General features: G+C 23.8%; 62 protein-coding genes, 1 tRNA gene and 7 pseudogenes (2 of these 70 cut by a window edge). 26 read left to right on the forward strand and 44 right to left on the reverse strand.

What is annotated here, in order from left to right; genetic code table 4:
- From AAHM96_RS06395 to AAHM96_RS06415, 5 genes are all read left to right on the forward strand, one after another.
- Positions 1 to 1,128, forward strand: partial view of a thymidine phosphorylase gene (locus tag AAHM96_RS06395; RefSeq protein ID WP_342272995.1) — the 3' portion only. 174 nt of this gene lie to the left of the window's left edge; 1,128 of the gene's 1,302 nt are visible here — the last part of the coding sequence; the start codon falls outside the window, past its left edge; the stop codon is at positions 1,126 to 1,128.
- Between the two features lie 74 nt (positions 1,129 to 1,202).
- Positions 1,203 to 2,519 carry a hypothetical protein gene (locus AAHM96_RS06400; protein WP_342272996.1) on the forward strand — a complete coding sequence of 439 codons (1,317 nt, stop codon included), beginning with the start codon at positions 1,203 to 1,205 and terminating at the stop codon, positions 2,517 to 2,519.
- A 154-nt stretch (positions 2,520 to 2,673) separates the two neighbouring features.
- A complete protein-coding gene (locus tag AAHM96_RS06405) occupies positions 2,674 to 3,426 on the forward strand; it encodes a segregation/condensation protein A (RefSeq protein ID WP_342272997.1) in 753 nt (250 codons plus the stop codon).
- Positions 3,419 to 4,000: an SMC-Scp complex subunit ScpB gene (scpB, locus tag AAHM96_RS06410; RefSeq protein ID WP_286641535.1), complete on the forward strand. Its 582-nt coding sequence runs from the start codon at positions 3,419 to 3,421 to the stop codon at positions 3,998 to 4,000. The genes AAHM96_RS06405 and scpB overlap by 8 nt, the downstream gene beginning before the upstream one ends.
- On the forward strand, positions 3,993 to 4,730 hold the full coding sequence (locus tag AAHM96_RS06415; RefSeq protein ID WP_342272998.1) for a pseudouridine synthase: 738 nt from the start codon (positions 3,993 to 3,995) through the stop codon (positions 4,728 to 4,730). Before scpB ends, AAHM96_RS06415 begins: the two co-directional genes overlap by 8 nt.
- Before the next feature lie 369 nt (positions 4,731 to 5,099).
- On the opposite strand, the gene AAHM96_RS06420 is transcribed toward AAHM96_RS06415, so the two are convergent.
- A complete protein-coding gene (locus AAHM96_RS06420) occupies positions 5,100 to 6,077 on the reverse strand; it encodes an IS3 family transposase (RefSeq protein WP_342272762.1) in 978 nt (325 codons plus the stop codon).
- Between the two features lie 484 nt (positions 6,078 to 6,561).
- Here AAHM96_RS06420 and AAHM96_RS06425 point away from each other — a divergent pair, with 484 nt between their 5' ends.
- Positions 6,562 to 7,539: an IS3 family transposase gene (locus AAHM96_RS06425; protein ID WP_342272762.1), complete on the forward strand. Its 978-nt coding sequence runs from the start codon at positions 6,562 to 6,564 to the stop codon at positions 7,537 to 7,539.
- 182 nt (positions 7,540 to 7,721) lie between these two features.
- Entirely contained in the window at positions 7,722 to 7,877 is a 156-nt protein-coding gene (locus tag AAHM96_RS06430) for a hypothetical protein (RefSeq protein WP_174479916.1), read from the forward strand.
- Between the two features lie 12 nt (positions 7,878 to 7,889).
- Here the strand turns inward: AAHM96_RS06430 and AAHM96_RS06435 are convergent, their stop codons facing one another.
- Both AAHM96_RS06435 and AAHM96_RS06440 read right to left on the reverse strand, forming a co-directional pair.
- A complete protein-coding gene (locus AAHM96_RS06435; RefSeq protein WP_342272999.1) occupies positions 7,890 to 9,131 on the reverse strand; it encodes a DEAD/DEAH box helicase in 1,242 nt (413 codons plus the stop codon).
- Positions 9,132 to 9,589: 458 nt separating this feature from the next.
- A complete protein-coding gene (locus AAHM96_RS06440; protein WP_342273000.1) occupies positions 9,590 to 11,197 on the reverse strand; it encodes a hypothetical protein in 1,608 nt (535 codons plus the stop codon).
- A gap of 489 nt (positions 11,198 to 11,686) precedes the next feature.
- Here AAHM96_RS06440 and AAHM96_RS06445 point away from each other — a divergent pair, with 489 nt between their 5' ends.
- From AAHM96_RS06445 to AAHM96_RS06465, 5 genes are all read left to right on the forward strand, one after another.
- Positions 11,687 to 13,240 carry a hypothetical protein gene (locus tag AAHM96_RS06445; protein WP_342273001.1) on the forward strand — a complete coding sequence of 518 codons (1,554 nt, stop codon included), beginning with the start codon at positions 11,687 to 11,689 and terminating at the stop codon, positions 13,238 to 13,240.
- 13 nt (positions 13,241 to 13,253) lie between these two features.
- A complete protein-coding gene (locus tag AAHM96_RS06450) occupies positions 13,254 to 14,162 on the forward strand; it encodes an ATP-binding cassette domain-containing protein (RefSeq protein WP_281748461.1) in 909 nt (302 codons plus the stop codon).
- A 128-nt stretch (positions 14,163 to 14,290) separates the two neighbouring features.
- A complete protein-coding gene (locus tag AAHM96_RS06455) occupies positions 14,291 to 14,506 on the forward strand; it encodes a hypothetical protein (RefSeq protein ID WP_342273002.1) in 216 nt (71 codons plus the stop codon).
- A 256-nt stretch (positions 14,507 to 14,762) separates the two neighbouring features.
- Positions 14,763 to 16,001, forward strand: a complete 1,239-nt coding sequence (locus AAHM96_RS06460; RefSeq protein ID WP_342273738.1) for an IS256 family transposase — start codon at positions 14,763 to 14,765, stop codon at positions 15,999 to 16,001.
- 164 nt (positions 16,002 to 16,165) lie between these two features.
- Positions 16,166 to 16,558 (forward strand): transposase family protein, encoded by a 393-nt coding sequence (locus AAHM96_RS06465; RefSeq protein WP_342272745.1) that lies wholly within the window; start codon positions 16,166 to 16,168, stop codon positions 16,556 to 16,558.
- Between the two features lie 144 nt (positions 16,559 to 16,702).
- On the opposite strand, the gene AAHM96_RS06470 is transcribed toward AAHM96_RS06465, so the two are convergent.
- The 3 genes from AAHM96_RS06470 to AAHM96_RS06480 all read right to left on the reverse strand — a co-directional run bounded on the left by AAHM96_RS06470 (position 16,703) and on the right by AAHM96_RS06480 (position 18,276).
- Positions 16,703 to 17,492, reverse strand: a protein-coding gene (locus AAHM96_RS06470) for an IS5 family transposase (RefSeq protein ID WP_342273003.1) whose coding sequence is annotated in 2 segments (ribosomal slippage) — positions 16,703 to 17,230 and positions 17,232 to 17,492 — 789 coding nt in all. Because the reading frame shifts where the segments join, the coding sequence is not laid out codon by codon here.
- Positions 17,493 to 17,718: 226 nt separating this feature from the next.
- A complete protein-coding gene (locus AAHM96_RS06475) occupies positions 17,719 to 17,940 on the reverse strand; it encodes an HMG-box domain-containing protein (RefSeq protein ID WP_342273004.1) in 222 nt (73 codons plus the stop codon).
- 84 nt (positions 17,941 to 18,024) lie between these two features.
- On the reverse strand, positions 18,025 to 18,276 hold the full coding sequence (locus tag AAHM96_RS06480) for a hypothetical protein (RefSeq protein ID WP_342273005.1): 252 nt from the start codon (positions 18,274 to 18,276) through the stop codon (positions 18,025 to 18,027).
- A 231-nt stretch (positions 18,277 to 18,507) separates the two neighbouring features.
- On the opposite strand from AAHM96_RS06480, the gene AAHM96_RS06485 reads away from it, so the two are divergent.
- Positions 18,508 to 19,485, forward strand: a complete 978-nt coding sequence (locus AAHM96_RS06485; RefSeq protein ID WP_342272797.1) for an IS3 family transposase — start codon at positions 18,508 to 18,510, stop codon at positions 19,483 to 19,485.
- Positions 19,486 to 19,592: 107 nt separating this feature from the next.
- On the opposite strand, the gene AAHM96_RS06490 is transcribed toward AAHM96_RS06485, so the two are convergent.
- From AAHM96_RS06490 to AAHM96_RS06500, 3 genes are all read right to left on the reverse strand, one after another.
- Complete coding sequence (locus AAHM96_RS06490) at positions 19,593 to 19,817, reverse strand: hypothetical protein (protein ID WP_342273006.1); 225 nt, start codon at positions 19,815 to 19,817, stop codon at positions 19,593 to 19,595.
- A gap of 276 nt (positions 19,818 to 20,093) precedes the next feature.
- Positions 20,094 to 20,426 (reverse strand): hypothetical protein, encoded by a 333-nt coding sequence (locus AAHM96_RS06495; protein ID WP_342273007.1) that lies wholly within the window; start codon positions 20,424 to 20,426, stop codon positions 20,094 to 20,096.
- Positions 20,427 to 20,681: 255 nt separating this feature from the next.
- On the reverse strand, positions 20,682 to 20,807 hold the full coding sequence (locus AAHM96_RS06500; RefSeq protein WP_342273008.1) for a transposase: 126 nt from the start codon (positions 20,805 to 20,807) through the stop codon (positions 20,682 to 20,684).
- Positions 20,808 to 20,969: 162 nt separating this feature from the next.
- On the opposite strand from AAHM96_RS06500, the gene AAHM96_RS06505 reads away from it, so the two are divergent.
- A complete protein-coding gene (locus AAHM96_RS06505; protein ID WP_342273009.1) occupies positions 20,970 to 21,164 on the forward strand; it encodes a hypothetical protein in 195 nt (64 codons plus the stop codon).
- An 80-nt stretch (positions 21,165 to 21,244) separates the two neighbouring features.
- Here AAHM96_RS06505 and AAHM96_RS06510 read toward each other — a convergent pair whose 3' ends face one another.
- A complete protein-coding gene (locus tag AAHM96_RS06510; protein WP_342273010.1) occupies positions 21,245 to 22,396 on the reverse strand; it encodes a hypothetical protein in 1,152 nt (383 codons plus the stop codon).
- A gap of 278 nt (positions 22,397 to 22,674) precedes the next feature.
- Here AAHM96_RS06510 and AAHM96_RS06515 point away from each other — a divergent pair.
- Positions 22,675 to 23,830 (forward strand): annotated as a pseudogene (locus AAHM96_RS06515) (IS3 family transposase).
- A gap of 306 nt (positions 23,831 to 24,136) precedes the next feature.
- On the opposite strand, the gene AAHM96_RS08585 reads toward AAHM96_RS06515, so the two are convergent.
- Both AAHM96_RS08585 and AAHM96_RS08590 read right to left on the reverse strand, forming a co-directional pair.
- Positions 24,137 to 24,559 (reverse strand): transposase family protein, encoded by a 423-nt coding sequence (locus AAHM96_RS08585; protein ID WP_342273670.1) that lies wholly within the window; start codon positions 24,557 to 24,559, stop codon positions 24,137 to 24,139.
- A gap of 2 nt (positions 24,560 to 24,561) precedes the next feature.
- Positions 24,562 to 24,954 (reverse strand): transposase family protein, encoded by a 393-nt coding sequence (locus AAHM96_RS08590; RefSeq protein ID WP_342272766.1) that lies wholly within the window; start codon positions 24,952 to 24,954, stop codon positions 24,562 to 24,564.
- Between the two features lie 135 nt (positions 24,955 to 25,089).
- Between AAHM96_RS08590 and AAHM96_RS06525 the strand changes: the two genes are divergently transcribed.
- The 4 genes from AAHM96_RS06525 (at position 25,090) to AAHM96_RS06540 (ending at position 28,791) form a co-directional block, all read left to right on the forward strand.
- The gene (locus AAHM96_RS06525; RefSeq protein WP_342273011.1) at positions 25,090 to 25,680 is read left to right on the forward strand and encodes a ParA family protein; all 591 of its coding nucleotides are present in this window, start codon (positions 25,090 to 25,092) and stop codon (positions 25,678 to 25,680) included.
- 560 nt (positions 25,681 to 26,240) lie between these two features.
- Positions 26,241 to 27,030 (forward strand): IS5 family transposase gene (locus AAHM96_RS06530; protein WP_342273012.1). Its coding sequence is split into 2 segments (ribosomal slippage): positions 26,241 to 26,501 and positions 26,503 to 27,030, totalling 789 coding nucleotides; the frame shifts between segments, so codons are not numbered across the junction.
- Positions 26,990 to 27,454, forward strand: coding sequence for a hypothetical protein (locus tag AAHM96_RS06535; protein WP_342273013.1), 465 nt, complete (start codon positions 26,990 to 26,992; stop codon positions 27,452 to 27,454). Before AAHM96_RS06530 ends, AAHM96_RS06535 begins: the two co-directional genes overlap by 41 nt.
- A 98-nt stretch (positions 27,455 to 27,552) precedes the next feature.
- A complete protein-coding gene (locus tag AAHM96_RS06540; protein ID WP_342273710.1) occupies positions 27,553 to 28,791 on the forward strand; it encodes an IS256 family transposase in 1,239 nt (412 codons plus the stop codon).
- A 192-nt stretch (positions 28,792 to 28,983) separates the two neighbouring features.
- Here the strand turns inward: AAHM96_RS06540 and AAHM96_RS06545 are convergent, their stop codons facing one another.
- The 5 genes and pseudogenes from AAHM96_RS06545 to AAHM96_RS06565 form a co-directional block, all read right to left on the reverse strand.
- Positions 28,984 to 29,511: an IS1595 family transposase gene (locus AAHM96_RS06545; protein WP_342273014.1), complete on the reverse strand. Its 528-nt coding sequence runs from the start codon at positions 29,509 to 29,511 to the stop codon at positions 28,984 to 28,986.
- Between the two features lie 305 nt (positions 29,512 to 29,816).
- On the reverse strand, positions 29,817 to 30,341 hold the full coding sequence (locus AAHM96_RS06550; protein ID WP_342266766.1) for a DDE-type integrase/transposase/recombinase: 525 nt from the start codon (positions 30,339 to 30,341) through the stop codon (positions 29,817 to 29,819).
- A gap of 115 nt (positions 30,342 to 30,456) precedes the next feature.
- Positions 30,457 to 30,663: a hypothetical protein gene (locus AAHM96_RS06555; protein ID WP_342273015.1), complete on the reverse strand. Its 207-nt coding sequence runs from the start codon at positions 30,661 to 30,663 to the stop codon at positions 30,457 to 30,459.
- Between the two features lie 128 nt (positions 30,664 to 30,791).
- Complete coding sequence (locus AAHM96_RS06560; protein ID WP_342273016.1) at positions 30,792 to 31,058, reverse strand: hypothetical protein; 267 nt, start codon at positions 31,056 to 31,058, stop codon at positions 30,792 to 30,794.
- Positions 31,059 to 31,095: 37 nt separating this feature from the next.
- Positions 31,096 to 31,913: pseudogene (locus tag AAHM96_RS06565) on the reverse strand (IS5 family transposase).
- Between the two features lie 125 nt (positions 31,914 to 32,038).
- Between AAHM96_RS06565 and AAHM96_RS06570 the strand changes: the two are divergent.
- Positions 32,039 to 32,548: pseudogene (locus AAHM96_RS06570) on the forward strand (transposase); the annotation flags it as partial.
- Here AAHM96_RS06570 and AAHM96_RS06575 read toward each other — a convergent pair.
- Positions 32,548 to 33,337 (reverse strand): IS5 family transposase gene (locus AAHM96_RS06575; protein ID WP_342272742.1). Its coding sequence is split into 2 segments (ribosomal slippage): positions 32,548 to 33,075 and positions 33,077 to 33,337, totalling 789 coding nucleotides; the frame shifts between segments, so codons are not numbered across the junction. The pseudogene AAHM96_RS06570 and the gene AAHM96_RS06575 sit on opposite strands and share 1 nt — an antisense overlap.
- A 57-nt stretch (positions 33,338 to 33,394) precedes the next feature.
- Here AAHM96_RS06575 and AAHM96_RS06580 point away from each other — a divergent pair.
- Positions 33,395 to 34,048: pseudogene (locus AAHM96_RS06580) on the forward strand (IS256 family transposase); the annotation flags it as partial.
- Positions 34,049 to 34,189: 141 nt separating this feature from the next.
- The gene (locus AAHM96_RS06585) at positions 34,190 to 35,167 is read left to right on the forward strand and encodes an IS3 family transposase (RefSeq protein WP_342272824.1); all 978 of its coding nucleotides are present in this window, start codon (positions 34,190 to 34,192) and stop codon (positions 35,165 to 35,167) included.
- Positions 35,168 to 35,211: 44 nt separating this feature from the next.
- Here AAHM96_RS06585 and AAHM96_RS06590 read toward each other — a convergent pair.
- Positions 35,212 to 36,093: pseudogene (locus AAHM96_RS06590) on the reverse strand (IS256 family transposase); the annotation flags it as partial.
- Between the two features lie 75 nt (positions 36,094 to 36,168).
- Between AAHM96_RS06590 and AAHM96_RS06595 the strand changes: the two are divergent.
- Positions 36,169 to 36,462 (forward strand): annotated as a pseudogene (locus AAHM96_RS06595) (transposase); the annotation flags it as partial.
- A 183-nt stretch (positions 36,463 to 36,645) separates the two neighbouring features.
- Here AAHM96_RS06595 and smpB read toward each other — a convergent pair.
- Positions 36,646 to 37,077, reverse strand: a complete 432-nt coding sequence (smpB, locus tag AAHM96_RS06600; protein WP_342273020.1) for an SsrA-binding protein — start codon at positions 37,075 to 37,077, stop codon at positions 36,646 to 36,648.
- A 276-nt stretch (positions 37,078 to 37,353) separates the two neighbouring features.
- Here smpB and AAHM96_RS06605 point away from each other — a divergent pair, with 276 nt between their 5' ends.
- Positions 37,354 to 37,746, forward strand: a complete 393-nt coding sequence (locus AAHM96_RS06605; protein WP_339040785.1) for a hypothetical protein — start codon at positions 37,354 to 37,356, stop codon at positions 37,744 to 37,746.
- Here AAHM96_RS06605 and AAHM96_RS06610 read toward each other — a convergent pair whose 3' ends face one another.
- From AAHM96_RS06610 to AAHM96_RS06680, 15 genes are all read right to left on the reverse strand, one after another.
- Entirely contained in the window at positions 37,747 to 38,361 is a 615-nt protein-coding gene (locus AAHM96_RS06610) for a hypothetical protein (protein ID WP_281748619.1), read from the reverse strand.
- Entirely contained in the window at positions 38,334 to 40,610 is a 2,277-nt protein-coding gene (rnr, locus tag AAHM96_RS06615; protein WP_342273739.1) for a ribonuclease R, read from the reverse strand. Before rnr ends, AAHM96_RS06610 begins: the two co-directional genes overlap by 28 nt.
- Positions 40,611 to 40,716: 106 nt before the next feature.
- Positions 40,717 to 40,980, reverse strand: coding sequence for a preprotein translocase subunit SecG (gene secG, locus AAHM96_RS06620; RefSeq protein ID WP_174480339.1), 264 nt, complete (start codon positions 40,978 to 40,980; stop codon positions 40,717 to 40,719).
- A gap of 151 nt (positions 40,981 to 41,131) precedes the next feature.
- Positions 41,132 to 41,755: a DDE-type integrase/transposase/recombinase gene (locus AAHM96_RS06625; RefSeq protein WP_342273021.1), complete on the reverse strand. Its 624-nt coding sequence runs from the start codon at positions 41,753 to 41,755 to the stop codon at positions 41,132 to 41,134.
- A 667-nt stretch (positions 41,756 to 42,422) separates the two neighbouring features.
- Positions 42,423 to 43,661, reverse strand: a complete 1,239-nt coding sequence (locus tag AAHM96_RS06630; RefSeq protein ID WP_342273740.1) for an IS256 family transposase — start codon at positions 43,659 to 43,661, stop codon at positions 42,423 to 42,425.
- A 57-nt stretch (positions 43,662 to 43,718) separates the two neighbouring features.
- Complete coding sequence (locus AAHM96_RS06635) at positions 43,719 to 43,862, reverse strand: hypothetical protein (RefSeq protein ID WP_342273022.1); 144 nt, start codon at positions 43,860 to 43,862, stop codon at positions 43,719 to 43,721.
- Between the two features lie 385 nt (positions 43,863 to 44,247).
- On the reverse strand, positions 44,248 to 45,225 hold the full coding sequence (locus tag AAHM96_RS06640; protein WP_342272762.1) for an IS3 family transposase: 978 nt from the start codon (positions 45,223 to 45,225) through the stop codon (positions 44,248 to 44,250).
- A gap of 100 nt (positions 45,226 to 45,325) precedes the next feature.
- Positions 45,326 to 45,943, reverse strand: coding sequence for a hypothetical protein (locus tag AAHM96_RS06645; RefSeq protein ID WP_342273023.1), 618 nt, complete (start codon positions 45,941 to 45,943; stop codon positions 45,326 to 45,328).
- A 206-nt stretch (positions 45,944 to 46,149) separates the two neighbouring features.
- The gene (locus tag AAHM96_RS06650) at positions 46,150 to 47,388 is read right to left on the reverse strand and encodes an IS256 family transposase (RefSeq protein WP_342273672.1); all 1,239 of its coding nucleotides are present in this window, start codon (positions 47,386 to 47,388) and stop codon (positions 46,150 to 46,152) included.
- Positions 47,389 to 47,536: 148 nt separating this feature from the next.
- Positions 47,537 to 48,326, reverse strand: a protein-coding gene (locus AAHM96_RS06655) for an IS5 family transposase (RefSeq protein ID WP_425288787.1) whose coding sequence is annotated in 2 segments (ribosomal slippage) — positions 47,537 to 48,055 and positions 48,057 to 48,326 — 789 coding nt in all. Because the reading frame shifts where the segments join, the coding sequence is not laid out codon by codon here.
- A gap of 37 nt (positions 48,327 to 48,363) precedes the next feature.
- Positions 48,364 to 48,912, reverse strand: coding sequence for a hypothetical protein (locus tag AAHM96_RS06660; RefSeq protein WP_342273024.1), 549 nt, complete (start codon positions 48,910 to 48,912; stop codon positions 48,364 to 48,366).
- A 45-nt stretch (positions 48,913 to 48,957) separates the two neighbouring features.
- A protein-coding gene (locus AAHM96_RS06665) for an IS5 family transposase (protein WP_342273025.1) occupies positions 48,958 to 49,747 on the reverse strand; the annotation gives its coding sequence in 2 pieces (ribosomal slippage) (positions 48,958 to 49,476 and positions 49,478 to 49,747; 789 coding nt in all).
- A 153-nt stretch (positions 49,748 to 49,900) separates the two neighbouring features.
- Positions 49,901 to 50,083, reverse strand: a complete 183-nt coding sequence (locus AAHM96_RS06670) for a hypothetical protein (protein ID WP_342273026.1) — start codon at positions 50,081 to 50,083, stop codon at positions 49,901 to 49,903.
- A 44-nt stretch (positions 50,084 to 50,127) separates the two neighbouring features.
- Positions 50,128 to 50,331, reverse strand: a complete 204-nt coding sequence (locus tag AAHM96_RS06675; RefSeq protein WP_342272844.1) for a hypothetical protein — start codon at positions 50,329 to 50,331, stop codon at positions 50,128 to 50,130.
- Positions 50,332 to 50,495: 164 nt separating this feature from the next.
- The gene (locus AAHM96_RS06680; RefSeq protein WP_342273027.1) at positions 50,496 to 50,789 is read right to left on the reverse strand and encodes a hypothetical protein; all 294 of its coding nucleotides are present in this window, start codon (positions 50,787 to 50,789) and stop codon (positions 50,496 to 50,498) included.
- 258 nt (positions 50,790 to 51,047) lie between these two features.
- Here AAHM96_RS06680 and AAHM96_RS06685 point away from each other — a divergent pair.
- Positions 51,048 to 51,404, forward strand: a pseudogene (locus tag AAHM96_RS06685) (transposase); the annotation flags it as partial.
- Positions 51,405 to 51,554: 150 nt separating this feature from the next.
- On the forward strand, positions 51,555 to 52,436 hold the full coding sequence (locus AAHM96_RS06690) for a DegV family protein (RefSeq protein ID WP_342273028.1): 882 nt from the start codon (positions 51,555 to 51,557) through the stop codon (positions 52,434 to 52,436).
- A 50-nt stretch (positions 52,437 to 52,486) separates the two neighbouring features.
- Here AAHM96_RS06690 and AAHM96_RS06695 read toward each other — a convergent pair.
- From AAHM96_RS06695 to AAHM96_RS06735, 9 genes are all read right to left on the reverse strand, one after another.
- Positions 52,487 to 52,561: transfer RNA gene (locus AAHM96_RS06695), tRNA-Trp, on the reverse strand.
- A gap of 59 nt (positions 52,562 to 52,620) precedes the next feature.
- Entirely contained in the window at positions 52,621 to 53,082 is a 462-nt protein-coding gene (locus AAHM96_RS06700; protein WP_281748950.1) for a Fur family transcriptional regulator, read from the reverse strand.
- Between the two features lie 25 nt (positions 53,083 to 53,107).
- Positions 53,108 to 53,362 carry an acyl carrier protein gene (locus AAHM96_RS06705; RefSeq protein ID WP_281748951.1) on the reverse strand — a complete coding sequence of 85 codons (255 nt, stop codon included), beginning with the start codon at positions 53,360 to 53,362 and terminating at the stop codon, positions 53,108 to 53,110.
- A gap of 60 nt (positions 53,363 to 53,422) precedes the next feature.
- Entirely contained in the window at positions 53,423 to 53,782 is a 360-nt protein-coding gene (locus AAHM96_RS06710) for a hypothetical protein (protein ID WP_342273029.1), read from the reverse strand.
- A gap of 177 nt (positions 53,783 to 53,959) precedes the next feature.
- On the reverse strand, positions 53,960 to 54,937 hold the full coding sequence (locus AAHM96_RS06715) for an IS3 family transposase (protein ID WP_342272824.1): 978 nt from the start codon (positions 54,935 to 54,937) through the stop codon (positions 53,960 to 53,962).
- 74 nt (positions 54,938 to 55,011) lie between these two features.
- Entirely contained in the window at positions 55,012 to 55,197 is a 186-nt protein-coding gene (locus AAHM96_RS06720; protein ID WP_342273030.1) for a hypothetical protein, read from the reverse strand.
- Positions 55,198 to 55,357: 160 nt separating this feature from the next.
- Entirely contained in the window at positions 55,358 to 55,714 is a 357-nt protein-coding gene (locus AAHM96_RS06725; RefSeq protein WP_338961069.1) for an MG284/MPN403 family protein, read from the reverse strand.
- A 75-nt stretch (positions 55,715 to 55,789) separates the two neighbouring features.
- A complete protein-coding gene (gene proS, locus AAHM96_RS06730) occupies positions 55,790 to 57,241 on the reverse strand; it encodes a proline--tRNA ligase (protein WP_342273031.1) in 1,452 nt (483 codons plus the stop codon).
- 6 nt (positions 57,242 to 57,247) lie between these two features.
- On the reverse strand, positions 57,248 to 57,671 hold the end of the coding sequence (locus AAHM96_RS06735; RefSeq protein WP_342273032.1) for a hypothetical protein. 1,361 nt of this gene lie beyond the right edge of the window; only the last 424 of its 1,785 coding nucleotides appear in the window; the start codon falls outside the window, past its right edge — the gene reads right to left on this strand; its stop codon occupies positions 57,248 to 57,250.

Consider the following 57,671-nt stretch of genomic DNA (forward strand, 5'->3'; position numbering starts at 1 on the left):
GATATTATTAATAGTGGTGAAACCATGGATTTATCACAAATTACTGGTTTTAGTATTGATAAACATTCAACTGGTGGTGTTGGTGATAAAACTAGTTTAGTATTTGCTCCAATAGCTGCTGCCTGTGGATTAAAGGTTGCAAAAATTTCTGGAAGAGGATTGGGTATTACTGGTGGTACTATTGATAAACTGGAAATAATTCCAAATTTTAAATGTGATTTAGCAATATCAGATTTTATTAAAGTTGTTAATAAAGTTGGTATGAGTATTATTAGTCAAACTAGTAATTTAGTGCCTGCTGATAAAAAATTATATGCATTACGTGATGTTTCAGGAACAGTTGATTCATTACCATTAATTGCTGCTAGTGTTATGTCTAAAAAAATAGCAATGGGCGCTGATTTAATTTTACTAGACATTAAATGCGGAAAAGGTGCCTTTGTTCAGGATATAGTAACTGCAAGAGAGTTAGCAAAATTAATGGTACATATTGGTAAAGCTTTTAATAAAAAAATTTATGCTATTATTAGTGATATGAATAAGCCTTTAGGACGAACAATTGGTAATGCACTAGAATTACAAGAAGTTATTTTAAGTTTAAAAAATAAAGGACCAGAAGATTTGAAAATCCTTGTTAGTAATTTAGTAGCTTTAGCCTTATTGGGAGCTAAAAAGGTAAAAACCTTAAAAGAGGGTATTGATAAAGTTAATGCTATGTTTACTAGTGAAAAACCACTACAAATTTTTTATCATTTTGTTAAAAGTCAAGGTGGAGATACTAAATATCTTGATAATATTGATAAATTACCACCAGCTAAATATATTATTAAAGTTAAGGCGCAATTATTGGGCTATTTAGATTTTACTAATAATTATGCTTTAGGTGAATTATCAGTAATATTAGGAGCAGGAAGAACTACGAAAACTGATATCATTGATCCGGTGGCAGGAATTTATTTAAAACAAATTCATGGTCAAAAAGTTGAAAAAAATAGTGTAATTATGGAACTCCATACTAATAAAGATGAACATTTCCATCAACAATTTTTAGATTTGGCAATTTCTACATTTCAGATTACTAATAAAAAATACGATATTAAACCAATAATTTTAGAAATAATAATGTAATTTAGTTTAAAATTGTTTATAATGTTACAGTATTTTAAAAATATTAATTAAATGAAATGATAAGGAGCGTTTTTATGAAATCTTTATTAAAATTACTGGGCACACTTGCTTTAGCAACAACACCAGTTGTAACAGTTATTGCTTGTGGTAGTGAAAATAATCAAATGACTCCAAGGGATATTCTTAATTTTGCTGCCTCTTTTGTTACTGATAGTAGTGTGCAAATTAAGGCTGATCTTAATTTATCAGATGATACCAATATAGGAGAAATGAAAGGTAAAATTTTTAGCAAATTAGATACTTTTGTGCAAACAGCTATTGGTAACTTTTTCTCTAGTAAACTTAAAGAAAGTACCAATGAACATCCAACAAATTGATATCACCCTGATGCACATGTCAAAATTATGGACTATGTTCCAAAAAAAGATAATGATAATGATGAAAAAGAAAAACCTAAGTTTGTTTTACCAACTGGTAGTGAATTAGTCAATGGTTATTTATGAGTAAAAGCGGAAATCTCTTATTTAAATTTACCATCAGTTACTAAAGATATTAAAATTACAATTAATAATGATACAAGTCATACTAGTGATCAAAAAAAAGCTGATGCAATTAAAGATTTTATTGAGAAACTTATTAATGGAGAAATTAAAGATAATGTTTTAAATGTTAATGTTGAAAACTTACCAATTAGTGGAAAAATTGATGCACCTTCAAAAGAAGATATTGCTAGAACTCAGTTATCATATATTAAACAAAATTTAAATGTTGCCATTAAAGATAAAGTTCAATATTCTGGTTTAAGTTTAAGTTTTGAATTTTCAGATGATGATAAATCAACTTTATTTAAAATGGCAGATCCAACGGTGACCAATAATGATGATAAATCAATTGTATTTAATGGTAATGTTGGTAATATTACTATTGATTTCTTAGTTGGTAATGATGCTAAATCTACTTTTAATACTGGTGATATTGAAAGTAAGTCTGCTATTCAGATTAACCAAACTTTTGTTGATGCAAGAACACAAATTTCAAAAATATTTTCTGAATGAACATTTGATGCAGTAAAGGAATTACCAAATGCTTCAGAAAGTTTTTCAGATTATAAGGAAATGAATAATATAAAAGAACAAGTTATAACAAAGGGTTATTTTGCTAATATTAATAAAATTTATAGTATTCTTGTTCCCAAATGAAATGATAGTGTAATAACTATTACTAATCCCGAAAGTGGATTTAATCTTAATCCTAACGAAAAAAATGGTTATTTTAATTTAAACTTTAAATTAGAATATGACCTAAGTAAAGACTTTCCAGATATAAAGACATCTTCAAAATTTGAAATAAATGTTGAAAATATTCATATTACGTTACGTGAAGTTAAATAATAATATTTAAATATATAATAACTTTTAAAACTTATTTTAATCATTAAAAAATTAAAAATAAGTTTTTTTATTTATTAAAGATTAATCAAGTACTATTAAATTAAGTTATAATTAATATTAATAAGTATAAAATGATATTGAGGGAACGAGAATAATGTTACAACCAGTAATTACAATTGAATCTTTTCAAGGACCAATGGATTTGCTTTTGCATTTAATTAAAGAAAAAAATATTGATATTTTAGATTTAAATCTAAATGATGTTACTAACCAATATGTTCATTTTATTAATGAAGAATTAATTAAAAACATTGATTTAGTAAGTGAATATTTACCGATTGCTGCTTATTTATTAGAATTGCAATCAAAACAATTATTACCAAAACAAGAACTAGTGGTAGATAGTGATTATGAAAATGAAGTTAATCGTCAAAAATTAATTGCTCGTTTATTAGAATATAAAAAATTCAAAGAAATAAGTAATTATTTTAAAGAACAGGCTTTATATAGAACCCAATTATTAACAAAAACACCTAGTGATTTAAAAACATATTTAGTTGATGAAATTACACCAATTTTGGTAAAAAATAATATTAATAAATTAACACAAGCAATGTTAAACTTATTTAATAGACTACAAAATGAAAATAAATTACCAGTTAATTTAGCATTAAACTTAATTTCAGCTGAAGATCGAGCTAAAGAAATTAAACAGTTACTGAAGAAAAACCCCAAGCAACACTTTACTTTAGAACAATTATTTTTTACTAAAGCATTAACTTTACATTATTTTATTATTACTTTTATTGCAATTTTAGATCTTGCAAATCATCAAATTTTACATATTATACAAACTAATACTTTTACTGAAATTACAGTAATTTATCGAGGTGAGAAAAATGAATAATAGCAATTGAAAAACAAACGAAAGATTAGCAGTTTTACAAGGTTTATTATTTATTGCTGGCAATGAAGGCCTTGATTTATTAACACTTGCTGAATATTTAGAATTAACAAAAAAACCAAAGACTGTTGAAAATTTAATTGCGTCTTTACAAATGAAATTAAATGATGATGATACCAGTGGTTTAAGTTTAATTAAAGTTGGTAATATTTATAAATTAACAACAAAACCTATTCATTATAATCGCTATCAAGTACTAAAACAACAACCTTTAATACGTTTATCACAAGCAGCTTTAGAAACACTAGCTATTATTGCTTATAATCATCCAGTTACTAAACCACAAATTGAAGATATTCGTGGTGTAAATTGTGATTCTATTATTTTTAAACTAAAAAGTTTAAATTTAATTACTGAGATTGGTCGTAGTGAATTACCAGGAAAACCAATTTTATATGATTTAACTGATGAATTTATGGATCATTTTAATATCGAATCTTTAACTCAATTACCAACTTTGCCTCAATTTAATAATCAAAATGATGAACAAGAAATCTACAACTTTACTAATGAATAATGATTTAGAACGCTTGCAAAAAGCTATTGCTAATTCTGGAGTATGTTCACGACGAAAAGCAGAATTACTAATTATTAATGGGCAAGTAACAGTTAATGGGCAAATTATTACAACGTTAGGTTTTAAAGTTACAAGTAGTGATGTTATTAAAGTTAATAATCAAATTATTAAGCAATCTAATCATATTTATTTAGCATTTTATAAACCACCTAATTATTTAACAACAGTCAGTGATCCTAAAAATCGACCAACGGTAATGAATTATTTTACTAATATTAATAGTAGAATTTACCCAGTCGGTCGTTTAGATTTTGATACTTCAGGTTTGTTGTTAATGACTAATGATGGTGAATTTACTAATGCTATTATTCATCCTCGTTATAAAATAGATAAGGTATATGAAGTATTGGCAAGTGGTATTTTGTCATCAAATGCTATTAAAAAACTACAAGACGGTATTATTTTATCAACTTCATTTACAACTTCTCCTGCTATTGTTAAAATAATTTATAAAAATATAAAAAAAGAAAATACTTTACTACATCTAACCATTCATGAGGGACAAAATCAACAAGTTAAACGTATGATTAAAGCAATAGGAAGTAGAGTAATTACTTTAAAACGTTTACAAGTTGCTAATATTACTTTAAAAGGTTTAACAATGGGTGAATATCGTTATTTGACAGAAGAAGAAGTAACAACATTGATGAAATTGAGTCAAAAGAGTTAAAATAAAAGAATAATTTATTTTTTAAATATAACAACTTTTTATACTTTCTGGGTTTGTCTTTATATCAAAAACCTTATTTATTTCAATAATATTATCAGCAAAAACGTTTGCTGTTTTTATTTCCTCTTGTAATTTTTTATTTGTAATAATATCATTTTTAAAATTTTTCAGTATTTCAATAAGATTATTTAAGTTTTGAAATTTATTGGCTTCTTTAGCAATAGTGTATTTTTGTTTTTCACAGATTTTAATACTGGTATCTATTCAATTTTGTAATTTTTTTATTTTTCATTTTTGATTTGAAGTTATGGTGGTTGGCGGTGGTTGGTGGTTGGCCCTTAATTACTGGACCATTTTTGATATAAAATTCTAAATTTTAATTTGTAAAATTGGTGGTTTTAGAAATTTAGAATGTATTCTTTCATAATTATAAAACATAACATATTGATTTACATCATTTATAGCTTCATTGATGGATAAATATTGATTTGATCCTTTAGGTAGTCATTCTTGAGATAAATGAGAAAATCAGTTTTCAGATAATACATTACCACCAATATCATAAGGTTGTTTTTTGCTTAAAATTATTTGTTTATCCTCTGCTCATTTTGTGATATCGTGACAATAAAATTCGTTGGCGTTATCTGAATGTAAAATAACATTTTTTATTTGATTTCAAGAAAATTGTTTGTTGATTTTTTCAAGAGCAGGAAGAATTAAATCCTGATATGATTTATTAGGAGCAATATTATAACTAACAACATTATTTGAATAAAAATCAATAATTACAAAAAGATATAATCATCCTTCTTTAGTATTTATTTGTTTAGTGTCCATTGATCAAATTTGATTTGAAGAGGTTGTACTTTTATAATCTTTGTTTACTTTATCCATTGTAGGTATTCACTTATTTGGATTTTTTTTGTTTTTAGGATAGTTATTTTTAGTTTGTTTTAATCCTTGAATATTGTGTTCTTTCATAATTTTTCGCATTTGTTTTATTGATAATTCTATATTTAAAATGATATTTTTTTCTTGTTTTAATCACTCTTTAAAAGCTGAAAAAATTCTTAAATATCCATAAATTCTGCCTTTTCTTGTAGAATGAAATTCGATTAAAAGTTGGCATATTTTTTGATATTTATGATTGCATTTAATAATATGATTTTCTTCTTTTTTAATAGGTTTTTGTTTATTTTTTAAAAAGTAATATGTTGATCTGTTTAATTGAAGATATTGACATAGGTTTCTAATTGAATATTGATTTTTACAATCATCAATAATTTTAATTTTTTCTTTGATATTTAATTTGTTAATTACTAATGCTATTTGTTTAATTTTATCCATTAATAAAAATCCTTTCAGGTTAAAATTAGTGTTAATTATATAACACAATTGTTTTTAGAATACATTCAGGTTTTTTAAATTAATGGTCTAGTAAAAAGGGCTAAGTGGCAAGTGGCTAAGTGGCTTCCATAGTTTTAATTGTTGGGGAGATTGTCAAAAATCCGGAATAAATTAAATCTTATATAGTCTTATTATATTTTAGACAAGAAATAATTTGGATTTTTATGAAATTGTACATTCATCTTACTATTTTTTAAAAGATATTTCAACTAAAATACTTAATTTTAAAAATTACTAAAATAAATTTAATATTTATACACAACAAAAATTCTTACTAAAGTGCATTTAATAAGGCCACTTGCCACTTAGCCACTTGCCACTTAGCCCTTTTTACTAGACCATTAATTTAAAAAACCTGAATGTATTCTAAAAACAATTGTGTTATATAATTAACACTAATTTTAACCTGAAAGGATTTTTATTAATGGATAAAATTAAACAAATAGCATTAGTAATTAACAAATTAAATATCAAAGAAAAAATTAAAATTATTGATGATTGTAAAAATCAATATTCAATTAGAAACCTATGTCAATATCTTCAATTAAACAGATCAACATATTACTTTTTAAAAAATAAACAAAAACCTATTAAAAAAGAAGAAAATCATATTATTAAATGCAATCATAAATATCAAAAAATATGCCAACTTTTAATCGAATTTCATTCTACAAGAAAAGGCAGAATTTATGGATATTTAAGAATTTTTTCAGCTTTTAAAGAGTGATTAAAACAAGAAAAAAATATCATTTTAAATATAGAATTATCAATAAAACAAATGCGAAAAATTATGAAAGAACACAATATTCAAGGATTAAAACAAACTAAAAATAACTATCCTAAAAACAAAAAAAATCCAAATAAGTGAATACCTACAATGGATAAAGTAAACAAAGATTATAAAAGTACAACCTCTTCAAATCAAATTTGATCAATGGACACTAAACAAATAAATACTAAAGAAGGATGATTATATCTTTTTGTAATTATTGATTTTTATTCAAATAATGTTGTTAGTTATAATATTGCTCCTAATAAATCATATCAGGATTTAATTCTTCCTGCTCTTGAAAAAATCAACAAACAATTTTCTTGAAATCAAATAAAAAATGTTATTTTACATTCAGATAACGCCAACGAATTTTATTGTCACGATATCACAAAATGAGCAGAGGATAAACAAATAATTTTAAGCAAAAAACAACCTTATGATATTGGTGGTAATGTATTATCTGAAAACTGATTTTCTCATTTATCTCAAGAATGACTACCTAAAGGATCAAATCAATATTTATCCATCAATGAAGCTATAAATGATGTAAATCAATATGTTATGTTTTATAATTATGAAAGAATACATTCTAAATTTCTAAAACCACCAATTTTACAAATTAAAATTTAGAATTTTATATCAAAAATGGTCCAGTAATTAAGGGCCAACCACCAACCACCAATTTTACAAATTAAAATTTAGAATTTTATATCAAAAATGGTCCAGTAATTAAGGGCCAACCACCCTGATTTTGGGTATTTTAGATATATAAGAATAAATATGCCAAAAAAAATAGTGAGAAAGGGATTTTTATGGATGAAAAAAATAAAAGAGAAAAAGAAATAGCAAGAATAAAAGAAAAAATTGCAGCTAATAAATTAAAAAAAGAATCCGAAAAAGCTGAAAAAGAAAGACAACAACAAGAAATCGAAAATAAGAAAAAAAATGAAAATAAAAAAACTTTATAAAAATGAATAATTTTAATATTTTGGTTTTCTTTTTCATTTTGAATTATTATTAACATTACGTTTAAAATCATTTCTATTGTTATGAGATGAAAAATTTAATTTAGTCGGTACTTTAACAATATTTTTAGGTAAATCTCAACCTGTAGTATCTAGTAAAGTAATTTCGTGATTTTGATAATATTGAATTTCTTGAATTTCATTATATTGAACTCTATTACTTACTAAAGTAATAGCAGTGCCTTGTGCTCCAGCACGAGCTGTTCTACCAATACGATGAGTATAGTACTCATATTCGCGTGGAATATCATAATTAAAAACATAATCAATACCATTAATGTCAATTCCTCTAGCAACAATATCAGTAGCAATTAGTACTTTAACCTTACCATTTTTAAATTGTCTCATTGCTTCCATACGTTCTCTTTGACTTTTATCACCGTTAATAACAGCACATTTAATATTATTTTGTTCTAATAATTGTGCGATTTTGTTAGTAAAATCTTTTGTATTTGAAAAAACAATACTTAATTGTGGTTGTAATTTTTGATATAAAGCAACTAATGCAGTTTCTTTTGTTATATTACGACAATCAAAATAATATTGTTTAATATTTGCTTGTTGTAATTTTTGACTTTCATCTTCAACACTAATACTAACTGGATTATTTTGATAATCATCAGCAATTTTTAAAACTGGTTTTGACATTGTCGCTGAAAAAAGAACAGTTTGAATATTTTGAGGTGAATTTTCAAATAAGAAATCAATATCTTTTTTAAATCCCATTTTTAACATTTCATCTGCTTCATCTAAAACTAATGTTTTAATTGAATTTAATCTTAAACTGCCACGATTAATATGATCAGTAATTCTTCCTGGTGTTCCAACAACTATGTTACTAGTTCTTAAATCATATAATTGATTTCTAATATTAACACCACCGCATAATAAAGCAACATTAACACCATTTAAAAAATAAGCATATTTTTTTACTTGTTTAGCAACTTGGATTGCCAATTCTCTAGTTGGACAAACAATAATAGCTTGATTACGATATAATTTTATATCTAAATTATGTAATATTGGTAAGACAAAGGCAGCAGTTTTTCCGGTTCCGGTATGACTTTTTCCAATAATATCTTTTTTTTGTAAAGAAACTGGAATTGTCTTCTTTTGAATTGGTGTTGGGGTAGTATAACCCCATTTAGCAATAGCAGCAGTTAATTCTTGTTTTAAATTTAGTTCTGTAAAACTCATATATTTCTCCTTAAAAATAAATTTTGAATAAATTTAGAAAAAATGATAATTATAACCTGAAAAATAACCTCTAAAAGAGGATTATTTTAAAAAAGGATTAGTTTTATTTATTATTTATATATAATATACTTACTTACATTTTAAAGTATTAATTCATCTAATTTTTCTAAAATTAAAAGTTGTCAAATAATTTCATGATATTATTTATTTCTTTGACATCATTAACAACTTTTTTGATATTTTTTTATCAATCATATCTTAAAAGAAAATTGCGAATTAATCAACAACTTAAATATAATACACTATTTTTAATTAAATGTAAAGATAAATTTATAGAAATGAAAATATAAAAATAATAATTAAAATACTATACAAATTTTTAAATTTATTAAAATTAAAAATTTAAATTATATTAGAAATTTTTTATCATAACAAAAAATTTTGAAAAATAATATAAATTATCAAACATCAGTATCTGCTTTTTTAATAATTCAATTATCAAATAAAATATGATTATTTTTATGATTCTTAATCATTCCAGTTAAAAAATTAGTGTTTGCATAACGAATAGTTAAATAATTATAACCATGCATACCAGCCGCATTTCTTTTAACTTTAAATGTATTATCATCTACTTTTTCCACACTAGTTCTATCACTTAAAGTTGGATTTTTTGCTCCTTTTCAAAGACCATTTAAAGTAACTGAAATATTACCTTTAATAAGATTTTCGGTTGTAGCTTTAGAACTTATTTTTGAACTAATATAGTCACTAATATCACTCATTGTTTTATTATTTTGAACAAAATTATCAAATTCTCCGGGATTCATATATATTGTTAAATTATTATCAGTAGTGATATCAATACGCCCTTTAGCAAATTCACTTTTTGTATAAAATATTTTACCTAATGCTGTTGCTGTTTGCTCTGCTCATTCACCTTGCGTTTGATTAGGGCTAATATTAATAAAATCTAAAGTCATTGGCGTTAATCTTAATCCTGAAATGCTTCAATCACTAATAGTGATTTTTCCAAAAGCATTAATTTTATTTTTACTTTCTTCAGGCACTCCTTGTTTTCCAACAAGTCACTTAGTAATCTCATCTGAAAAAGTTGTTGCTGTTGGTGATAAATAATTTTTCAAAGAATCAATTGCTTCATCAATTGTAGATTTAGTAAGCGCTTCATACATATGATCACCACTAGCATAAACATCATTTTTTTGAAGAACTTCTGATTGAGCATTAATATCAACTTTAGTAATATTAACTTTATTGTTATTAAGTTTTCTAGTAATTAATTCTTTTGCTTTTTGTAATAAACTTCCACTATCAGTAGTGGTGCTTTCTATTTGTATCATAAAATCTTTTAATACTTTTGTTACATTACCAGTTGAAGCTTCAATTAAAGACTTTAAATTAGCGCCAGTATTAGCGTAATTAAAATCAAAAATATTAGATACTTCAATTTCTGTCTTTTTGTTACTTTCATCTTTATAAGATAATTTTAATTTTAAGTCTGCAGCAAGTTTATATCACATTGTTATGTTATACGTTGCTGGATCATAATTTTCAATACCAAAATCAGCTTTTTCCTTAGTTCAATTGAATTGTTTATTTGTCATTTTTGTTCCATTAAAATCAATTTTTAAAATTTCACTAGTAGTTATATTATTAAATAATGGTTTTAAATCAGATGGTTGTAATAAATAATCCTCAATAATAAGATTTGTAATATCTTTTTGAAGCCTAGTTAAAAATATATCCTTTATTTTACTATCAACCAGAGTGTCACTATCTTTAGGTAAACTATTTAAATTATTAGTAATATCTTTTCCAGATTCACCAAATTCATCTTCAAAAGTTAAATTCTTATATTCACTAATTAAATTTGCAAGTCCTAAACTAATTTGCTCTTTAGCTTTTTTTAATAATTCTTGTACATCAGCATTTTCCGATACTTCATCATCAGTATCAGAACTATTACCATTTCCACATGCCACTACATTTACTGCTAATGGTGCTGTTAATCCAAAAATTGCTAATAATTTTAATATTCCCTTCACTCTAGTACCCTCCTAAAATTTCTTTTAATATATTTTATAAAGTTTTAGTATATTTTATAATATTTATAATTAAAATGTTGTGAATATATTAACTTTAATATTTCAGTAAACTAATAAGTTTATAAAAAATCAAGTTTAATTTAATAATTAAAAAATAAGCATTGTAATCATAATTATTAGATTATCTTTTATATCAAAATTTGTTAAATTTTATTACTTATAATTAAAATGTTTAAATAATTTTTCTTTTTCATTAAATTATATTTTATAAACAAAAAAAATAATTGATTATAATTGATAATATGTAAAGGAGAAAAAATAATGGACAGATTACTAGAAACCACAACGAAAACTATAGAAAAAACTAAAACCAAAAAGGCAAGTTGATTTAAGTTATTTAGATTAATTATAATTAAAATTAGTTACAGTTTTATTACGGCATTTTTATTTTTATTTTCAATAGTAATTTCGGTATTGAGCATTAATGTTTTGTTTTTTTTAAATTTATCAATAGAAGATTTTATTATTGATTTACAATATTATATTATGATTTTTTATAGTATATTTTTATTTATTTTTATTTTATTAAATGCTATAAAAATTTTTGGTACTCAATTTGAAGATAGTTCTTTCTTATTATTACTTACTAAACCTTATACAAGAAATGTTATTATTTTAACTCAATACGCTACTTTATTTTTTATGAGTTTAACTTTTATTTTCATAAATATTATTGCTTTATTAATATTTGGCGGGATTTGTGGAATTATTATAAAAGTTTCTTATTTAGCTTTTTACGTATTAACTATCCTAAAGTTTTTTGGCTTTTGCTCTTTATTTGCTGTTTTAGTTACTGTTGGTGTAGTAACAATGTTAGTTTTTACTCCATCACAAACAGTTTTTTTAATTTTTGTTATTTTCTGTAGTCTATTTTTATTAGGTGGTTTGCCTTACTCATTAACCAAAATAAATAGTGACATTATTAAAATTAATTTTGAAAATAATATCCAATATACTGTTAGTGAAATCAAAGAAGCAATTTTATTTAAACAAAATTTAGAAAAAGGATTAATTAAATATCCAAATTTAACAAAAGCTATTTTTGATTTTTATTCTAATCTTAGTGATCAAGAATTAAAGGATATTAAAAAAAATAATGTTATTAATAAGCGTATTGATTTTTATCAAAAATTAGGATTTATTAAAACAAATCCTACTGTTAAAACTCTTAGTGGTAAAACAACCACTTGAAAACCAATTGAATTTCAAAATAAAGATATATTTATGAAAATTACTTTTAATAGTTATTTTAAAAACTTAGATGAATTAAAAAATAATGTTGATAATAATCAAATTACAGAAGACTTAATTAATATAATTAATGATTATGATAAAAAGTATAATATTGATTCATTTATGGATCTGCAAAGTGGTAAAGCACCTTCACTATTAACATACGATACTGATATTAATAATACTTATATACAAATTACAGGTCCAATATTAGAAAAACCCGTTCCACTATCACCCAAGGAAATTAAAAATATTTTTATTGATACATATGCATATAAATTTGATTTTCGTAATGAATTTAATAAAATTTTTTATAATCCTGTTTATTTTTTAGTTAGAACAACCGAAGAATATATTTATAATCAAATTCATACTTATCGTCAGATTACTAATAATTCTGTTACTAATGATAAAAATTATAAAAATTACATTAGTATTGCAAATAGTTATCAATTTATCAATGCAATAAATTTTATTGAACATTGAAATCAAATTTGAACTTATTTTATGGACTACTATGGTGATTTTTGATTTGAACCTTATGCAACATCTAGTATCGATTTTGATACACAAAAAAATACTTTATTTAGTTATCCTGATTTTAAACTAACACTAAATAATAAAAAAATAAAAACTGATAACATTGATTATTTTCAAAATAATCAATCAGTTCTTGAAATATATTGTGGATTTTCTATCTTTTTATTCTTACTTTCTTATTTAATGTATAATCGAAAAATTGTTAGTTAGGAGAAAACTTATTATGGGAACTACAGAAGACATTATGATTAGTGTCAGAAACTATAACAAAAAATTTAAAAAGTTTAATATTAGTAATATAAATTTTACTGTATTTAAAGGAACTATTCATGCTTTGGTTGGTCAATCTGGTAGCGGAAAATCTGTTTTATTAAAGTCTATCATTGGTGCAATGCCTAGTAACAGATACAGTGGTACAATTAAGGTTAATGATTACAAAGCAGGAAGTGCAAAATCAAAATTAAGTTTAGGTTATTCCTTAAATTTAGAAAACTTTCCACAAGGTTTAACAGCTTATAATTTTCTAAAATATTTAGGACAAACAACCACTATTACCGATAGTGCTCTAGAAGTTAATTTACAAAAATTATTAAATAATTTTAATTTATGAGAACATCGTAATAAGGGTTTAAATTCTTTCTCTTCAGGAATGAAAAATAGAATTATGCTAATTCAAGCCTTAGCACATGATCCAGAACTAGTAATTCTTGATGAACCTGGTGCAAACTTAGATTCAGAGTCACGAAAATATTTTACAAATGTATTAAAAAGATTAAAAGCAGAAGGTAAAACTATTTTCTTAACAACTCATATGATTAACGAGGTTAAAGATATTATTGATGATTGTACTATTATTGATTTGGGAAAAATGCTTTATAGTGGACCAATAGCAAAATTTGATGTTGGCAAAATTTTTATTTTGACTACTAACAATTTACCATTAACAGCCACTATATTAACAAAATATCAATATCAATTTAAATATCTTAAAGATTTAAATGAAATCTTAATTCGCTTAGATACACAAGAAAAAATTGATAATCTTAGTTCAATTTTAAATAAATATAAAATTGGTATTCAAAATCTTTATGAAAAAGAAATAGATTTATCACATTTAAAAAATTTTTTATAAAATAAAAAACAAAAAATTAACTATAAAATTTCTAATCTTTTTAATTTCTTATAGTATAATTATTTATAAACTTAATATAAGTTTAATTATTTTAAATAAATACCTTTTCATTTTAATAAGGAGAAAAAATGCAAAAAGTTAATGAATGAATAAATAAACATCAACATGAATTTAAGAAAACACTTGAAGAAAAAAATCAAATAAAAATAAATTGAGAACAAGAATACAAAATAATTAATAATTTAAAAGAAGAAATAAACAACAAATATAAAAAAACTAATTTAATAAAAAATAAGTTACTCTATAGAGTAACTTATTTTTTATTAACTATTACATTTTGCTAATTTTGCTTGATGTTCTAAATTAAAAGTAAATTCACTATTCAATTCTACTTGTAAATTAGGATTTGTTTTTAAACGAATTTTATATTTTTTATAGTAATAAGCAAAGTATCAAGTTATTGCAAAAATCACATTACTTAAAATAAATACTAATTCAATAACCATGGAAATGTTTAGTAATCTGTGTAACTTACAAAAATAACTATGTTTAATTAATTCTAGTAAATATAATTAAATGACTAGAAAGAGTGAGTTACAGATGGCTAAAAAAGATAACTTTAATAATAATGATCCAATATCAAAAGCAGTAGATTTATTACTAGAAAATACTGAAGATTTAACAACAGTTTTTAAACCTGGCGGTTTATATAAAGAATTAACAAAAAGATTAGTTGAAAAAATGTTGAATTCTGAGATGCAAAATTATTTAGGATATGAAAAAAATCAACATACTACTACTGAAAATGCTCGTAATGGTATAAGTTCAAAAAAATTAATAACTCAACAAGGTAAAATTGAGATTGATGTACCACGAGATCGCAATAGTAATTTTACTCCTGTAATAGTTCCTAAAAGGCAAAGAAGATTTGATGGTTTTGATCAACAAGTTCTTTCCTTGTATGCAAAAGGAATGGCATTATCTGACATTAGAATGCAGTTGCAAGAGTTATATCATGGTGCTGATATTAGTGAAAGTGTTATTAGTCAAATTACTGATGATGTTATTGATGATGTTAAAGCATGACAAAATCGACCATTAGAAAGTATTTATCCTATTGTTTATTTTGATTGTATAGTAGTTAAAGTACGACAAGATAAACGGATTATTAACAAATCAGTTTATATAGCATTAGGAGTTGATTTAGAAGGCAAAAAAGATATTTTAGGATTATGAATTAGTGAAAATGAAGGTTCTAAGTTTTGATTATCTAATTTCATAGAAATGAAAAATCGTGGCTTAAATGATATTCTTATTGCTTGTAGTGATAATTTAACAGGCATGTCAGAAGCAATACAATCAGTTTATCCTAAAACAGAACATCAATTATGCATTGTTCATCAAATTAGAAATAGTTTAAAATATGTTTCATACAAACATCGAAAAGGTCTAGTTGCAGATTTAAAACCAATTTATAGTGCATGTAGTGAAGAACAAGCAATGCAAGCTTTAGAATCGTTTGAAAGTAAATGAAATAAACAATATCCTCAAATTACTAAATCTTGATATAAAAATTGAGATAATTTAATGGTTTTTATTAGTTATCCAGTAGAAATCAAAAGAGTGATTTATACTACAAATGCTATTGAATCTGTTAATAGTCAATTACGAAAAGTTATCAGAAATAAAAAAGTTTTTCCTAATGATATGGCAGTTTTCAAAATATTTTACTTGGCAATTGAAAATATAACAAAAAAATGAACATTGCCTATTCAAAATTGAAATACAGCAATTGCTCATTTTATGATAAAATTTGAAGACAGAATTAATCTAAATTAGTAACTTTGTAAAACAAAGATACACAGATTATTAAAAAGCCTCCATTTTTATTATACTTACAATATAAAAAATATTTTTTATAAAATTAATATATTAGACTTGGTGCAAAACCTTTAATTTTAATAATTTAACGGTTATTATTAATATCAAAGGTGATAATTATTATGTTAAAAAAATACAAAGATGAACAAGAATTTTATAGTTTAGTGGGAATAAAACTACAAACATTTCAAAAAATGGTTGAAATTTTAAAAAAAGCTGAAGCAATTAAAAAAGCAGTTGGTGGTAAACCTAATAAATTATCAATAGAAAATCGTTTATTAATGACATTAGAATACTGAAAAGAGTATAGTAGTTATAGAGTTATTGCAAAAAGATATAATATTAGTCATACTAGCTGCATTCGTAATATTTTTTGAATTGAAAATACTTTAATAAAAAGTGGAATTTTTAATTTATCTGGCAAAAAAGATTTAATCAAAAATAAAGGAATCAATAATACTTTACTAGCTATTGATGCTACTGAAACTCCAATTGAAAGAATTAAAAAAAACTAAAATTACTTTTTTCGGGTAAAAACAAACATCATACTCTTAAATCGCAAATAATTATTGATATTTTAAATGGAAAAATTATTTCAACCGCTTTTTGTTTTGGAAGCATTCATGATTTTAAATTACTTTTAAAATCTAAGAACCTGTTTAAAATCTTTTCAATAAAATTGAAATAAAGGCAAGAACAACCATTTGTAAGCTAGTATTTAATTTTTTTTCACAATTTTTTCATAATCTTCTGCATTTTTCTAATCATGCAAAACTTCGTTCTACAACTCATCTTTTTGGTAATACTACAAAAGAATGTAATTCATTACGTTTTATAACTTCAACATTTGCATTTATAATTGTTTTAATTTTAGAAGCAAATTTTTCACCAGTATAACCAGCATCTACTAGTATTTTTTGAACTGCAGAAAGATTCTCTTTTTCATTTTCAATCATTATTATAGCACTATTACGATCTGTTTTTTCTGCTGTGGTTATGTAAATTGCATGTGGTAAACCTTGAGAATCAACAGCAATATGACGTTTTATTCCTGAAATCTTTTTACCAGCATCATAACCTTTATTTTTAATAGTATCTGTATTTTTAACACTTTGTGAATCAATTATACAAAAACTAGTTTGTTCTTTTCTACCATTATTGATACGAAATGCCTTGACTAATTTTTTTTAAAACTAATTGTAATACACTAGGTTCTTTATCATTATTTTTACTTCAAGCTTGAAAATAATAATATACAATTTGTCATTTTGGAAAATTTTTTGGTAACATTCTTCACTGGCAACCACTTTTTAATACATATAAAACTGCACAAAATACTTCATATAAATCTAAACTTCTTGGTTTAGTTCTCTTTTTAGTATTTTCTAAAATTGATTTTATATTTTCAAATTGCTCTTTGCTAACATTACTAGGATAATTTTTACACATATATACCTCTTATTTTAAAATATATAATCATTTTATACTATTCTCTAAAAGATTTTAAACAGGTTCTAAGTTACACAGATTACTAAACATTTCCCTTATATCTTTAAAATTAATTTTAAGGCACCAAATTTGCTCATATACAAACTATTTAAAAATTTATATGGTTTATAGTATTAAAAAAATAAACAGCCCTAATTTAGGGCTGTTTAGAATGAATTTAAGATAGTTATTTTTGTATTTCACTTTCATATCTTTTTTTATCTTCTAGTGCTAAATTTTGATATTTAGATTTCTCTTCGCTTGTCATTTCTTTTCAATGATTACCAATAAGTTTGGCAACTTCTGCAACTTTAGATTTAAGTTCTGGTTTTTGTTGAATAATCTCTGCTCTTTTTTCTTTACTAAAAATCATATAAGCATTCATTGGTCTTTTAACTTTATTTGACATATAAATATCCTCCTAAGTTTTCTTAATATAATTTTACATGATTTATAAAATATTTTTTCACATATTGGTTTTTAGTAAAGAAAACTATCCACGATTACAAGTTTTTGATTTAGAATTTTTCAATAAATCAATCTCATTTTTAAGTTGTTGAATTTCTTGTTGTAAATCTTTATTTCAATTAGTTAGTTCATTCATTTGTTTTCTTATTTTTAATACTTGGCTTTGATTAATAATACTATTTTTAAGTTCTAAATATTCTTTTAATTTTAATGTTATAGAATTTGCTTTATAAGGGTTACTTTCAATAATTTTCATTAATTTACTTGATTTATTCAAATAAATAGGTTTTCTAGTATTATAGTCAAATCAAAACCCTAATACTTGATTTTTTATAATATTTCTTAAGTAAATTGGCCTTATATAAGAAATTTTGTTATTTATGGTTGCCACTTGCCCTTGCCACTTAGCCCTTTTTACTAGACCATTAATTTAAAAAACCTGAATGTATTCTAAAAACAATTGTGTTATATAATTAACACTAATTTTAACCTGAAAGGATTTTTATTAATGGATAAAATTAAACAAATAGCATTAGTAATTAACAAATTAAATATCAAAGAAAAAATTAAAATTATTGATGATTGTAAAAATCAATATTCAATTAGAAACCTATGTCAATATCTTCAATTAAACAGATCAACATATTACTTTTTAAAAAATAAACAAAAACCTATTAAAAAAGAAGAAAATCATATTATTAAATGCAATCATAAATATCAAAAAATATGCCAACTTTTAATCGAATTTCATTCTACAAGAAAAGGCAGAATTTATGGATATTTAAGAATTTTTTCAGCTTTTAAAGAGTGATTAAAACAAGAAAAAAATATCATTTTAAATATAGAATTATCAATAAAACAAATGCGAAAAATTATGAAAGAACACAATATTCAAGGATTAAAACAAACTAAAAATAACTATCCTAAAAACAAAAAAAATCCAAATAAGTGAATACCTACAATGGATAAAGTAAACAAAGATTATAAAAGTACAACCTCTTCAAATCAAATTTGATCAATGGACACTAAACAAATAAATACTAAAGAAGGATGATTATATCTTTTTGTAATTATTGATTTTTATTCAAATAATGTTGTTAGTTATAATATTGCTCCTAATAAATCATATCAGGATTTAATTCTTCCTGCTCTTGAAAAAATCAACAAACAATTTTCTTGAAATCAAATAAAAAATGTTATTTTACATTCAGATAACGCCAACGAATTTTATTGTCAAGATATCACAAAATGAGCAGAGGATAAACAAATAATTTTAAGCAAAAAACAACCTTATGATATTGGTGGTAATGTATTATCTGAAAACTGATTTTCTCATTTATCTCAAGAATGACTACCTAAAGGATCAAATCAATATTTATCCATCAATGAAGCTATAAATGATGTAAATCAATATGTTATGTTTTATAATTATGAAAGAATACATTCTAAATTTCTAAAACCACCAATTTTACAAATTAAAATTTAGAATTTTATATCAAAAATGGTCCAGTAATTAAGGGCCAACCACCTGTTTTATAATTATGAAAGAATACATTCTAAATTTCTAAAACCACCAATTTTACAAATTAAAATTTAGAATTTTATATCAAAAATGGTCCAGTAATTAAGGGCCAACCACCGTGTTCCTAAATCATGATCACTAGGTTGAGTTGATAATAACTGTATAACTATATAATTAGGATGGGAACTTAATACAATTCCTGGCCTTTTACTTTGTATTCCATTATGTTCATCTCCTGGAATACAAACAAGAATTCCCATTCCTTTTTTATATGATTTGTAATTATTCGATTGCATAATATAATTCCAATCTATGTAATTGTTTATTCCTTAGTTAGTGATATTATTGCATTCCTAATACTTATATGCTATAATTTAATTGTGATTACGATAGTAATATTGTGCAAGGGAGTATATCTCTCGTAACTGCCTAATTATTTCTGATTAGGTAATTTTTTTATATAATTTTTGCAATAAGTTCTTCATAAGCTTGTTTTTGACGTCAATAATAAGGATTTGTTCAAATACTACTTTAGTCACAATTTCAATTTCTCAACTCAAGAAATTTTTAAATTATAAAGTTATTAATTCATTTTTCTCAAATTCTTCAACTAATAATTCAATAACTTCTGCAAAACTACGATTAGTATTTTTTGCTAATTTTTTGATTTTTTTTACATAATCTGATTTTATATAAATGGTTTTATATTCTTTTTTGATTTTTTGTTTCTTTTGAAATTTAACAGCAAAATCATTGATATCTCTTTGAACTTCGATATTATTTTTAATTGATTTTTCAACTTTATTTTTAGATTTAACATCCACATTTTTAATTATATCTATGCTGGGGTTGGTACCTTCTGCATCATAATTAAAAAGTAAATTAGAATTATTTGCATTTTTCATTAAATTATCTCCTTATCTTTTAAAAAAGCGTTGATTTAGAGAGTTTTAAAAAATGACACATTGTGCGAATTTTATATTTAGATTTATTATTTGCAATAATCTCTACTTTCTGCCTATTATTAGTGCTGCTTGCTTTAAAATATCAATTTCCATTCGTAACTGTTTTAATTCTTTATTTGCTTGAATTAATTGTTTTTCTAAATCTGAAAGATTATTTTTAGTTTTAAAACTATCTGAATTAGTAAATTGCTTAATTTAATTGTAAGTAGCTGCTCTTGTAACATTGTATTCTTTAGCAAGGCAAGATACCGATTTGCCACTTTGATATAAAGCTACTATTTGTTTTTTAAATTCATCTGAATATGAGTTAATAGTGACCATAATTATAATTCCTTTCTTTTAACTAATTTGTTCACTTGTCTATGTAATTAGTGTCCAATAAAGTGGCCCCATCCAAAATAAACATATTTTTACTTGTACTTTATTTTTAAAGATTTAAAATATTACTAAACATTATATTAATGTTATTTAGGAGGAAATACTATGTATGCTGCTGGACAAGTTGTTGTTAATGCCAGTCAGGCTGGTTTTAGGAATGATAAAAATAAAAAAAATAAAATAGTAAATGAGCCAAATTTTCAAAAAGTTAATGAAGAATATGAAAAGATAAATATAAAAAATAAAAACACTAAATCAGAAATCAGTGATAACAAAAGTAAAAAATGTAATATATTGTAAGTATTAATAAAAAGATGATTACCAAAAATAATCATCTTTTTATTAATTAAGAAGAAATTTTAAAAATTGCAGAAATTAATTTAAGAATTTTTTCAAATTTCTCAAGTATCATCATAATGATGATGAATTGGATCATATGGATCTTCCACAACTGTTGTGTTATATCCTCTTTTAGTTCTGATATCAATAGATCTAAAATTTGGATTATAAAAGATAAAATCTTTTAAATGAGAGTGATATATATTATTTATTCAAAACGGATCATTTTGAATAAAAGAATGAGATCAATCTGTATAATCTTGATTAGTAATAGAACCACCTGCACCAGTATGATCAACTGGTGTTAATTGTTTTAAATACGGACTTATAACATTATCTGCAAAATTATCACTATTATTTTTATAATAATAATTTAATAAAAAATTAATCCCTTGTTCATCTATGCATGTAGTAATATAATCTGCTGCTAAAAATCTATAATCGACTTCAAAAGAATTTACTTTAGAAATATACTTATCTTGGCTACCTACTTCAAAGATTGTTGGAGCAGGTAATATTGATATTCCAAGATATACTCCATTACCATTATCATATGAAGGAACATTATTCATATATCAGCTAGCAGTGAATGTAAGCAAACACGCATCAACTAATGTAATCAGTGGGCCTCCAAAACCACTAGCTAATAATATAGAGTTAACTGCAAGTACAAATGCTGTTTGTCCATATGCTAAATATTGTTGAACCTTTTTAACAGTATCGGATGACATATATCAGTAAAAATAATCACCAAACCCTCATCAAGGAAAGTATACGCCATCATAATTCATAGGAAATGATAATCCTAAGTTATTTTTTTGATAATTATTATTTTTACTTAAAAACTGCTCATATTGATTATTTGTTGTTAATAAATTTTCTTTATTACTAAAAACCTTCAATAATTCATTTTTATAATTATAATTTTTTCCATTAACAGTTCAGTTAATATCATTTTTACATTTTTTATTTATATTTTTTATTGTACTGTTTATGGCATTATTTAAACTTTTTTCATTGACAAGATTTAAACTATCATATCTTGTCATAGTTTGAGTATTGTTTTGTTGTATAGTTGTTAAGATAGTTTTAGAATTGGAAGTATTATTTGTAAATAATTTAGTATTAACTAAATTTACACCACTAGTTCCAACTAAAACGCTTGCTGTAAGCAATGATAATATTTTTTTCATTTTAATACACCTTCTTTATGTACACCATAAATTGAAAAGGAAATTTTAGATTGATAAAAATAACTTTTATGAGCATATAGATATTAATCCAAAATTAGGAAATAATTTCTTATCTATTATAATTATAACACTTTTAATAATTGAATGAAGTATTTTTTGATTATGTAAAATAGTTATTAACTTGCTTTTAAATGAAAAAAAGTTGGATGGGGCCACTTTATTGGACACTAATTACATAGACAAGTGAACAAATTAGTTAAAAGAAAGGAATTATAATTATGGTCACTATTAACTCATATTCAGATGAATTTAAAAAACAAATAGTAGCTTTATATCAAAGTGGCAAATCGGTATCTTGCCTTGCTAAAGAATACAATGTTACAAGAGCAGCTACTTACAATTAAATTAAGCAATTTACTAATTCAGATAGTTTTAAAACTAAAAATAATCTTTCAGATTTAGAAAAACAATTAATTCAAGCAAATAAAGAATTAAAACAGTTACGAATGGAAATTGATATTTTAAAGCAAGCAGCACTAATAATAGGCAGAAAGTAGAGATTATTGCAAATAATAAATCTAAATATAAAATTCGCACAATGTGTCATTTTTTAAAACTCTCTAAATCAACATATTATTTTAATTTAAAGAAAAAAAATAAAATTCAAAATAATATTTATGAACAAGCTGTTATTAGTGCTTTTAAAGAAAATAAAGAAGTTTATGGTACTAGAAGATTAAAAGTCATACTAGCAAACCAAGAAATTTATTTATCACGCAGAAAAATTAAAGAAATTATGAATAAGCATAATTTAATATCAAAATACACTAAATTATCATTCAAAAATTATCATAATAAAGTCGATGATAGTCAAATAACCAATCTTGTTAATAGAAACTTTAATAATAGAATTAAAAATGAAGTTATTGTTAGTGATTTAACTTATGTTCAAGTTAATGGTAAATGAAACTATATTTGCCTATTAATCGACCTATTTAACCGCGAAATTATTGGACATAGTGTTGGAGTTAAAAAAGATGCATCATTAGTATATCAAGCATTTATGCAATCAAATCACTGTTTAAAAGATATTGAAATATTTCATACTGATCGCGGTAATGAATTCAATAATAAAACTATTGATAAACTTTTATTAGCTTTCAACATAACTCGATCTTTAAGCAAAAAAGGATGTCCTTATGACAATGCTGTTGCTGAAGCAACTTTTAAAACTTTCAAAATTGAATTTATTAATGATAAAAATTTTACATCATTAATCCAATTAAAATTAGAATTATTTGATTACATCAATTGATATAACAACATAAGAATTCACAGTACTCTAAACTACCTAACTCCAGTTAGTTATCAAGAACAAATGTCTACCAAAAAATAGTCCTAAAAAGGGTTGCCATTCCACAAAATTTGTTGTAATCATATTAAATAATATTTATCATATTTATATTATTTTTTTTAAAAAACTTTAAAATATTATTTTTTTTATATTATCATATTTATAGCATAAATATGATAATATAAAATTAAAAGAAAGAAGCAAAGGAAAATGCCAATTATAACTAAAAAAATATTAATATTTTAGATAAAACAAAAAATACTGTTTCTTTTAATAAAGAGTTATATAAAAAAAACAAATTAAATTGAATTCTATGACTTGTGATATTATTTTAATTTCAAAATTTAGTGAATTAGCAAAAAAAAGAAAATAGACTTGGTGCAAAACTAAGGTAATTCAAAATTATATATTTCTGCTATTAAATTAAATCTTAATGCAAATCTTCGTATTTTATTGCGATATTTTAAAGTTAAAATTTTAAAACGTTTTAGTTTAGCAAATACGTGTTCAATTTTAATTCTAATTTTGCTTAAAGTTTTATTGTATTCTTTTTGAATTGGTATTAATTTATTGTATTTACTTTTTTTAAATGGCAAAAATGTATTTTTATGAATATTTTGTATTCCTTGATAACCTGAATCAACAAAAACTTGTTTTTCTGGATGAATAAAAGTTTTAGATTTTAAAAGTAATTTAAAATCATGAATGCTTCCAAAACAAAAAGCGGTTGAAATAATTTTTCCATTTAAAATATCAATAATTATTTGCGATTTAAGAGTATGATGTTTGTTTTTACCCGAAAAAAGTAATTTTAGTTTTTTTTAATTCTTTCAATTGGAGTTTCAGTAGCATCAATAGCTAGTAAATTATTATTGATTCCTTTATTTTTGATTAAATCTTTTTTGCCAGATAAATTAAAAATTCCACTTTTTATTAAAGTATTTTCAATTCAAAAAATATTACGAATGCAGCTAGTATGACTAATATTATATCTTTTTGCAATAACTCTATAACTACTATACTCTTTTCAGTATTCTAATGTCATTAATAAACGATTTTCTATTGATAATTTATTAGGTTTACCACCAACTGCTTTTTTAATTGCTTCAGCTTTTTTTAAAATTTCAACCATTTTTTGAAATGTTTGTAGTTTTATTCCCACTAAACTATAAAATTCTTGTTCATCTTTGTATTTTTTTAACATAATAATTATCACCTTTGATATTAATAATAACCGTTAAATTATTAAAATTAAAGGTTTTGCACCAAGTCTAATGAAGTAAAACAATGCTAATGAATGAAATTTTAAAAGATTATTTTAATAGATTGGAGAATAATAATGAAAATGATTAGTTTTTGTAATAAAAAAGGTGGAGTTGGAAAAACTACTATTTGTAAAAATATTCCTTATAAACTTGCTTTAGATAATAAAAAAGTTTTAATTATTGATTTAGACACGCAGGCAACAATATCATTTCTTATGCAAAATGAAAATATAGATATGTCAAAATCACTACATAAAGTAATTGCTAGTGATTGTGAAATAACTATAAATAAGTTGATACAACCAACGAAATATAAAAATATTGATATTATCGTTGGAGGAGAAACTTTAAAAAAATCTTTGACAGTTATGAGAGAATTATATGATAATAATAATTTTTATTTAATTGGAATAAAAATTTATCAATCCAATCAGATACTATTTGATAGTTATGATTATGTTTTGATTGATTATCCACCAACAACCGATGATTTAAGTTTAAATTGATTAATATTTAGTGATTTAATCTTAATTCCTTCTAATAATGGAAGTGGAAGTTATCAAGGAATATTAGATTTAAATAATAATTTAGATTTAATTTTATCAAATTTAAAAATGTCTAAACCAAAAATAAAAATTCTTTTTAATGATGTTATAGAAACATAAAATAAAATTAAATTTCAAAAATGATTAAAAGAAATTAATTTATATGACAATTTATTAAGTGTTTTTATAAAACATTCTGAAAATTTTACTACAAGTGAAAACGACTTTATAAGTATTTGAGAAAATCCTTATTATTGACGTCAAAAAAAGCATATGAAGAACTTATTGCAGTGATAATGTAAATAATATTTATCATATTTATATTATTTTTTTTAAAAACCTTAAAATATTAGTTTTTTTATATTATCATATTTATGCTATAAATATGATAATATAAAATTAAAAAAAATTAGTGAAGAATTATTTAAAATTATTAATTTAAAAAATAAAACCCAGTAACAAGACTGGGAAACCATGCTTAAAGCATTTACATATAAATTATACATAACTTTATATATGTTGTCAATTTATTTATGAGAGGTTAATATTTATGAATCAAAAGAAAATATCTTTTAATGTTAAGTGAAAAAAATATGAAAAAGGAGATGGTGTTAGAACCTGTTTAAAATCTTTTAGAGAATAGGATAAAATGATTATATATTTTAAAATAAGAGGTATATATGTGTAAAAATTATCCTAGTAATGTTAGCAAAGAGCAATTTGAAAATATAAAATCAATTTTAGAAAATACTAAAAAGAGAACTAAACCAAGAAGTTTAGATTTATATGAAGTATTTTGTGCAGTTTTATATGTATTAAAAAGTGGTTGCCAGTGAAGAATGTTACCAAAAAATTTTCCAAAATGACAAATTGTATATTATTATTTTCAAGCTTGAAGTAAAAATAATGATAAAGAACCTAGTGTATTACAATTAGTTTTAAAAAAAATTAGTCAAGGCATTTCGTATCAATAATGGTAGAAAAGAACAAACTAGTTTTTATATAATTGATTCACAAAGTGTTAAAAATACAGATACTACTAAAAATAAAGGTTATGATGCTGGTAAAAAGATTTCAGGAATAAAGCGTCATATTGCTGTTGATTCTCAAGGTTTACCACATGCAATTTACATAACCACAGCAGAAAAAACAGATCGTAATAGTGCTATAATAATGATTGAAAATGAAAAAGAGAATCTTTCTGCAGTTCAAAAAATACTAGTAGATGCTGGTTATACTGGTGAAAAATTTGCTTCTAAAATTAAAACAATTATAAATGCAAATGTTGAAGTTATAAAACGTAATGAATTACATTCTTTTGTAGTATTACCAAAAAGATGAGTTGTAGAACGAAGTTTTGCATGATTAGAAAAATGCAGAAGATTATGAAAAAATTGTGAAAAAAAATTAAATACTAGCTTACAAATGGTTGTTCTTGCCTTTATTTCAATTTTATTGAAAAGATTTTAAACAGGTTCTTAGAGTAAAATTAGATGGTGATTTAGATCAAAATAATAAACAAAAATATCGTCCTGGTATAATAATTAGAAGTTATCCAACTCATATAAAAATTCAATTATTTTCTACTAATCCAAAAAATAGTTATGCTTCCGTGACTATTAATAGTAAAATTCAATATATTAAATCAAAATATAATAGATCTGTTAATATTTCTGAAATTAATCAAAGATGGATTGATAAAAAAACAAAATTGCCTGTTAAAATAAATAAAAATAATATTTTATTCAAACAAATAGCAGAAATGGAATTTAAAGAAATATCAGGTAAAAGCATTTCTTTTTCAAAATTTAAAAATCAAGCAACAGAAATTCAACAACTTAAAAAACAAATTTGTATGCAATCATTAAAGTTAAAAAATCGCAATCGTGGATAATTTTGGTAATGTTTAGTAATCTGTGTAACTTACAAAAATAACTATGTTTAATTAATTCTAGTAAATATAATTAAATGACTAGAAAGAGTGAGTTACAGATGGCTAAAAAGCAAAATATTAATAATAATGATCCAATATCAAAAGCAGTAGATTTATTATTAGAAAATACTGAAGATTTAACAACAGTTTTTAAAGAGGGAGGATTGTATAAAGAATTAACAAAAAGATTAGTAGAAAAAATGTTGAATTCTGAGATGCAAAATTATTTAGGATATGATAAGAATCAACATAGTAATAGTGACAATGCTCGTAATGGTATAAGTTCAAAAAAATTAATAACTCAACAAGGTAAAATTGAGATTGATGTACCACGAGATCGCAATAGTAATTTTAATCCTGTAATAGTTGCAAAAAGACAAAGAAGATTTGATGGTTTTGATCAACAAGTTCTTTCTTTATATGCAAAAGGAATGACATTATCAGATATTAGAATGCAATTACAAGAGTTATATCATGGTGCTGATATTAGTGAAAGTGTTATTAGCCAAATTACTGATGATGTTATTGATGATGTTAAAGCATGGCAAAATCGACCATTAGAAAGTGTCTATCCGATTGTTTATTTTGATTGCATAGTAGTGAAAGTACGACAAGATAAAAGGATTATTAACAAATCAGTTTATATAGCTTTAGGAGTTGATTTAGAAGGCAAAAAAGATGTTTTAGGTTTATGAATTAGTGAAAATGAAGGTGCTAAATTTTGATTAGCAAATTTAACAGAAATGAAAAATCGTGGCTTAAATGATATTCTTATTGCCTGCAGTGATAATTTAACAGGCATGTCAGAAGCAATACAATCAGTTTATCTTAAAACAGAACATCAATTATGCATAGTTCATCAAATTAGAAATAGTTTGAAATATGTCTCATATAAGCATAGAAAATCTCTAGTTGCAGATTTAAAACCAATTTATACTGCATGTAGTGAAGAACAAGCAATGCAGGCTTTAGAATCCTTTGAAAGTAAATGAAATAAACAATATCCTCAAATTGCTAAATCTTGATATAAAAATTGAGATAATTTAATGGTTTTTATTAGTTATCCAGTAGAAATCAAAAGAGTGATTTATACTACAAATGCTATTGAATCTGTAAATAGTCAATTACGAAAAGTTATCAGAAATAAAAAAGTTTTTCCTAATGATATGGCAGTTTTTAAAATATTTTATTTAGCAATTGAAAATATAACAAAAAAATGAACAATGCCCATTCAAAATTGAAATACAGCAATTGCTCATTTTATGATAAAATTTGAAGATAGAATTAATCTAAACTAGTACTTTGTAAAACAAAGATACACAGATTACATAAAATCCTCATAATTTTTGTATTTGGCTAAGTGGCAATTAAGCATATTAAAAATTAATTGCAAAAATATTATAAAATAATGGCTTTTCTACCTTTATGTACTATTAATTTTATCACATAAATGCTGAGAAAAGCCTATCTACGGACTTCTCCCCACATTTTTAAATCAAACATAGCATTACAGTTTCAAAACTAGGTATCTTGTTGAATTTATATGCAGCTTCTTTAGCATATAAATGAACATGATGTTTTGCAACTTTGATATGTGTTTTAAATGCTCTTCTTATATGTTTTCAAACTGATTCAATTTGGTTGGTATTTACACCAATTTTTGAAACATAGCCATCTTGATGGTTAACTGTTTCATGCTTAGTGAAAATTGATTTAAAATCGCAATATCCTTTTCAAGAATCAGTATATACAAGACATTTTGAAGAAATGTGGTTTTTTGCAAACTGCAAAAGATTTTTACTCTTTGCGTTTTTCAATACTTTCACAATTAAATTATTCGTTGTTTTTTGATAAATGCCAACAATCAAGGTTTTATTCACCAAGGATCTTCCTTGTTTTTTAAAACCCATATGTGAAAGATACATTTCATCAATTTGCACTGTACCTTCAACAATAAATTGAGGTTTTTGTGCAATACGTGTTCTGATTTTATGAGTCATTCTTCAAGCAGTTTTCAAAGTCACTCCCAATTCTTTTGCAATGTCTGTTGATGGAATTCCATATTTGGTGTTTATTCATCTAAAGATAAGATAAAACCAAGATGTTAAAGATGTTTGTGACCTTGAAAATATGGTGCCTGTGAGAATGCTAAATGTTTGATTACATTTTAAACATCTCATTCTTTTTAAATCAGAAGTATTCAAATTAAAACTAAAACACCTAATACATTTGTTTTCTTTCAAATTTGCTATATATGCAAGACATTGCTGTTCAGTTTGAGGTGGTTGGCCCTTAATTACTGGACCATTTTTGATATAAAATTCTAAATTTTAATTTGTAAAATTGGTGGTTTTAGAAATTTAGAATGTATTCTTTCATAATTATAAAACATAACATATTGATTTACATCATTTATAGCTTCATTGATGGATAAATATTGATTTGATCCTTTAGGTAGTCATTCTTGAGATAAATGAGAAAATCAGTTTTCAGATAATACATTACCACCAATATCATAAGGTTGTTTTTTGCTTAAAATTATTTGTTTATCCTCTGCTCATTTTGTGATATCTTGACAATAAAATTCGTTGGCGTTATCTGAATGTAAAATAACATTTTTTACTTGATTTCAAGAAAATTGTTTGTTGATTTTTTCAAGAGCAGGAAGAATTAAATCCTGATATGATTTATTAGGAGCAATATTATAACTAACAACATTATTTGAATAAAAATCAATAATTACAAAAAGATATAATCATCCTTCTTTAGTATTTATTTGTTTAGTGTCCATTGATCAAATTTGATTTGAAGAGGTTGTACTTTTATAATCTTTGTTTACTTTATCCATTGTAGGTATTCACTTATTTGGATTTTTTGATACTTTTCAGTAATCTGTGTTTTTTAATTATTTTATAACTAAATTTTTCCAAAAAAACATTTTTTTGGGAAATTATCTGAAAAAACTAAGTTAATTTTTGTCAAACTCTATTTAAAGGATGTGTATCTAATTCTTTTTCTTTCTTAGCTCCTTTTTCTAGGCTTTCTCTTCATTTTTTTAACTGTTTTTCTCTTTCTTTTTCTTGTTTTAATATTTCTTCTTTTTTCTTTTCAAATTGTTTTTCTTGTTTTTCAGCAATTTTTTTATTTTTTTCATAAGTGTTTTTGTACATTTTTTTATGTATCCTTTCAAAATAAAAAAACTCATTTACTTTAAAGTAAAGTAATGAGTTAAAAACTTATATTAAGTTTATATTTTTTATATCATAAATAATTATTAAATATAGATTATTTAATTATTTTATTCATCTTCATCATTAATTTCTATTTGAGAATTATGATGATGACATTGTTTACATTTTTCTATTTTTTCTCAAATTTTTCTATTAATATTATAATCATTTAATAATTCTTCAAATTCATCAATATTATTTTTATCAATATGCAAACTTTTAAAATTTAAAGTAAAATCTCCATCAACTGAAAAATGACCAACACTTACATCATAATGTTTTTCTTTTTTTCATTTATTTAAAAATTCATCTATTGTACAATTTATCATTATCATTATTTACTCCTTTTCTTTTAATAGACTTGGTGCAAAACTAAGGTAATTCAAAATTATATATTCCTGCTATTAAATTAAATCTTAATGCAAATCTTCGTATTTTATTGCGATATTTTAAAGTTAAAATTTTAAAACGTTTTAGTTTAGCAAATACGTGTTCAATTTTAATTCTAATTTTGCTTAAAGTTTTATTGTATTCTTTTTGAATTGGTATTAATTTATTGTATTTACTTTTTTTAAATGGCAAAAATGTATTTTTATGAATATTTTGTATTCCTTGATAACCTGAATCAACAAAAACTTGTTTTTCTGGATGAATAAAAGTTTTAGATTTTAAAAGTAATTTAAAATCATGAATGCTTCCAAAACAAAAAGCGGTTGAAATAATTTTTCCATTTAAAATATCAATAATTATTTGCGATTTAAGAGTATGATGTTTGTTTTTACCCGAAAAAAGTAATTTTAGTTTTTTTTAATTCTTTCAATTGGAGTTTCAGTAGCATCAATAGCTAGTAAATTATTATTGATTCCTTTATTTTTGATTAAATCTTTTTTGCCAGATAAATTAAAAATTCCACTTTTTATTAAAGTATTTTCAATTCAAAAAATATTACGAATGCAGCTAGTATGACTAATATTATATCTTTTTGCAATAACTCTATAACTACTATACTCTTTTCAGTATTCTAATGTCATTAATAAACGATTTTCTATTGATAATTTATTAGGTTTACCACCAACTGCTTTTTTAATTGCTTCAGCTTTTTTTAAAATTTCAACCATTTTTTGAAATGTTTGTAGTTTTATTCCCACTAAACTATAAAATTCTTGTTCATCTTTGTATTTTTTTAACATAATAATTATCACCTTTGATATTAATAATAACCGTTAAATTATTAAAATTAAAGGTTTTGCACCAAGTCTTATGTTTAATTAATTCTAGTAAATATAATTAAATGACTAGAAAGAGTGAGTTACAGATGGCTAAAAAGCAAAATATTAATAATAATGATCCAATATCAAAAGCAGTAGATTTATTACTAGAAAATACTGAAGATTTAACAACAGTTTTTAAAGAGAAAGGATTGTATAAAGAATTAACAAAAAGATTAGTAGAAAAAATGTTGAATTCTGAGATGCAAAATTATTTAGGATATGAAAAAAATCAACATAGTAATAGTGACAATGCTCGTAATGGTACAAGTTCAAAAAAATTAATAACTCAACAAGGTAAAATTGAGATTGATGTACCACGAGATCGCAATAGTAATTTTACTCCTGTAATAGTTGCAAAAAGACAAAGAAGATTTGATGGTTTTGATCAACAAGTTCTTTCCTTGTATGCAAAAGGAATGACATTATCTGACATTAGAATGCAGTTGCAAGAGTTATATCATGGTGCTGATATTAGTGAAAGTGTTATTAGCCAAATTACTGATGATGTTATTGATGATGTAAAAGCATGGCAAAATCGACCATTAGAACCTGTTTAAAATCTTTTCAATAAAATTGAAATAAAGGCAAGAACAACCATTTGTAAGCTAGTATTTAATTTTTTTTCACAATTTTTTCATAATCTTCTGCATTTTTCTAATCATGCAAAACTTCGTTCTACAACTCATCTTTTTGGTAATACTACAAAAGAATGTAATTCATTACGTTTTATAACTTCAACATTTGCATTTATAATTGTTTTAATTTTAGAAGCAAATTTTTCACCAGTATAACCAGCATCTACTAGTATTTTTTGAACTGCAGAAAGATTCTCTTTTTCATTTTCAATCATTATTATAGCACTATTACGATCTGTTTTTTCTGCTGTGGTTATGTAAATTGCATGTGGTAAACCTTGAGAATCAACAGCAATATGACGCTTTATTCCTGAAATCTTTTTACCAGCATCATAACCCTTATTTTTAGTAGTATCTGTATTTTTAACACTTTGTGAATCAATTATACAAAAACTAGTTTGTTCTTTTCTACCATTATTGATACGAAATGCCTTGACTAATTTTTTTTAAAACTAATTGTAATACACTAGGTTCTTTATCATTATTTTTACTTCAAGCTTGAAAATAATAATATACAATTTGTCATTTTGGAAAATTTTTTGGTAACATTCTTCACTGGCAACCACTTTTTAATACATATAAAACTGCACAAAATACTTCATATAAATCTAAACTTCTTGGTTTAGTTCTCTTTTTAGTATTTTCTAAAATTGATTTTATATTTTCAAATTGCTCTTTGCTAACATTACTAGGATAATTTTTACACATATATACCTCTTATTTTAAAATATATAATCATTTTATCCTATTCTCTAAAAGATTTTAAACAGGTTCTTAGAAAGTGTCTATCCGATTGTTTATTTTGATTGCATAGTAGTGAAAGTACGACAAGATAAAAGGATTATTAATAAATCAGTTTATATAGCTTTAGGAGTTGATTTAGAAGGTAAAAAAGATGTTTTAGGTTTATGAATTAGTGAAAATGAAGGTGCTAAATTTTGATTAGCAAATTTAACAGAAATGAAAAATCGTGGCTTAAATGATATTCTTATTGCCTGCAGTGATAATTTAACAGGCATGTCAGAAGCAATACAATCAGTTTATCTTAAAACAGAACATCAATTATGCATAGTTCATCAAATTAGAAATAGTTTGAAATATGTCTCATATAAGCATAGAAAATCTCTAGTTGCAGATTTAAAACCAATTTATACTGCATGTAGTGAAGAACAAGCAATGCAGGCTTTAGAATCCTTTGAAAGTAAATGAAATAAACAATATCCTCAAATTGCTAAATCTTGATATAAAAATTGAGATAATTTAATGGTTTTTATTAGTTATCCAGTAGAAATCAAAAGAGTGATTTATACTACAAATGCTATTGAATCTGTAAATAGTCAATTACGAAAAGTCATCAGAAATAAAAAAGTTTTTCCAAATGATATGGCAGTTTTCAAAATATTTTACTTAGCAATTGAAAATAGCCACTTGCCACTTGCCACTTGCCACTTGCCACTTAGCCCTTTTTACTAGACCATTAATTTAAAAAACCTGAATGTATTCTAAAAACAATTGTGTTATATAATTAACACTAATTTTAACCTGAAAGGATTTTTATTAATGGATAAAATTAAACAAATAGCATTAGTAATTAACAAATTAAATATCAAAGAAAAAATTAAAATTATTGATGATTGTAAAAATCAATATTCAATTAGAAACCTATGTCAATATCTTCAATTAAACAGATCAACATATTACTTTTTAAAAAATAAACAAAAACCTATTAAAAAAGAAGAAAATCATATTATTAAATGCAATCATAAATATCAAAAAATATGCCAACTTTTAATCGAATTTCATTCTACAAGAAAAGGCAGAATTTATGGATATTTAAGAATTTTTTCAGCTTTTAAAGAGTGATTAAAACAAGAAAAAAATATCATTTTAAATATAGAATTATCAATAAAACAAATGCGAAAAATTATGAAAGAACACAATATTCAAGGATTAAAACAAACTAAAAATAACTATCCTAAAAACAAAAAAAATCCAAATAAGTGAATACCTACAATGGATAAAGTAAACAAAGATTATAAAAGTACAACCTCTTCAAATCAAATTTGATCAATGGACACTAAACAAATAAATACTAAAGAAGGATGATTATATCTTTTTGTAATTATTGATTTTTATTCAAATAATGTTGTTAGTTATAATATTGCTCCTAATAAATCATATCAGGATTTAATTCTTCCTGCTCTTGAAAAAATCAACAAACAATTTTCTTGAAATCAAGTAAAAAATGTTATTTTACATTCAGATAACGCCAACGAATTTTATTGTCACGATATCACAAAATGAGCAGAGGATAAACAAATAATTTTAAGCAAAAAACAACCTTATGATATTGGTGGTAATGTATTATCTGAAAACTGATTTTCTCATTTATCTCAAGAATGACTACCTAAAGGATCAAATCAATATTTATCCATCAATGAAGCTATAAATGATGTAAATCAATATGTTATGTTTTATAATTATGAAAGAATACATTCTAAATTTCTAAAACCACCAATTTTACAAATTAAAATTTAGAATTTTATATCAAAAATGGTCCAGTAATTAAGGGCCAACCACCATGCAGTATAAATTGGTTTTAAATCTGCAACTAGAGATTTTCGATGCTTATATGAGACATATTTCAAACTATTTCTAATTTGATGAACTATGCATAATTGATGTTCTGTTTTAAGATAAACTGATTGTATTGCTTCTGACATGCCTGTTAAATTATCACTGCAGGCAATAAGAATATCATTTAAGCCACGATTTTTCATTTCTGTTAAATTTGCTAATCAAAATTTAGCACCTTCATTTTCACTAATTCATAAACCTAAAACATCTTTTTTACCTTCTAAATCAACTCCTAAAGCTATATAAACTGATTTATTAATAATCCTTTTATCTTGTCGTACTTTCACTACTATGCAATCAAAATAAACAATCGGATAGACACTTTCTAATGGTCGATTTTGCCATGCTTTTACATCATCAATAACATCATCAGTAATTTGGCTAATAACACTTTCACTAATATCAGCACCATGATATAACTCTTGTAATTGCATTCTAATATCTGATAATGTCATACCTTTTGCATATAAAGAAAGAACTTGTTGATCAAAACCATCAAATCTTCTTTGTCTTTTTGCAACTATTACAGGATTAAAATTACTATTGCGATCTCGTGGTACATCAATCTCAATTTTACCTTGTTGAGTTATTAATTTTTTTGAACTTATACCATTACGAGCATTGTCACTATTACTATGTTGATTTTTTTCATATCCTAAATAATTTTGCATCTCAGAATTCAACATTTTTTCTACTAATCTTTTTGTTAATTCTTTATACAATCCTTTCTCTTTAAAAACTGTTGTTAAATCTTCAGTATTTTCTAATAATAAATCTACTGCTTTTGATATTGGATCATTATTATTAATATTTTGCTTTTTAGCCATCTGTAACTCACTCTTTCTAGTCATTTAATTATATTTACTAGAATTAATTAAACATAGTTATTTTTGTAAGTTACACAGATTACTAAACATTACCGATATAAAAATTGAGATAATTTAATGGTTTTTATTAGTTATCCAGTAGAAATCAAAAGAGTGATTTATACTACAAATGCTATTGAATCTGTAAATAGTCAATTACGAAAAGTCATCAGAAATAAAAAAGTTTTTCCAAATGATATGGCAGTTTTCAAAATATTTTACTTAGCAATTGAAAATATAACAAAAAAATGAACAATTCCCATTCAAAATTGAAATACAACAATTGCTCATTTTATGATAAAATTTGAAGATAGAATTAATCTAAACTAGTACTTTGTAAAACAAAGATACACAGATTACATAAAAGCCTCAAATAATAACTAATAAATAATCATTGTCACTTATTTATCTTTTGCTTAAAAAGAAAAAATAAATAAAAACTTGTAAATAAACAAAAGATTATTAAGAAAGGTAATCATATTATCATAGTTTTTTCCTTTCTTAATTAAATTATTATTTTTTGATTTGTCTTACTGCATCACGATTTTTAATCGTCTCTCTTTTATCATAATTTTTTTTACCACGAGCCAATGCTATTTCTAACTTTGCTCTACTTTTACTATTTAAATATATGATTGTTGGAACAACAGTTAAGTTTTTTTGCTTTTGTTCTTGTTGAATTTTTTTAATTTCACGAGCATTTAAAAGTAATTTTCTTTTTCTTAATGGATCAAGTATATAACTAGTAGTAAATTTATAAGTATTAATGTTCATATTAATAATATAAGCTTCATTATTACTAAAAGTTACATAACTATCCTGTAAAGATACATTACCTAAACGAATTGATTTAATTTCAGAACCAGTCAAAACAATTCCCACTTCTAATTTTTCTAATAATTCATAATTAAAGTACGCTTTTTTATTTTTTGCAATTATTTTCATTGTTTCCACCATTATTTTCATAAACTTTATAATTAGATTATATAATAATAATTTCATAAATACCGAAATACTTACTTAAATTTGTTTTTTATTAAGAACATGCTATAATCTAATGAAGGTTAGATTAATCAATAGTTTTTCTAGCAATGATTAATGTAAAATTAAACATAAAATTAATATTTGTTGTATAGCGACCCAAGAAATAGATTTTATATTTGTTTTACGGGTTTTTGTTAATTTTATATATTAATAAACAACTGAAAGGAGTCTAAGGACATGGCAGGAGAGTTAAATACTAAAGCAACAACAGTAAAAAATAGTCAATTTTATCAAGGCGATTTGGGTTTTGATAAAAATAATAATGATAAAGTAATTATTTATAAAATTTTAACTGGTAAAAAACTTGAGGTTTGTAAAATTATTATTGATGAACAAAATCATATTTTAAAAATTTCTACTAAAACGGAAATTATTAATGAAGATGAATTTGAAATTTACACATTTGCTTTAGAAGCAGATACTGCTGATTTTATCTTAAAACTTATTGCTAAAAATCAAATTAATGCTGAAATTAATTATGCATTTATAAATAATATTGAAGATTTTTATAATATATCTGAATCAGACTCATTAGAAGAAAAAAAGAGAAAAATTAGGAAACTCTTTTAACTATTTATAAATTTCTTCTCAATTATAAACTGAACCATAACACAAAGCTTTAATTTTAAAATCATTGTTATTATTGATAATTTCTAAAATAGTTTGGGCAATAGAAATCCCTGAGGCAACTATATCATCAATAATAATAATGTTTTTTTTATTAAAAAAATTAATATATTTAGGTAATAAATGAATCTTATTAGTAATTTCCATTTGTCTTTCGCTAACTTTTAATTTATTTTCTCAAAATTTACGGTAGTTATCAACTTGGAAAATATTATTTATTAATAATATTTTATAATTTAATTTTTTTTTAATAATTTTAACTAATTCAATTATTACTAATTCTAAACTACTAACTGAAGTAGGTTTTTTTGGCATCATAATAAAATAATCTAAATTTTCAAACAAATTAAATTTTTGACCAACTTCAAATAAATTAGTTGCTAATCTTATTACAATATTTTGTTCAATATTTACTTGCTTAATTAAGTTATAATCTTCATTAACTCATAATAAATCCGGATATTGTTTTAAACCTGGTGATTTAAAATAATTATAATAATAGCATTCAATGTTAAGATTGCTTTGTTGAATTAATCTTTTTTGCCCTTGTATTTTCATTTTTTTACTCCATTTTTCTTTTCACTTTTATTTTTTTTAACTTTACCATTTAGTTTTATCTTTTTTCTATATTTAAAATTATTTGCTTTATACATTTTTGATGATTGATTATTATTATTTTTATCACGGTTTTTATTTTGCTGACCATTTTCTTCTAAAATAAAATCAATAGTTCTAGCAACTTTATTTGCACTTTTTACAAGAACACTGACCTTTTGACCAAGAGCATACTGTTTTCGTTTTCTTTCACCAAACAAAATCATTGCTTTTTCATTAAAAATATAATAATCATCAGTCATGTCTGCAATTCTAATTAAACCCTCAATTGTATTATCTAACTCAACAAATAATCCAAAACCAGTTATACTAGAAATTATACCTTCAAATTTATGACCAATAAATTGCATCATGTATTCTGCTTTTTTCATTTGATCTACAGCTCGTTCACACTCTAATGCTTTTAATTCCATATTACTAGATTGCTCAGCAGCTCAATTAGTAAAACTTTGATATTTCTCAATTATTTTAGCATTTATTTCTCTTTTAACTATATATTGACGCAATAAACGATGAACTATTAAATCGGGATAACGTCTAATTGGCGAAGTAAAATGTGTATAATAATCACTAGCAAGTCCAAAATGGCCAATACATTTATTAGTATACTGTGCTTTTTCCATACTTCTTAATAATAAAGTTGATAAAACTTGAAATGTTGGTAATTGTTTTAAAGAATTTAATAATAATTGTAAATCTTTTGAACTAATATTTGTGATTTTTGGATTTAATTTAATACCCATTAATTTCAGAATTGTAACCATTTGATGCATTTTTTTAGAACGAGGATGTTCATGAACACGATAAATAAAAGGTAATTTCATATCAAATACAGTTTTAGCAACTACTTCATTAGCTCTAATCATAAAACTTTCAATTAATTTTTCAGCGATATCACGAGTTCTTAAAATAATATCAGTTACTTCTCCATTATCGTTAATAATTGTTTTTGCTTCATTAATTTCAAAATCAATTACTCCAGCATCTTGTTTAAACTTTCATAAAATTTGGTGCAATTCTTTTGCTTTTAGTAACATTTCTCAAATTTGTGGATGTGTTTTAATAAAATTTGGATTTTTACCATTATATCCATCATTTACTTCCTCATAATTCATTCTTCTTGCTGATTTCATAAATGCCTGATAAATTTTATGTTTTACTGTTAAACCATTCTTATCAATTTCCATATCACAAACCATACATAAACGTTCTACTTGTTCATTTAAAGAACAAATACCATTTGATAACTGTGTTGGTAACATAGGAATAACACGATCTGCTAAGTAAACAGATGTACCACGAGTAAATGCCTCTTCATCTAAAGGACTATTTTCTGTTACATAATGACTAACATCAGCAATAGCTACAATTAAACGATAATTACCATTAACTAGTTTAGTAACATAAATAGCATCATCAAAATCTTTAGCATCTTTACCATCAATTGTAACTAATAACTCTTTAGTCAAATCAATACGACCAATTTTATCTGATTCTAAAACTGTTAATGGCACCTTATCTGTTGCTGTTAATGTTTCAACATCAAATTGTGCTTTAATACCAATTTCATAAATAACAGCTAAAATATCAACACCAGGATCATTAATATTACCCAAGATTTTAGTAATAGTAACATTAAAAATATTTTGTTCAAAATTTTTAATTTTTGCAACAACAATATTATTTTCTAACGCTTTATCGGGGTTTAAAATATTAACTTCATACTGTTGTAACTTTGCATTTTGAATTAATAATGTTTTTACTTTCGTATCTGCATTAACAATAACAGTACCAACAAGAAGATTAGTATCACGTTTAATAATTTTTAATACTACAGCCTCATCATTCTGATTATTAATTTTTACTAACTTACATAATACTTCATCATTATTTAACGCATTATTTATGTTTTTTATATTAACGTAATATTCTTCTTCACTATTTAATAATTTAACAAATCCAAATCCTTTTTTAGTAATTTGAATTTTGCCAATAAATAAATTATTATTTTTTAGCATATAAAATTGTTGTTCTTTATTTTCCAAAATAATTTCACTATTTTTCAATTCTTCTAAATCAGCAATAAGTTCTTGCTGTTGATGATGATTAGTAATATTAAGTTTCACTGTTAAATCAACCGTTGATAAAGGTGTAATACTATTTTGTAACTCATTAATAATCTCTTGCTTCATTTCAATCAATCCCAACTTTATCCTAATTATATAATTAATTATAATCTATCTTTTAAAATTTATAAAAAGGCACATTTTAGTGTGCCTTTTTATAAAATAATTATCATTAATTTATAACTCCAATAGTATTAATAAGAATTCTTACTATTATTGCCATAGTAAATAACGATATACCTAATACTAAAGTGGCAATAGAAAATAACTTACTTCAACCACGTTCTTTAGTACTAGCAAATAATTCTTGATTACCCCCACTTAAAGCACCAAGTCCATTATGATTTTTTTTACCTTGTAATAAACCTAAAATTACTAATAATATAGCGATAATTAAGGCAATAATTTCAAAAGCAAAAATAATGTTTTGACTCATTTTGTCACTTCCACTTCTTTATAATATTATTAATTTTACACTTAATTTTACTAAAAATAAAAAAAATTTCATAATTATTATTATGACTTATTCCAAAATTAAAATTTTGGTGGTTGGCCCTTAATTACTGGACCATTTTTGATATAAAATTCTAAATTTTAATTTGTAAAATTGGTGGTTTTAGAAATTTAGAATGTATTCTTTCATAATTATAAAACATAACATATTGATTTACATCATTTATAGCTTCATTGATGGATAAATATTGATTTGATCCTTTAGGTAGTCATTCTTGAGATAAATGAGAAAATCAGTTTTCAGATAATACATTACCACCAATATCATAAGGTTGTTTTTTGCTTAAAATTATTTGTTTATCCTCTGCTCATTTTGTGATATCTTGACAATAAAATTCGTTGGCGTTATCTGAATGTAAAATAACATTTTTTATTTGATTTCAAGAAAATTGTTTGTTGATTTTTTCAAGAGCAGGAAGAATTAAATCCTGATATGATTTATTAGGAGCAATATTATAACTAACAACATTATTTGAATAAAAATCAATAATTATAAAAAGATATAATCATCCTTCTTTAGTATTTATTTGTTTAGTGTCCATTGATCAAATTTGATTTGAAGAGGTTGTACTTTTATAATCTTTGTTTACTTTATCCATTGTAGGTATTCACTTATTTGGATTTTTTTTGTTTTTAGGATAGTTATTTTTAGTTTGTTTTAATCCTTGAATATTGTGTTCTTTCATAATTTTTCGCATTTGTTTTATTGATAATTCTATATTTAAAATGATATTTTTTTCTTGTTTTAATCACTCTTTAAAAACTGAAAAAATTCTTAAATATCCATAAATTCTGCCTTTTCTTGTAGAATGAAATTCGATTAAAAGTTGGCATATTTTTTGATATTTATGATTGGGTGGTTGGCCCTTAATTACTGGACCATTTTTGATATAAAATTCTAAATTTTAATTTGTAAAATTGGTGGTTTTAGAAATTTAGAATGTATTCTTTCATAATTATAAAACATAACATATTGATTTACATCATTTATAGCTTCATTGATGGATAAATATTGATTTGATCCTTTAGGTAGTCATTCTTGAGATAAATGAGAAAATCAGTTTTCAGATAATACATTACCACCAATATCATAAGGTTGTTTTTTGCTTAAAATTATTTGTTTATCCTCTGCTCATTTTGTGATATCCTGACAATAAAATTCGTTGGCGTTATCTGAATGTAAAATAACATTTTTTACTTGATTTCAAGAAAATTGTTTGTTGATTTTTTCAAGAGCAGGAAGAATTAAATCCTGATATGATTTATTAGGAGCAATATTATAACTAACAACATTATTTGAATAAAAATCAATAATTACAAAAAGGAGGCTTTTATGTAATCTGTGTATCTTTGTTTTACAAAGTACTAGTTTAGATTAATTCTATCTTCAAATTTTATCATAAAATGAGCAATTGCTGTATTTCAATTTTGAATGGGCATTGTTCATTTTTTTGTTATATTTTCAATTGCTAAGTAAAATATTTTGAAAACTGCCATATCATTTGGAAAAACTTTTTTATTTCTGATGACTTTTCGTAATTGACTATTTACAGATTCAATAGCATTTGTAGTATAAATCACTCTTTTGATTTCTACTGGATAACTAATAAAAACCATTAAATTATCTCAATTTTTATATCAAGATTTAGCAATTTGAGGATATTGTTTATTTCATTTACTTTCAAAGGATTCTAAAGCCTGCATTGCTTGTTCTTCACTACATGCAGTATAAATTGGTTTTAAATCTGCAACTAGAGATTTTCTATGCTTATATGAGACATATTTCAAACTATTTCTAATTTGATGAACTATGCATAATTGATGTTCTGTTTTAAGATAAACTGATTGTATTGCTTCTGACATGCCTGTTAAATTATCACTGCAGGCAATAAGAATATCATTTAAGCCACGATTTTTCATTTCTGTTAAATTTGCTAATCAAAATTTAGCACCTTCATTTTCACTAATTCATAAACCTAAAACATCTTTTTTACCTTCTAAATCAACTCCTAAAGCTATATAAACTGATTTATTAATAATCCTTTTATCTTGTCGTACTTTCACTACTATGCAATCAAAATAAACAATCGGATAGACACTTTCTAATGGTCGATTTTGCCATGCTTTTACATCATCAATAATATCATCAGTAATTTGGCTAATAACACTTTCACTAATATCAGCACCATGATATAACTCTTGTAATTGCATTCTAATATCTGATAATGTCATTCCTTTTGCATATAAAGAAAGAACTTGTTGATCAAAACCATCAAATCTTCTTTGTCTTTTTGCAACTATTACAGGATTAAAATTACTATTGCGATCTCGTGGTACATCAATCTCAATTTTACCTTGTTGAGTTATTAATTTTTTTGAACTTATACCATTACGAGCATTGTCACTATTACTATGTTGATTCTTATCATATCCTAAATAATTTTGCATCTCAGAATTCAACATTTTTTCTACTAATCTTTTTGTTAATTCTTTATACAATCCTCCCTCTTTAAAAACTGTTGTTAAATCTTCAGTATTTTCTAATAAAAAATCTACTGCTTTTGATATTGGATCATTATTATTAATATTTTGCTTTTTAGCCATCTGTAACTCACTCTTTCTAGTCATTTAATTATATTTACTAGAATTAATTAAACATAGTTATTTTTGTAAGTTACACAGATTACTAAACATTACCACAAAAAGATATAATCATCCTTCTTTAGTATTTATTTGTTTAGTGTCCATTGATCAAATTTGATTTGAAGAGGTTGTACTTTTATAATCTTTGTTTACTTTATCCATTGTAGGTATTCACTTATTTGGATTTTTTTGTTTTTAGGATAGTTATTTTTAGTTTGTTTTAATCCTTGAATATTGTGTTCTTTCATAATTTTTCGCATTTGTTTTATTGATAATTCTATATTTAAAATGATATTTTTTTCTTGTTTTAATCACTCTTTAAAAGCTGAAAAAATTCTTAAATATCCATAAATTCTGCCTTTTCTTGTAGAATGAAATTCGATTAAAAGTTGGCATATTTTTTGATATTTATGATTGCATTTAATAATATGATTTTCTTCTTTTTTAATAGGTTTTTGTTTATTTTTTAAAAAGTAATATGTTGATCTGTTTAATTGAAGATATGGTGGTTGGCCCTTAATTACTGGACCATTTTTGATATAAAATTCTAAATTTTAATTTGTAAAATTGGTGGTTTTAGAAATTTAGAATGTATTCTTTCATAATTATAAAACATAACATATTGATTTACATCATTTATAGCTTCATTGATGGATAAATATTGATTTGATCCTTTAGGTAGTCATTCTTGAGATAAATGAGAAAATCAGTTTTCAGATAATACATTACCACCAATATCATAAGGTTGTTTTTTGCTTAAAATTATTTGTTTATCCTCTGCTCATTTTGTGATATCGTGACAATAAAATTCGTTGGCGTTATCTGAATGTAAAATAACATTTTTTATTTGATTTCAAGAAAATTGTTTGTTGATTTTTTCAAGAGCAGGAAGAATTAAATCCTGATATGATTTATTAGGAGCAATATTATAACTAACAACATTATTTGAATAAAAATCAATAATTACAAAAAGATATAATCATCCTTCTTTAGTATTTATTTGTTTAGTGTCCATTGATCAAATTTGATTTGAAGAGGTTGTACTTTTATAATCTTTGTTTACTTTATCCATTGTAGGTATTCACTTATTTGGATTTTTTTTGTTTTTAGGATAGTTATTTTTAGTTTGTTTTAATCCTTGAATATTGTGTTCTTTCATAATTTTTCGCATTTGTTTTATTGATAATTCTATATTTAAAATGATATTTTTTTCTTGTTTTAATCACTCTTTAAAAGCTGAAAAAATTCTTAAATATCCATAAATTCTGCCTTTTCTTGTAGAATGAAATTCGATTAAAAGTTGGCATATTTTTTGATATTTATGATTGCATTTAATAATATGATTTTCTTCTTTTTTAATAGGTTTTTGTTTATTTTTTAAAAAGTAATATGTTGATCTGTTTAATTGAAGATATTGACATAGGTTTCTAATTGAATATTGATTTTTACAATCATCAATAATTTTAATTTTTTCTTTGATATTTAATTTGTTAATTACTAATGCTATTTGTTTAATTTTATCCATTAATAAAAATCCTTTCAGGTTAAAATTAGTGTTAATTATATAACACAATTGTTTTTAGAATACATTCAGGTTTTTTAAATTAATGGTCTAGTAAAAAGGGCTAAGTGGCAAGTGGCAAGTGGCAATATTCATTTTTATTAGGTGTTATAAAAACGATTCCGTATTTATGCAATTCAACAATTTTTTCAAATTGTGCTCAACTAGCATCAGTAAAATGTTGTCCATAAATTTCTGTTAGTTTTTTTCTTGCATTATTTTTACTTTCTGTAGATGTGGTGTGATAAATATCTAATAATTTTTGATCAATAATTTGTGTTTTTAAAATATCACACTTTGGTTTCTGATTTGTTCTAGAGTATGTACTTTGATTACTGTGTTGATTTCTATTTCTAGAACTAGTTCCAATGTTAAAAGATTGTTCAGATGTTGATGGCAAAACAGCGCTTCCACCTGCTGAAGGTGAAGGGGTTGTTGTTGTAGTGGTGTGCGAATTACTTGGTCTATAATTTGATATATCTTCAAGGGTAGTAAAAGTAACACTAAAATCACAATCATAAATAATATTCAAATTTTGTGTAAATATTATACTGTTTGGACGAAACATATGTGATAATGGAATTATTAATGTAGTTGAAGTTAAAAATGGAGAGAAGTCTATACCAGCCGCAAAATCGAAATGAAAAACTAAATCAGGATTTAATTCTCATAATCTCTCCATAATAGTACTCGGATCATTACGTCTAATTTGTCGTAAATTAGTATTTCTAAGTAAAGTTGATAATCTTACGCTTTGTTCATTAATAGTAAAAGTTACATTTAAATCACTATCAAAAACAATATGAGGATTATTCTGTTGAAAATCATAAACATTTTCTGATAAAATGAGGCTTTTATGTAATCTGTGTATCTTTGTTTTACAAAGTACTAGTTTAGATTAATTCTATCTTCAAATTTTATCATAAAATGAGCAATTGCTGTATTTCAATTTTGAATGGGCATTGTTCATTTTTTTGTTATATTTTCAATTGCTAAGTAAAATATTTTGAAAACTGCCATATCATTTGGAAAAACTTTTTTATTTCTGATGACTTTTCGTAATTGACTATTTACAGATTCAATAGCATTTGTAGTATAAATCACTCTTTTGATTTCTACTGGATAACTAATAAAAACCATTAAATTATCTCAATTTTTATATCAAGATTTAGCAATTTGAGGATATTGTTTATTTCATTTACTTTCAAAGGATTCTAAAGCCTGCATTGCTTGTTCTTCACTACATGCAGTATAAATTGGTTTTAAATCTGCAACTAGAGATTTTCTATGCTTATATGAGACATATTTCAAACTATTTCTAATTTGATGAACTATGCATAATTGATGTTCTGTTTTAAGATAAACTGATTGTATTGCTTCTGACATGCCTGTTAAATTATCACTGCAGGCAATAAGAATATCATTTAAGCCACGATTTTTCATTTCTGTTAAATTTGCTAATCAAAATTTAGCACCTTCATTTTCACTAATTCATAAACCTAAAACATCTTTTTTACCTTCTAAATCAACTCCTAAAGCTATATAAACTGATTTATTAATAATCCTTTTATCTTGTCGTACTTTCACTACTATGCAATCAAAATAAACAATCGGATAGACACTTTCTAATGGTCGATTTTGCCATGCTTTTACATCATCAATAACATCATCAGTAATTTGGCTAATAACACTTTCACTAATATCAGCACCATGATATAACTCTTGTAATTGCATTCTAATATCTGATAATGTCATTCCTTTTGCATATAAAGAAAGAACTTGTTGATCAAAACCATCAAATCTTCTTTGTCTTTTTGCAACTATTACAGGATTAAAATTACTATTGCGATCTCGTGGTACATCAATCTCAATTTTACCTTGTTGAGTTATTAATTTTTTTGAACTTATACCATTACGAGCATTGTCACTATTACTATGTTGATTCTTATCATATCCTAAATAATTTTGCATCTCAGAATTCAACATTTTTTCTACTAATCTTTTTGTTAATTCTTTATACAATCCTTTCTCTTTAAAAACTGTTGTTAAATCTTCAGTATTTTCTAATAATAAATCTACTGCTTTTGATATTGGATCATTATTATTAATATTTTGCTTTTTAGCCATCTGTAACTCACTCTTTCTAGTCATTTAATTATATTTACTAGAATTAATTAAACATAGTTATTTTTGTAAGTTACACAGATTACTAAACATTACCGATAAAATTTGAAAATTATTTATGCCTATAGGATGTCTATTTGTAAGAACCTGTTTAAAATCTTTTCAATAAAATTGAAATAAAGGCAAGAACAACCATTTGTAAGCTAGTATTTAATTTTTTTTCACAATTTTTTCATAATCTTCTGCATTTTTCTAATCATGCAAAACTTCGTTCTACAACTCATCTTTTTGGTAATACTACAAAAGAATGTAATTCATTACGTTTTATAACTTCAACATTTGCATTTATAATTGTTTTAATTTTAGAAGCAAATTTTTCACCAGTATAACCAGCATCTACTAGTATTTTTTGAACTGCAGAAAGATTCTCTTTTTCATTTTCAATCATTATTATAGCACTATTACGATCTGTTTTTTCTGCTGTGGTTATGTAAATTGCATGTGGTAAACCTTGAGAATCAACAGCAATATGACGCTTTATTCCTGAAATCTTTTTACCAGCATCATAACCTTTATTTTTAGTAGTATCTGTATTTTTAACACTTTGTGAATCAATTATACAAAAACTAGTTTGTTCTTTTCTACCATTATTGATACGAAATGCCTTGACTAATTTTTTTTAAAACTAATTGTAATACACTAGGTTCTTTATCATTATTTTTACTTCAAGCTTGAAAATAATAATATACAATTTGTCATTTTGGAAAATTTTTTGGTAACATTCTTCACTGGCAACCACTTTTTAATACATATAAAACTGCACAAAATACTTCATATAAATCTAAACTTCTTGGTTTAGTTCTCTTTTTAGTATTTTCTAAAATTGATTTTATATTTTCAAATTGCTCTTTGCTAACATTACTAGGATAATTTTTACATATATATACCTCTTATTTTAAAATATATAATCATTTTATCCTATTCTCTAAAAGATTTTAAACAGGTTCTAAAAGATTTTAAACAGGTTCTAAAAGATTTTAAACAGGTTCTTATTGTTTCAAATCTATTAGGAATTAATTCAGTTAATCCACTGATAAGATTTGATATACCATAAGCATTTAATGAAATATAAGTATCTCAATCCATTAATGACTGATTTTCTTGTTTATTTAATAGTAATCATGGAGGACCTTCTGTTGTAGTTGTAGTAGTTATTGGAGTTGGTGTTGTTGGAATAATAGGAGTAATATTATTTTCACTTCATTTACTATAATTTGCTAATCCAATTGTTCCTAAACCTAATAATATTTTTTTACTACTATTAATTAACTTAGTTTTAGTATTTGGTCTTTGATTTAAATTTCATATATCTAAACCTAATTTTTTACCAAATAATAAACTATTAATTGAACCTAATAATGGATTACTTATTACTTGACCATAATAAGCACTTTTACCAATCATTGCACAAATAGGACTTATACCAGTTCTAATTAATTTGATTAAAGTATAATTATTTGTTTCCATTTTTATTCTCCTTTATTTGTTTTTATCAGTTCTCTTAGAACCTGTTTAAAATCTTTTTAATAAAATTGAAATAAATGAAAGAATAATAATTTGTAAGCTAGTATTTAATTTTCTTTCACAATTTTTTCATAATCTTCTACATTTTTCTAATCATGCAAAACTTCGTTCTACAACTCATCTTTTTGGTAATACTACAAAAGTATGTAGTTCATTATGTTTTACAACTTCAACATTTGCGTTTATAATTTCTTTTATTTTAGAAGCAAATTTTTCACCACTATAACCAGCATCTACTATTATTTTTTGAAATGCAGAAAGATTTTCTTTTTTATTTTGAATCATTATTATAGCGCTATTACGATCTGTTTTTTCTGCCGTAGTTATGTAAATTGCATGTGGTAAACCTTGAGAATCAACAGCAATATGACGCTTTATTCCTGAAATCTTTTTACCAGCATCATAACCTTTATTTTTAGTAGTATCTGTATTTTTAACACTTTGTGAATCAATTATACAAAAACTAGTTTGTTCTTTTCTACCATTATTGACTCGAATTTTTATAACTTATTTTTTTTAAAATTAGTTGCAATACAATAAGTTCTTTGCCATTATTTTTACTTCAAGCTTGAAAATAATAATATACAATTTGTCATTTTGGAAAATTTTTTGGTAACATTCTTCACTGGCAACCACTTTTTAATACATATAAAACCGCACAAAACACTTCATATAAATCTAAATTTCTTGGTTTTGTTTTCTTTTTGCTATTTTCTAAAATTAATCTTATGTTTTCAAATTGCTCTTTACTAACATTACTTGGATAATTTTTAATCATATACACCTCTTACTTTTAAAGTATATAATGATTTTACTTTATTTTCTAAAAGATTTTAAACAGGTTCTTATAACATCTAATAAAGAATCTACTACATAAGAATTTAATTCAAATTCATAATTTCTAATTTTAATTTTTTCCTTTTTCATTTTTTTATTCTCCTTTAATTTCAATAACATAATCAATTGTTATATTTTTGTAATTATTAAAATGAGTTTTACATAATCCTAATTTTGTATCTTTTTTAATTGAGCAAACATATATTTCTTGATTACTATTATTATTTTTATAACCATAACTATCACAATATCATAGTCATTCATAATCATTAATCATTTTATTTTCCTTTAATTTTCTAATTTTTTAATTGTTACTTTAATTTAACCTTGATAAACGTAATTATCACCAACTATTAATGCAACATTACTTTCGGGGTCAGAAACAATTATGTGTTTTGATTTAACATTTGGGTATTGTCTTAAAATAATTGCTCTAATATCATTACTTGTATGAATTGCTTTTGGAAATGGTGATAATATTTCAATTTCATCTTTATTTTCAAACAAAGTAGGTAATATAATCATTAATTATTCTCCTTATTTTTAATTTGATTAGCAATTTCACTTAATATTTTCAATACTTTATATTCATTTTTTAATTCTTTAATAATAAATATTAAAAATATTATTAGTGTTATACTTGTTATTAATATTGGTACTATTAATAAAATTTTTCATAATATTATTTTTTACTCTTTTCATTTTTTAAATCATTTAACATTAATTGAACAAAATGCACGATTTTTAGGAATATTTAAAGTATTAAAGATTTGACCAGTTACTATAATTTCATCGTTTTTGTTTAATAAAATACATCGGTTATAAAGCTTTGGATTGTTAAAAATTAAAGTAACATAGTTTAATCCATTTCATTGTCCACGAACACTATAATATAATCCTTTATTACCTTTTTCGTAATATTTTGCTTCAATACTGTTACTCAGTTTTACTGTTAATTTGACATAATTTACTTTCTCTTTCATCTTTATAATTTCCTTAAATAATTATCAAAAATTAATATTTTTTTATGATTTTTTAAATAATATTGAATATGCTTATAAGCATCTTGTTCATGTTTTGTTAATTTTATATTTCCTTTATAATTTGTTATTTTATTTTTATTTTTTGGGTGATTTTCGAAATAATCTCAGTTGAAAACATCTTGTACTAATACCATTAAAGCACCAATAATTTTAGGAGTTGCTAATGGATTAGTTAATAATTGTTTTGAACTTAGCCACTTGCCACATGCAATTTACATAACCACAGCAGAAAAAACAGATCGTAATAGTGCTATAATAATGATTGAAAATGAAAAAGAGAATCTTTCTGCAGTTCAAAAAATACTAGTAGATGCTGGTTATACTGGTGAAAAATTTGCTTCTAAAATTAAAACAATTATAAATGCAAATGTTGAAGTTATAAAACGTAATGAATTACATTCTTTTGTAGTATTACCAAAAAGATGAGTTGTAGAACGAAGTTTTGCATGATTAGAAAAATGCAGAAGATTATGAAAAAATTGTGAAAAAAAATTAAATACTAGCTTACAAATGGTTGTTCTTGCCTTTATTTCAATTTTATTGAAAAGATTTTAAACAGGTTCTAAGAAACAAGAATAAATTATTCTAAAAACAACATATTAACTATTTTATATATCTTTCAACGATGAAAGTCCATTTTTAAGTAAAAAATATATGTTATAATTTAATAAATAAGTAAAAAATATTATAGTTAGGGTGAGAAAATTGAAAAAAAAAATTGGTATTGTTGCTGATTCCTCTTCAGGATTTTCAATTAAAGATTTAAAAGAAATGAATATTGGATTTTGTCCATTATTAATCACTTTTAGTGATGATACAACTATTACTGATGACCCTAACATTCTAAAGGATGAAGAATTCTATAATAGAATAGTTCATGAAAAACAATCTGCCAAAACTTCGCAAACACCACTTGGTCAAATGAGTATAATTTGAGAAGATGCTTTAACTAAATTTGAAAAGATTATTTTTATTCCTTTATCAAAAGGGTTATCAGGTCAATATAACACTGCTACTATGTTATCAAAAGAATATAATTTTAAAGATAAAGTTTTTGTTTTTGATAGTAATGGTGTTTCAGTTATTAACTGACTATTAGTTAAAAAAGCATATCAAATGTCACTTAACGAAAAAAATAATGTTAATGATATTATAGAAGCACTAAAATTAATAAAAGATAACTATATAGCATTTATTTTACCTTATGATTTAAATTATTTAGTTCGTGGTGGTAGAATTTCAAAATCAGCAGCAGCCTTAGCTACTATGTTAAAAATAACTCCAATTTTATCTTTTGACGGAACCATTGATAAATTTGATAAAACAAGAACATGAGATAAAGCTATTAAAAATACTCTTAAAGAAATTAATAAAAATAAAAAAATAGAAAGTATTACTCTTTTTTACATTATTCATGCTTTTGCTGAGGCAAAAGAAATAGAAAAAGTTACAAAATTTGTTAAAGATTATGGCATTAAAAACGTCAAAACTATTAATTTAGCAAATGTAATTTGTGCTCATACAGGAATTGGAACCTTCAGTTTTGTTGCTTTTAATTTAGATAAAGATAAATTACCAAAATTATAATAATAAAAAATTCACTTTTATGAGAAACATTTAAAAGTGAATTTTAATAATGGCAGGGGTGGCAGGACTCGAACCCACAACACTCGGATCTGAAGGCCGATGTTCTACCATTGAACTACACCCCTAAAATATTTAATTTAAATAGTACATGTTCAATTTTACGCGAAAGAAGTTTTAAGTTCAATTAAAATTTCATTTTTTTTATTTTTAATTCACATTTATCACAAATTCCATGAATTTCTAACTTATAATGTGAAAAATAAAAATTATTTTTAATCGCTAATTTTTCAAGTTTTTCTTCTTGTAATGGTGAAATTTGTTGTTTATCTTCGAAAGAGGCATGAATAATTTTATTACAAAAATTACAAATAATATGAACGGTATTTTCTGATAGTTCATAAATTATTTGTTTTCCTTCAAAAACATTAGCATGAATAATATGTTCTGTCATTAATAAATCAATAGTATTATAAATACTCATAATATTAATATTATCATTACCTTCTTTTGTTAAAAAACTAATAATATCATTAATACTAACATGTTGCTTAAGCGTTAATACTTTAATAACTGCTTTACGAACATCAGTTAAACGATAGTCTTTATCTTTCAACTTTTGGATAATATTTTCAAAATTTTTATTCATACTAATCTCCTGATAAAATATAATATTACTTTTTTTTATTTTCTGCTGATTCTAATCTCTCAATTTCATTTATTAAATCTTGAACTGTTTTTGTTTGTAAATCCAGTAATTTATTATCATCAATTTTTACATGATGCTCTTCTTCTAATTTAAGAACAATCATTACTAATCCAAGAGAGTCAATTTTTACATCTTTAAATTTAGTTTTCGGTGTAATTTTTTCTTTAATCTCTGGATAATCCTCTTTAACAATTTTATGAATTTCACTTAAAATATTCATAAATTCACTCCTAATTTAAATCATTTTTATTAATAGTTATACTTAGTATAACATAGAGCATTAAATTTTATTTGTTATTTTAAAATATCATTCTAAATAATCTAGTTTTAAATTAGTATTATATTCAACTCATACAGCATTATTTAAAATATTAAAATGAAAAATAAAATTATTAATTTTTCATTGTGGAAATGTTTTAATAATTAACTTTAAAAATATGTATTGAAATAAATCTTGATTAAATTGTATTTTATATATAATCTGTGACTGATTTGCTAAGATAGTACTATTTTTATCTAAAATAATTGTAATACTTTCATTTAATTTTTTAATATCAATAGCTTCTACAACTATCTCTGGATTTAAATTTTCTTTTTTATCATCTACGGTCTCTAATTCTACATCATATTCTTTTACCATTTCATTTAAATTTTTATTAGTTGAAAAATTTTTGATAATAAAAAATAATATAATACTTAATGTAATAGTGATAGTAATAATTAAAATGCTAATTTGTAACTTACGTATAAACATTTTATACATTTATTTGACTAGGTGGTTGGCCCTTAATTACTGGACCATTTTTGATATAAAATTCTAAATTTTAATTTGTAAAATTGGTGGTTTTAGAAATTTAGAATGTATTCTTTCATAATTATAAAACATAACATATTGATTTACATCATTTATAGCTTCATTGATGGATAAATATTGATTTGATCCTTTAGGTAGTCATTCTTGAGATAAATGAGAAAATCAGTTTTCAGATAATACATTACCACCAATATCATAAGGTTGTTTTTTGCTTAAAATTATTTGTTTATCCTCTGCTCATTTTGTGATATCGTGACAATAAAATTCGTTGGCGTTATCTGAATGTAAAATAACATTTTTTACTTGATTTCAAGAAAATTGTTTGTTGATTTTTTCAAGAGCAGGAAGAATTAAATCCTGATATGATTTATTAGGAGCAATATTATAACTAACAACATTATTTGAATAAAAATCAATAATTACAAAAAGATATAATCATCCTTCTTTAGTATTTATTTGTTTAGTGTCCATTGATCAAATTTGATTTGAAGAGGTTGTACTTTTATAATCTTTGTTTACTTTATCCATTGTAGGTATTCACTTATTTGGATTTTTTTTGTTTTTAGGATAGTTATTTTTAGTTTGTTTTAATCCTTGAATATTGTGTTCTTTCATAATTTTTCGCATTTGTTTTATTGATAATTCTATATTTAAAATGATATTTTTTTCTTGTTTTAATCACTCTTTAAAAGCTGAAAAAATTCTTAAATATCCATAAATTCTGCCTTTTCTTGTAGAATGAAATTCGATTAAAAGTTGGCATATTTTTTGATATTTATGATTGCATTTAATAATATGATTTTCTTCTTTTTTAATAGGTTTTTGTTTATTTTTTAAAAAGTAATATGTTGATCTGTTTAATTGAAGATATTGACATAGGTTTCTAATTGAATATTGATTTTTACAATCATCAATAATTTTAATTTTTTCTTTGATATTTAATTTGTTAATTACTAATGCTATTTGTTTAATTTTATCCATTAATAAAAATCCTTTCAGGTTAAAATTAGTGTTAATTATATAACACAATTGTTTTTAGAATACATTCAGGTTTTTTAAATTAATGGTCTAGTAAAAAGGGCTAAGTGGCAAGTGGCAAGTGGCATACTACTATAATTCAAATCATATTGAAACGTTACATCGTCAAGTAATCCTTCACTTGGTTCTTTGTTAATATCAAAATCATAACTATATGCTTCTACAATTTGAAGTTCAATATAATAATAACTGCTTTTTTGCAAAGTTTGGATCGGAAAGCCAACCACTGTAAATCTTGGAATTAAAAATAATTCTTTTTCATAAATGGGGCTGTTTTTTTACATCACTTGTTAAATTCATCTTTTGTTCTAAAAAACTACGCGAATTCAATAAATTAATGCTATTAATATTCATTTTATATCCTTAAATTAAATATAAGTATAAAAAACGCTTAATAGCCGTTTTTTCTAATTTTTCATATTCTTTGATATGATAATATTTTTTTCATCAATTTTTATTTGATTTAACTAAGAACGTTCTAATAATATAACTATATTCATTTTTTGGTAATAATGCTAAAACTGTATCAACAATTTGCACATGTTTTTCATAATTTTTTAAATCCTTATTTATCACTATCTTATTAGCATAGTGAACACTATCCTCTTTCAAAACATAATTTTCTTTAAAATTATTATTTGCTAATGTTAATTTTGCTTGTTCATATTTAACAAAAATAGCAGCAATTAGTTGTTTATCAGCACTTATTTGTTCTTTCATTATTATCACCTCAATAATAATTTAAAAACAAATAATTATTTTTCCTCTATTTTATTTCTATTTAACTTACTAATTTTAATATGATCTTGCAAAATAAGTTCAGACACTATTAGGAGTTTGACACTTAAAACAATTACTTGGTTTTTTATACGGTTCTAAAGGAATACAACGTGATGTTGTACCAGTTAAACTTTTAATTTCTTCTTCACACTTTATTTGATCACAAAAAGGTACAATAAAGAAACCTTTATGAATTTTAACTAATTTATGATATTCATTAAAATCTGTTAATTCTTTTAAACTTGTATTTAATTTTTTTTGTGAACTATTAAATAAATCTTTATTTAATTTATTTAATTGATTAATAATAGTTGTTACTAATAATTTTTCATTATTAATTTCAACATCAATAGTATCTAAATTATGACGTAAAATTAATTTAATTACTTGGTTTTCAATTTCTTGCTCACCAATTGCAATAGTAATTGGAATACCTTTAATTTGACTTTCACTTTTCTTATAAGAAAAACTTTTATTATCTTCATTTATTAATACTCGGAAATGAGAACTTAAAATTTTAAATATTCTTTCAACAGTTATTTTAACTTTATCACTTTTAGGTGATAAATTTAAAAGCATAATCTGATGCGGTGCAATTGTAGATGGCAATACTAAACCTAGATCATCGCTATGTGCCATAATTAAAGCACCAATTAATCTTGTCGATACACCTCATGATGTTTGATATCCTAATTCTTGTTTATTGTCTTTATTGCTAAATTTAATATTAAATACCTTTGTGAACTCTTGGCCAAAATAATGACTAGTACCGGCTTGTAATGCTTGTCCATCTTGCATCATAGTTTCAATTGTATATGTCATTTTTGCCCCAGCAAAACGTTCGTGAATTGTTTTTGCACCAACAATAACTTTAATTGCTAATTGTTGTTCAACAAAATCAGCATACAACTTAATCATTTTTAATGTAAAGTTTTTTGCTTCTTCATCGTTATTATGCATTGTATGTCCTTCTTGTCATAAAAATTCACTAGTTCTTAAGAATGGTTTTGTATTTTTTTCTCATCTAACAACATTGCATCATTGATTATATAATAATGGTAATTGTTTATATGAACTAATTATTTTTGAAAAATGACGACAAAATAAAACTTCTGAAGTAGGACGAATAATTAGTTCCTCTGATAATTGATTATTTCCAACTTTAGTTACAGTTGCACATTCTGGTGCAAAACCCTCAATATGATCTTTTTCAACTTGAAATGCTTTTTCATTAATTAAAAGTGGTAACATTACATTTTCAATATTTAAAATTTTAAATTTTTGATTTAATAAATGTTGAATATTTTCTCAAATTGCATATCCGCGAGGACGAAAAATAATGGTACCGGCTGCCGAACCATTTTCTGCACCATAATCACAAAGTTCTGCTTGCTTAATAACATCAGTATATCATTTGGCAAAATCAATCTCTCTTGCTGTAATACTTTTATTCTTTGCATTATTCATAATGATCTATTCACCTTTCGTTGATTGACTTTTATGTCATTTCCAATAATTTGGATAATTTAAAGCATCTAGCACTTTATTTGCTTGTTCTGATTCTAATACTTTTCCTAGTAAATAGTCAACCTTTAATCCTTTTAAAACAATAATTTCAGGAACATTAATAATACCACGAGCTAAAATATTTTTAATACCTAAAATTCTTAAATAATGCAAACAAATAATAACATCAATATATTTACTAAAACTAAAAGTAACTTGTTCTAATAAATTAGAAGTTAAAACTACATAATCAGGCTTAAAATGATTAATTAATTTAAAATTATCAATATGACGTAAATCATGAGTAAAAGAAATTTTTATTTTATTACTACGAATAGTTTTAATAATTGAATCATACTTATTCCAACTATTAATTTCACCAATATCTTGA

Origin of the sequence: Spiroplasma endosymbiont of Acasis viretata, assembly GCF_964031275.1 — a bacterium.
GTDB classification, from domain to species: Bacteria; Bacillota_I; Bacilli_A; order Mycoplasmatales; family VBWQ01; genus Spiroplasma_E; species Spiroplasma_E ixodetis_A.